This window comes from Embleya hyalina (genome assembly GCF_003967355.1).
Taxonomy (GTDB): Bacteria; Actinomycetota; Actinomycetes; order Streptomycetales; family Streptomycetaceae; genus Embleya; species Embleya hyalina.
The window spans coordinates 492651-550321 of record NZ_BIFH01000013.1; the positions used below are offsets into that span (position 1 = coordinate 492651).

The following is a 57671-nucleotide window of genomic DNA, read 5'->3' on the forward strand; positions in this document are numbered from 1 at the left end:
AGGCGGTGCGGTGCTCACGGACGGCGACGACGTTTCGGTTGGTGTGGAGGTCGCAGGTGGTGCGGTGCTCCCGGACGTTGCCGACGTCTCGGGCCGGGTGGGTGTTCCGGCCGGTGTGGGCGCCGGCGACGTGGGTCTGTCGTCCGCGCGCGTCGTGGTCGGGTCCGGGCGACCGCTCGCCGCGTCGCGGGAGGCCGGCAGGCCCGTCAGGACGTCGGCCGCGCGGCTCACGGCGCGCGTCATCGTGTCCGGCAGCCAACTTCCCCCGCCCGGCCCGTCCTCGGCCCGGCTGACGAAGTCGATCAGCGCGCGCGGCGTCGGACGTCGCACGGGGTCCTTGTCCAGACACGCCGCCACCGCGTCCCGGATGGAGGCCGGCAGCGCGCCGACGTCGGCCGGATCGCCGACGACGCGCCGGAGCACGGCGGCGGGCGGCCCGTCGCCGAACGGCCGTTGCCCGGACGCCGCGTACACCATCGTCGAGCCCAGCGCGAACACGTCGCTCGCCGCGCTCACCGGCCGTCCCAGGGACTGCTCGGGCGACATGTAGCCCGGCGAGCCCACGATGGTGCCCTCCCGGGTGAAGGAGGTGCCGTCCAGCGCGTGGGCGATGCCGAAGTCGATGACGTGGGGACCGTCCAGCGCCAGCAGCACGTTGCCGGGCTTGAGGTCGCGGTGGATCACCCCCGCCGCATGGATCCCGACCAGCGCCTCCGACACCCCGGCCAGCAACATCCGCAACGACGCCTCGGGCAGCGGGCCGTGCCGCCGAACGGCGTCGTGCAGCGACAGGCCCGAGACGAACGCCGTCGCCATCCACGGCGGATCGCCGTCGGGGTCCGCGTCCACGACCGGCGCGGTGAAGGCGCCGGACACCCGCCGCGCGGCCGCCACCTCGGCCCGGAAGCGGCCGCGGAAGCCCTCGTCGGCGGCGAAGTCCGCGCGGATGACCTTCACCGCCACGGCGCGCCCGGCGGCGGAGCGGCCGAGGTAGACCTTCCCCATGCCGCCCGAGCCGAGCGGCAGGAGCAGGACGTACGGGCCGACCCGTCGCGGATCCGAGGCGTCGAGCTGTTCCATGGCCTGCTGCCGTCACCCTTTCGTGGGTCGATGCCCCGATGCGGAGCGGAGGTTCGGGTATCGACCGGGCATCGTTCCGGGCCGATCGCGCGTGTCGTGGCGAAGTCGTCGGCGGGCTCGGCGGCTAGGCCCCGCTCGCGGCGACGACGACCAGCGAGGTGCGGTTGGCGCCCCATACCCGACCGCCGCCCACCGCCGTGAGCAGGACGTTGGTCGCGTCCTGGGTGGGGTCGCTGTACTTCCATCGGCCTTTGCCCGTCTCGGCGTCCACCGCCCAGAGGTTCGCCCTGTCGTCCGCCACGTAGACGTTGCCGTCCGCGATCCGGATCCCGGCCGAGTCCGATTCGCGGAGCGAACCCTCCTGCGGCGCGGTGGCCCACTTCGGCGCGCCGGTGGCCGCGTCGAGGGCGATCAGGCCGACGGCGCAGGTGACGTACACGGTCCTTCCGTCCGGGCTCGCGACCGGTTCGCCGAAGGTGTCGACGCGGTCGCGGCCGGTCCGGAACGTCCACCGCTGCCGGCCGTCGAGCGGGTCGACCGCGGTGACCGAGGATCCGGTGTACACGTAGGAGCCGCCCGCGAAGCACGCCCGCCTGCGGCCGGAGATGCCGAAGGAGCCGCCGGGTACCGGGTTGCGCCAGCCGCGTCGGCCGGTCGCCGGGTCGAGCACGACGACCTCGCCGTCTCGGCCGATTCCGCCGCCGGCCGCGAGGATCATCGACTCGGTCGTGGGCGGTACCAGCAGCACCGCCGCCACGTCGGTGCCGGTTTCCTGCCACAGCGTGGCGCGCCTTCGGGTGTCCACGGCCCACACGAAACTCCGCATGGGGGTGGCGCCGGGGATGTCGCCGGAGACGATCACGGTGTCGCCCAGGATCCCGGCGACGACCCGCAGGAGCCGACCGCCGGTCGGCTCCGCCACCGACCACAGGACTCTTCCGGTCGAGACGTCCATGGCGTGCAGGCCGTCGATGTACGCGGAGCCGCCGGCGCCGCAGAAGTAGAGGACGCCGTTGCGCACGATGCCGGGCCGATGTTTGGCCGACACGGGTTCGATCCTCGCCGTGGTCGGCCCCCAACGGGCCTTGGCGTCCAGGTCCAGGCCGTTCGCGTCGAACAGGCCGAAGGCGATCAGGACGTCGCCGCCGAGGACCAGACCCGCGCACGCCTCGCCGAGGTCGCGCATCCTGCGGACGACGGCGTCGGGAGCGGTGAGGGGCGTGGTCGCGACGGCGGGTGCGGCGGGCGGGGCGCCGGTCGGACGGGGGCGGACGGACTCGCTCTCGCGACCGGCGTTCTCGACGCCGCCGCCGCCCCGGTCCGACAGCGCGACGGCCGCGGTGACGCCGCCGGCCACCGCGACGGTGCCCGCGACGCCGACGAGCAGGGCGCGGCGACCGATCGTGCGGGTGGTGGGTGGTGTCGGCGGCTCGGGCGGGGTGTGCGGGGACGGCGGCGTCGGGGGTATCGGCGCGGGCGGGGGAGCGGTGAGGGTCGACGCGCGGACCGCCATGATGTCGGCGGTCAGCGGCGCGGGCAGCCAGCTCCCGGCCGCCACGTCGACGCCCTGGCGTTCGATGTCCTCGACCACCTCGGCCGGTTCGGGCCGCTCGGCGGGGTCCTTGGCGAGGCAACGCAGGATCAGCGCGCGTAGCGGTTCGTCGAGCCCGGCCAGCGGCGCGTGGTCCGGCTCGGTGCCGGCGACGCGGAACATCAGCGCGGCGGCGTTGCCGGTCCCGAACGGCGGCAGCCCGGTGGCGGCGAAGTACGCGGTGGCGCCCAGCGAGAAGACGTCGCTGATCGGCGTGAGCAGCCGCTCCAGGGCCTGTTCGGGCGACATGTATCCGGGCGAGCCGACCACCGCGCCGCTGCGGGTGTGTGAGGTTCCCTCCACGGCCCGGGAGATTCCGAAGTCGATGACGTGCGGTCCGTCGAGCGCGACCAGGACGTTGGAGGGTTTGAGGTCGCGGTGGATCAGGCCGGCGGCGTGTACGTTGCCGAGCGCCTCCGCCAACCCCGCGACCAGCATGCGCAGCGCCGGCGCGGGCAGCGCCCCGTGCCGGGCGACCGCGGTGGACAGGGGTACGCCGGGCACGAACGCCGTTGCCATCCAGGGGACCGGGGCGTCGGGGTCGGCGTCCACGACGGGGGCGGTGAAGGCGCCGGAGACGCGGCGGGCGGCGGCGACCTCCCGTCCGAAACGAGCCCGGAACACCGGGTCGTCGGCGAGTTCGGGACGGACCACCTTGACCGCGACGGTACGACCGCCGGGCGAACGGCCCAGGAACACCTTGCCCATGCCGCCCGCACCGAGCGGGCCGAGCACGACGTACGGTCCGACCCGCCGCGGATCGGCGGCGCCCGACAACTCCATGGTTCCCCTCTTCGGCGGCGGTGGCCAGGATACCGACCCGATGATCATGCCGAGGGGGGCCTCCGGCGGGGCCACGTCGCCCGAAGCGGACGTCCGCGCGGGGGCCGATCCACGACCGTGCGCCCCGGGCGGTGATCGCCCGGGGCGCACGGTGACCGGGCGACTCGCTCAGAGGAAGACGCGGGCGTTGTCCAGCCACGCCCGCGCGTCCCCGCCGACCGCCGTGAGGTCGGTCTCGGTCGAGGACCTGCGCCGGGTGACCAGGAGGCAGAAGTCGAGGGCACCACCCCGCACCCGCTGCGCGGCGTCCTCCGGTCCCCATGTCCAGGTTCGGCCGTCCGGGCCCGTCAGTTCGACCCGGAAGGGTTCCGCCGGGAGGGGCAACCCGGCCGCGTGGAAGGAGAGTTCGCGTCCGATCACGCCCAAGGCGGCGATCCCGCGGAGTCGATCCGTCGGACGGCGTGCGGCGCCCACCGCATCGAAGACGTCCTGCCCGTGGGCCCATACCTCCATGAGCCGCAGCGGTGCCATGAGCGTCGCGGTCAACTGTGAGCCGTACCAGGGGAATCCGTGGTCCGCCGGGAGGTCGCGGAGCGCCGCCACCACCTCGGCGCGACCGGCGCGCCATTCCTCGAGCAGTACCGATCTTGGTTCGGCGGCTCCTGCGGCGGCCTCGAGATCGGCGTGTCGGCTGCCCGCGGCCTCCGTCCGTTTCAGCACGGTGTCGAACGCCTCCGGGGTGCGTATGGCGATGAGGACGTTCGTATCGGCTGCGGCGAGATGCGCGATCTGGTGGGCGATCGTCCACCCCGCCGCCGGTGTGGGCTCGGTCCAGTCGGCGTGCGCCGATACCAGGGCGTCGAGTTCGTCTCCTTCGGCCACCAGGTCGGAGAGGGCGATGTCGCGTTCCAGACCGGACACGTCAAGGCCGTAGTTCAGCATCCGACGTCGCCTTTCGGTTTTTGGTATGCGTCCACCCATGCATCGTAGATGTCGATCGTTTTTGACCGGCTGCCCGGCGGGGGCGCGCGCCGTCGACCCAGACGGGGGGCCGTTTCGGGTGGTTCCGTTCGGCAGGTCGGGTGGTTTTGGGAGTGGGGCGACGCGGCGACAGGGGCGTCGATGGGAGGCTTTCGGTGGAATCGACATCCCCCACGTTCGGAAGGTTGGTGAGCCGTGTCCTCGTCCTCCGCGACATGCGACCGGGAGATCCGGGAGGATCGGGGCGCCGCTGTGCCCGGGTTCCCGAAGCCCGCCGATGTGGTGGCGGAGGACGCGCAGTTGCGCGCTGCCGTGCCCCTGGACTCCGTCGGCGCGGCGTTTCGGGACTCCGCCGACAGCCTGGTGCGGAGCGTCGGGCTCCTGATGGACGCCTACGCCCGGCGCCCCGCCCTCGGCCGGCGTGCGACACACACGGTGATCGATCCGGCGTCGGGTCGCACGACACTGGAGGCGCTGCCGCGATTCGACACGATCACCTACGCCGAACTGTGGGAACGGGCCGGCGCGGTCGCGGCCGAGTGGACGCGGGATGCGGCGCATACGGTCGGCGCCGGGGATTTCGTGGCGGTGTACGGCTTCGTCGGCCTGGAGTACACGGTGCTCGACCTGGCGTGCCTGCGGTCGGGGGCGGTGTCCGTGCCGTTGCCGTCGAGCGCTCCCGTGGCCCGGTTGCGGTCGATCGTCGACGAGGTCGGGCCGCGGATCCTGGCGGTTGGCGTCGAAGTCCTGGACAGTGCGGTCGAGTTGGTGTTGTCGAGCACGTCGAGGCCCCGGCTCGTGGTGTTCGACCACCACCCGGAGGTCGACGATCAGCGCGAGCGGTTCGAGGCCGCCCGCAGGCGCCTGGCCGAGGCCGGATGCACCGGGATCGACGCCCTCACGGCCGTCACCGAGCGGGGGCGTACGCTCCCCCCGGCCGCGCCGGTGCGCCGGCCGACCGCCGCGGACGCGGAAACGATGCGGTTGCTCGTCTACACCTCCGGCAGTACGGGGGAGCCGAAGGGCGCCATCTACACGGAGCGTATGCTCCGGCGACTGTGGATGGGCAGCATCCCGGCGGACGACGGGCTGCCCTGGATCACCGTGCAATACCTGCCGTTGAGCCATGTGGCGGGCCGTACCGCCCTTTTCCACACCCTGGGCCACGGCGGCACCGCGTACTTCACGGCGAAGAGCGACGTCTCGACCCTCTTCGACGACATCCGGCTCGTCCGGCCGACCCAGCTGATGCTGGTGCCGCGCATCTGCGACACGCTCCATCGGGAGCATCGAAACGAACCGCCGCGACAGGAAGGAGAGTTAGCCGGCGAGCCCCGCCTCGGTGGCCGGGTGTTGCGGGTGATGTGCGGCAGCGCGCCACTGTCCCCGGAACTCGCGCGGTTCATGGAGTCGTATCTGGGACGGACCGTGCACGACAGCTACGGGTCGACCGAGGCCGGCGTCGTTTTGTTCGACTCCCTCGTGCAGCGGCCCGCGGTGAGCGAGTACAAGCTCGTCGACGTGCCGGAGTCGGGTTACCGCACCGGCGATCTGCCCCATCCGCGCGGCGAGTTGCTGATCAAGTCGGAGTTCGTCACCCCCGGCTACCACGGGCGGCCCGAGACGACCGCCGAGGTCTTCGACGAGGACGGGTTCTACCGAACCGGCGACATCATGCGGGAGATCGGCCCGGACCGGCTGGTGTACGTGGGCCGCCGCAACGACATGCTGAAGCTGGCCCAGGGGGAGTTCGTCGCGGTCTCGCGGCTGGAGGGCATCCTCGCCACCGCTCCGCTCGTGCGGCAGGTCTACGTGTACGGCAACGGCGAGCGCGCCCATCTGCTCGCGGTGATCGTGCCCACCGAGGAGGCGATGGCGCGGGCCGAGGGCGACGAGTTGAAGCGGGCGCTGGGCGAGTCCCTGCAGCGGGTCGCCAGGCAGGCCGAGCTGGAACGCTACGAGATTCCCCGGGACTTCCTGGTGGAGACCGAACCCTTCGACACCGGGAACGGCCTGCTGTCGGAGCTGCGCAAGAACGTCCGGCCCCGATTGAGGGAGCGTTACGGGGATCGTCTGGAACGGCTGTACGAGCAGACGTCGACCGGGCGGCCGGACGAACTGCGCGCGCTGCGCGAGGCCGGCGCCGATCAACCGGTGCTCGCGGCGATCCGCCGGGCCGCCGGCGCGTTCCTGGGCCTGTCGGTCGCGGACCCGGGTCCGGCCGCGCGCTTCACCGACCTGGGAATCGACTCGCTGTCCGCGCTGGCGTTCGCCGAACTGCTCAGGGACGTCTTCGGGGTCGAGGTCCCGGTCGGCATGCTGCTCGGCCCGGGGTGTTCCCTGCGGGCGATCGCGGAACACATCGAGGCGGTGCGCGAGTTCGGCGAGGCACGACCCTCGGCGGCCACCGTCCACGGAGCCGGCGGCGAGGTGGTACGGGCCGTCGACCTCACGCCGGACCGGTTCATCGACGCCGCCACCCTGAACGCGGCCCGTTCGCCGGCGACTGCGGTACGGCCGACGGCGACCGGGACCGTGTTGCTGACCGGCGCGAACGGCTACCTCGGCCGGTTCGTGTGCCTCGACCTGCTGGAGCGCCTGGCCGACACCGGCGGCCGCCTGGTCTGCGTCGTGCGCGGTCGGGACGACGCCGAGGCCCGCCGCCGGCTCGACGCCGCCTTCGACGGCGGCGGCGGGGAACTGCCGCGCCGTTACCGGGAGCTGGCCACCCATCGGCTCGACGTGCTCGCCGGGGACATCGGTCGGGAGCGGCTCGGCCTCGACGCGGGTACGTGGCGGCGGCTGACCGAGGACGTCGATCGGGTCTTCCACCTGGCCGCGCTGGTCAACCACGTGCTGCCCTACGACCGGCTCTTCGGCCCCAACGTGGTCGGCACCGCCGAGCTGATCAAACTGGCGCTCACCGGGCGGATCAAGCCGTTCACCTACCTCTCCAGCGTCGGCGTGGCCGCCGGAGTCGAACCGGCACGGCTCGACGAGAGCGCCGACATCCGCGAGGCGAGCCCCGAGCGCCGGCTCTCGGACGCCTACGCCACCGGCTACGCGACCAGCAAGTGGGCCGGTGAGGTGCTGCTGCGCGGGACACACGAGCTGTGCGGGCTGCCGGTGACCGTCCTGCGCTCGGACATGATCCTCGCCCACCCCCGCCACGCCGGTCAGCTCAACGTGACCGACGTGTTCACCCGGCTGATGCTGAGCCTGGTCGCCACCGGAATCGCGCCGGCCTCCTTCTACCGGAGGGACGTCGGGGCACAACGGCCGCGCGCGCACTACGACGGCCTGCCCGTCGACTTCGTCGCCCGGGTCGTCGACATCCTCGGCGCACACGACGGGGACGGCTTCCGGACGTACAACGTCGTCAACCCCCACGACGACGGCATCTCGCTGGACACCTTCGTCGACTGGCTCGTCGCGGCCGGCCACGGCATCGACCGCGTCGACGACCACGGCGTCTGGTTCACCCGCTTCGAGGCCGCGCTGCGGGCCCTGCCGAAGACACGGCGCCGACACTCCGTACTGCCCCTGCTGCACGTCTTCCGGCAACCGGCCGAACCGGTGGCCGGCTCCACCCTCCCGGCCGGACGGTTCGCGCGGGCCGTCCGGGCGGCGGGGATCGGCGAGTCGGAGATTCCACACCTGTCCGCCGGGCTGATCGACAAGTATGCGGCGGATCTGCGCCGACTCGGGTTGATCTGATTTCGCGTCGATAATCGCCGGGACCGGTCGGAACTCGGCCATTCGGGCGCCTTTTCGTGCTCGATGCTCTGAATGTCATTCGTGTTCCGCGACATGTCCTTGCAGAGCTTTATGGGATCGTGAGTGAATAGCCGCTCCGCCGTTTCGTCAATTCCTGTGCAAGGACCGGGAGCGCATCCTGATTATGTCTATCATCGAATTTTCTCCGTCCCGATTCCTCGCGGACATCGAAACGACCGCCGACATCCTGGGCGCCGACTACTCCGCACCGACGACCCGCCGGGTGCTGGACGTGTTCGAGGAGAGCTTCCACCGGGGGGCGGTCCTGTGGCGCACCACCGATCGGCCCGGCGGCGCGCTGAACTATCGCTTCTACGAGCGCAGGCCCGTCGACACCGTGCGCATCGCCGAGCGGGCCGGATTCATCCCCGCCCGCAGCCCGGCCACCGGCCTGATCCGCGCCTGGAGCGCGCTGTACGAAGGATCGAGGGAGCTGTGCGACTTCGACTCGGCGCGGGGCCTGGTCAAGACATGGGTGTATCTGGACGGGAGGCGGCCCGTGGCGGAAGTCCTCGGGCCGCGCGGGATCCCGGACACGATCCGCCGGCACGAGCGTCGTTTCCGCGAACTGGGCCTGACGGTGGTGCGGAATGTGGCGGTGGATCATCAACAGGGCACCGCGAACCTGTACTTCCGCACCGGGCAGGGCATCGACGCGAAGTCGACGGAGCGGCTGCTCGCGCTGTCCGGGAGCAGCATGCCCGACGCGCGGACTTTCGGGGACATGCTCGCCTTCACGGCGCCGGGTGGCTATACGTTCTCGGTGACGCTGCGGATCGACACCGGACGGATCGAGCGCGTCGGCTTCTATGCCCTTCGGCTTCCCGTCGGGCGGTTCCCGCACATCGGTGACCGGCTGGCGACGTTCTTCGACCGGGTTCCCTCCCACGACGAGGCGGAGATGAATGCCGTGGCCTGGTCGTTCGGCTCGGGAAATCGCCGCTACATGAAGGCCGAGCGCAGCTACTGCGGCCGACTGGTGGCGCTGATGCACGACTGCGACAGCCCGATGACGGTCCCCGTCATGCACTCGTGAGGGCATCGCCGGGGGTGGCGGTAGGTTTTGCCGATGATCGAATCGTTGCCGCCCGGGGGCGTTGTGCTCGGTACGGACGAACTCGATGCCCGATGGGCGCACGCCTGGCGGCCGGAACGGGTCGCGGAGCGGTTGGCCGGGGTGGCCACGCCGTGGTGTGTCGCGGCGGGGTGGGCGTTGGACCTGTTCCGCGGCGGGCGGTCGCGGCCGCACGGCGATCTGGAGATCGCGGTGCCGGCGGCGGGATTCGCGGAGATTCGGGACCGCTTCCCCGAGTTCGTGTTCGACCCGGTGGGATCGGGACGGGTCTGGGCGGGGACGGGGACGGGGGCGGATGCCGAGGCGATGGCCGCGACGCACCAGACCTGGGTCAGGGATCCGTCGAGCGGTCGGTTCCTGTTCGACGTCTTCCGCGAGCCGCACGAGGGCGGGACGTGGATCTGCCGACGGGACGAGAGCCTGCGGTTGCCGCACGACACGATCGTCGAGCGCACGGCGGACGGGATCCCCTATCTGGTGCCGGAGCTGGTGTTGCTGTTCAAGGCGAAGGCGGTACGGCCCAAGGACGGGGCGGACTTCGACGGGGTGCTTCCGCTCCTCGACCGGGCGCGGCGGGACCGGCTCGGCGCGTGGCTGACGCGTGTGCACCCCGGACATCCGTGGGTGGCGCGACTCGCGGGGGAGTGACCGGCCGCGTCGGCGCCCGCGTCCGCCCGCTTCGCCCCGGTGTCTCGTCGTGCACGGGATCATGGACGTATGACCGAGCGTGAATCCTCCGGCCGTCCCGCCACGGCGACGCTGGCCCGGGTCCTGGATCTGATCGACCCCGGGATCATCGACGTCGTGGTGGCGCCGCGCGGGACCGACGTGCCGGTGCGGGGGGTGACCCTGTACGACCTCGGCGACGAGGACGCCGACGGCGCGACGCTCGCCGGGACGATCCTGCTCGCGGTGGGCGTGGATCCGCGCGGGCGCGACGCGGTGGAGGCCGTGCGGGCGGCCCGGGACGCGGGGGCGAGCGCGCTGGTGATCCGGCGCGGGGCGGGCGGGGTGGACCCCGCCGTGGTCGAGGCGGCCGAGCACGGCGGGACGGCCCTGCTCACCCGGCATCCCCGACGCGGCTGGACGCACGTGCTCGGCCTGCTGCGCAACGCCTGCGCGCAGAGCGGCACCTTCGAACTCGCCGCCGTCGACAGCCTGCGCCCGGGGGACCTGTCCGGCCTGGCCAACACGGTCGCCGACCTGGTGGGCGGCGCGATCACGATCGAGGATCCGCAGTCGCGGGTGCTGGCCTACTCCCGGATGGACCACGAGCCGGATCCGATGCGCCGGGCGACCATCCTGAACCAGGAGGTGCCGCGCTGGCGGGTGGCCGAGCTGCGCGAGAGCGGCTTCTTCCGCACCCTGTGGGGCACCGACGACGTGGTTCGACTGCCCGCCGACGAGCGTTACGCGGAGCGGCTGGCGATCGCGGTGCGCGACGGGGGCGAGGTGCTCGGGTCGATCTGGGCCGCGGCCGACGGGCGCCCGCTCGCGCCGGACGCGACGGCGGCGCTGCGTACCGCCGCCCGGGCGGCCCTGCCGCACCTGGTCCACCACGAGACGCGCGGTCGCGAGGCGGCGCGGCGGCGGGAGGAGGCGGTACACACGCTGCTCGGCGGCGGCGCGGGCGCGGAACAGGCGGCCCGGACGTTGGGGGTGCGCCCGGATCGGCCCTACACGGTGATCGTGGTCGAGGCGTACGAGCGTCCCGCGACGGAGGCCGCGGCCGACCCGCCCACGCACGCCGAACAACGTGTGCTCGACGTGCTCGCGTTGCAGGCGACGGCGCTGCGCCCGGAGTGCGTGACCGCGCGGGCCGGGCGGCGGTTGTTCGTGCTGACCCCGGCGGGCGACGCGCACGCGGACCCGGCGCGGGACCTGGTCGCCACGGCGCGGTCGGTCCCGGGCACGGTGGTCTTCGCCGGTGTCGGGCCCACCGCCGGGCGGCCGGACGAGTTGCCCGGCGCGCGCGAGGAGGCCGAGATCGTGGTGCGGGTGCTGCGCGAGCGGGCGGTGGCGTCGGCCGGGGCGAACGCGTCGGCGTCGGCGCTGTCCGCCGACGTGGTGTCCGAGGTGACCCTGGTGCGCCTGCTGGACCGGCTCGCGCCGCTGTGGCCCCTGGCCGGACCGGTGCACGAGATGGTCGAACACGATCGCCTGCACGGATCGGAGTACTCCGCGTCGGTCGGCGCGTACCTGGGCGCCTTCGGCGACACCTCGGCCGCCGCGCGCGAGCTGAGCGTGCACCCGAACACCCTGCGCTATCGCCTGCGCCGGGCCGAGGAGCTGTTCGGAGTGGACCTGGACGACCCGACGGGCCGACTGCTCGCGGATCTCGGCCTGCGGTTGGCGTACCGGGCGCACCCGTGAGTCCGGGGTGCGGCGGGCCGTGTTTCATGATCATTTTCTTGCCATCGCCGACAATCGATGCGCCCGCCTTTGGTCGCCGGCGACGCTGACCCCCGGCCGCGCCCGGATCCAAGCTGTGCATGCGACTCGAACGGGTCGCGAACACTCGACATCTCCGAGGTGTGGTGCACGTGACTTCCGCAGCGGCCCGACGGCGTCGATCGGCCCGAGAGGCGGCCCTGGCCCGAGTGGTCGAACAGGGGCTGCTGGGCCCGGAGCAGCCCCTGCTGGGACTGCTGGACGTGGACGGCATCCGGTCGTCGGTCGACGCGCTGACGGCGGCGTTCGGCGACACCCCCGTACTGCACACCTTCGCCGCCAAGGCGTGCGGCCTGGTCCCGGTCCTGCGCCTGCTCGCCGACGCGGGCATGGGCTGCGAGGTCGCCTCGCCGGGCGAGCTCGAACAGGCCCTGGCGGCCGGGTTCACCCCCGAACGGCTCGTTCTGGACAGCCCCGCCAAGACCGTCGAGGAACTGCGGTACGCCCTCGCGCGCGGCATCGCCGTCAACGTCGACAACTTCCAGGAACTGGCGCGGATCGATGCGATCGTGGCCGAGCGGCCCGCGACGGGGCCGATCGGGATCCGGGTCAACCCGCAGGTCGGCGCGGGCACGATCGGCGCGATGAGCACCGCGACCACCACGTCCAAGTTCGGCATCGCGCTGCGCGACCCGGGAGCCGTCGAGGCCGTGGTCGAGGCGTTCGCCCGCCGGCCGTGGCTGAACCGGCTGCACGCGCACGTCGGCTCCCAGGGCTGCCCGCTGTCCCTGATCGCGGCCGGCCTGCGGGCCACCTACGAACTGGCCGAGCACGTCAACGCCGTCCTGGGCCGCCGACAGATCACCGGCCTGGACATCGGCGGCGGCCTGCCGGTGAACTTCGCCGCCGACGAGGACGACCCGACGTTCGCCGACCACGTCGCCGAGCTGCGCGAAGCCGTGCCCGAACTCCTGGACGGCCGCTACGAGTTGGTCACCGAGTTCGGCCGCTCGCTGCTGGCCAAGAACGGCACGATCGCCTCGCTCGTGGAGTACACCAAGAGCGCCGGCGGCCGACGGATCGCGATCACCCACGCGGGCGCGCAGGTCGCCACCCGGACCGTGTTCATGCCCGAGGCGTGGCCGCTGCGCGTGGGCGCCTTCGACGCGCACGGCCGACCCAAGCGCACGCCGGAGGAGATCCAGGACGTCGCCGGCCCGTGCTGCTTCGCCGGCGACCTCACCGCCGTCGGGCGCCCGCTCCCGCTGCTCGAACCGGGCGACGTGGTCGCGCTGTACGACACCGGCGCGTACTACTTCTCGTCCCACTTCGCCTACAACTCGCTGCCCCGACCGGCCGTGTACGGCTACCGGGTCGTGGACGACGAGGTGCGCCTGGCCATCGTCCGCGAGGCGCAGACCGTCCGCGAAGTGGTCCTGGAGAGCGGCGCGGCCCATGTGCACGCCCTCGTGGACCTGGGGTCCGCGACCTCCTCGGGGTACCCGTCCGAGCACGACCGTCCCGAACCCGGGGAGGTGGCGGTATGACCCGCGTCCTGATCTCCGCCGACATGGAGGGCGCCACCGGCACGGTGCTGCCCGCCGACGTGCGCGCCGGCAACCCGCGCTACGAACGTTTCCGGCGCCTGCTCACCGGCGACGTCAACGCGGCGGTGGCCGGATTCCTGGACGGCGGCGCCGACGAGGTGATCGTCAACGACGCGCACTGCGGCATGGACAACGTGCTCCTGGAGGAACTCGACCCGCGCGCGGTGCTCATCGTCGGCCGCAACAAACCCCTCGGCATGCTCCAGGGCCTCGAACTCGACGTGGACGCGCTGGCGTTCATCGGCTACCACACCGGCGCGGGCGAGGCCGGCGTGCTGGCCCACACCTACCTCTCGCACAGCGTGCTCGGCGTACGCGTCGACGGCCGCGCCGTCGACGAGGGGAGCTTCAACGCACTCGTCGCCGCCGAGGCCGGCGTGCCGGTGGTACTGGTCACCGGTGACGACCTGACCTGCGCCGCGGCCGGGCGCTACGCGCCGGGCTGTCGTACGGTCACGGTGAAGACGGCGCTCTCCCGGCACGCGGCGATCTGCCGTACGCCCGCCGCGACGGCGGCCGACATCCGCCGCGAGGCCGCCGCCGCGCCGGCGAGCCCCGTGGATCGGGGTCGCGCGAGGCCCGCCCCGCACGTGGTCGAGGTCGACGTGGACAGCCCCTACCTCGCCGAACGGGCGAGCGCGATGGGCGGGGTCGACGTCGTCGGCCCACGCACCGTGCGCCTGGCGGCCCCCGACGCCCGCGAGGCGCTGCGCCGGTTCCGGGCCCTGACCTGGGTGATCGGCGCCGGCCGCGAGGGCGACTGGACCTGACCGGTCGCGCCCGTCCCCTCCCACCTCTCTCGTTCCCCGCCCCGCAGGAGTCTCCATGTCGTCGCAGCCCACATCCCCGACCGAGCAACCACAACTCAGCCGTTCGCTCCGCAACCGGCACATGGCCATGATCGCGATCGGCGGGGCGATCGGGGCCGGTCTGTTCGTCGGCAGCGGCAGTGTGATCAAGACCGCCGGACCGGCCGCGATCGTGTCGTACTGTCTCGCCGGCGCGCTGGTGTTGTGCACGATGCGCATGCTCGGCGAGATGGTCGTGGCGAGGCCGTCCTCGGGCTCGTTCTCGGACTACGCGCGCAGTGCCATCGGGCCCTGGGCGGGGTTCACGATCGGCTGGCTGTACTGGTACTACTACGTGATCATCGTGGCCGTCGAGGCGGTCGCGGGCGCGGCGATCCTGCACGCCTGGATCGATCTGCCGCTGTGGGTGCTGGCGATGGCCCTGATGGCGGTGATGACGGCGACGAACCTTTTGTCGGTGAAGTCCTTCGGCGAGTTCGAGTTCTGGTTCTCCTCGGTCAAGGTCGCCGCGATCATCGCGTTCCTGGTGGTCGGGGGGCTGCACGTGTTCGGCGCGTGGCCGGGCAGCTCGTTCGACTTCGCCAACCTCACCTCGCACGGCGGCTTCGCGCCGAACGGCTTCACCTCGATCTTCTCCGCGATCGTGGTGGTCATCTTCGCCTTCGGCGGGGCCGAGATCGTCACCATCGCCGCCGCCGAGAGCAAGGAGCCCGAGCGCTCCGTGGCCAAGGCGACCACCGGCATCATCTGGCGGATCATCCTGTTCTACGTCGGCTCGATCTTCCTGGTCGTCACGATCGTCCCGTGGGACGGCGCCGAGGTACTGGCGAGCCCGTACGTCGCCGCGTGGGACATCATCGGCCTGCCGGGCGCGGGAACGGTGATGGACATCGTGATCCTCACCGCCGTGCTCAGCGTGCTCAACTCGTCGGTGTACGTGTCCTCGCGCATGCTCTTCGCACTGGCCTCGCACGGCGACGCCCCCAAGTGGTCGGTCAGGACCAGCGGGCGCAACGTCCCGGTCCGGGCGATTCTGGCGGGAACGGTCGTCGGCTGGGTCTCGGTGGTGCTGGCCTACCTGTCGCCGGACACCGTGTTCACGTACCTGGTCAACTCCTCCGGCGCGATCGCCATCTTCATGTACGTCATGATCGGCGCCTCGCAGCTGCGCATGCGCCGCCGGTTGGAGCGCGAGGCCCCGGAGCGGCTGACGCTGCGGATGTGGCTGTTCCCCTACCTCACCTGGATCGTGATGGCGGGCTTCGTCGCCGTGCTGGTCGCCATGGCGGTCATCGACGACCAGCGCACCCAGTTGTTCACGAGCCTGGGCAGCCTCGCCGTCGTGCTCGCCGCGTACGGGCTGCGCCGGGTGTACGGCCCGCGCCAGGTCGAGTCGGGCGACTCCCGGGACCCGAAAGCCGCCCCGGAGCCCGTCGCCGGCCCGTAACGGTCGCGCCCGACGCCGCGCCGGCTCTTCCTCCCGGTGATCAGACGCCGATGACGGCGAGGGAGAGCCACAGCGCCGGCACGGAGAGCAGCAGGCCGGCGGGTACGGTCCACAGGCCGAGTCGGGTGAATCTGCCGAGTTCGACCTCGCCGTCGTGTTCGTGCACGATGCGCCGCCACAGCAGAGTGGCCAGGGAGCCGGCGTAGGTGAGGTTGGGGCCGAGGTTGACGCCGAGCAGTACCGCGAGCACGGCGCCGGGCCCGGACGGCGCGGTCAGCGGCAGCAGCACCAGCACGGCGGGCAGGTTGTTGACGATGTTCGCGAGCAGTGCCGCCAGTGCCGCGATGGCGAGCAGGGCCGCGAAGCCGGTGCCGTTCGGGATCAGCCGGCCCAGGGCGTCGGCGAGGCCGTTGTCCACGACCGCGCGGACCACGATGCCCAGGGCCAGGACGAAGGCCAGGAACGGGATCGCGGCGGCGCGCACGATGGCGGTGGGCGTGGTGCGCCTCCGGATCAGGGCCCGCGCGGCCAGGACCACGGCGCCGGCGAGGGCCGCCCAGGCGGGGTCGACGCCGACCGCGGAGGTCAGCACGAATCCGGCCAGCGTGCAGGCCACGGTGACCAGGGCGAACAGCGGCACCTCGCGGGGTTCGGCGGTGGGCGGAGCCTGGGCGCCGGCGTCCAGGTCGGCGGCGAAGAAGCGCCGGAAGACCAGGTACTCGGCGGCGATGGCGACCAACCAGGGCAGGACCATCAGGGCGGCGAAGCGGGTGAAGCTCAATCCGCTGGCGGCGAACGCGAGCAGGTTGGTGAGGTTGGAGACCGGCAGCAGCAGCGAGCCGGTGTTCGCCAGGTGGGTGCAGGCGTAGACGTGTGGTTCGGCGCGGGCGCCGAGCCGGGCGGCGGTGGCGAACACCACGGGGGTGAGCAGCACGATGGTGGTGTCCAGACTCAGTACCGCGGTGATCCCCGAGGCGGCGACGAACACCTGCACCAGCAGGCGGCGCGGGCGTCCCGCCGCGGTTCGGGCCATCCACGCCCCGCAGGCGTGGAACAGGCCCTCGTCGTCGCACAGCCGGGCCAGCACCAGAACGGCGGCGAGGAACCCGATCACCGGCCCGAGCCGCGCCGCCTCGTCACCGGCATGGGCGGGTGAGATCGCTCCGATGGCGACGACCACACCCGCCGCAGGCACGGCGACGACCGCCTCCGGCAGACCGAACGGGCGAACGACGGCGCACGCGAGCACGCCCAGAAGCAGTACGACGGAGACGACCTCCGCCAACGAGGAATCCACCCGCCCGATCCTCCCCCAGTCGCAGGAACCGACATCCGGCGCCTCCGCGCGATCGGGACGATCCAAGGGTTCGGGCCCTCGCCTCGGAGGGGGTCAGGGGTCGGGTGACGACGGATGCGGAGGGGTGGCTTCGGCGCGGATCGGTTCCCTGCCGTCCCGACTCTCGGCCGCGGCGCGCATGGTCGCGTAGAAGGCCTCGCCCTCCGGGGTGAGTTCGATGTATTCCTCGAGGCCGCCGTGGCCGGTGGTGTCCTCGACCATGACGATGCGGGCGCCGCGTGGGGTGCGGCTGGTGAAGACGGGGGTTCGGCCGCGATCGGCCAATTCCCGGAGGGTGGCGTCGAGGTTCGTGGTCCCGAAGCCGAAGTGGTGCAGTCCGGGGCCGGATTCGGCGAGTCTGTCCGAGAAGACGGTCGTGGATCCCGGCAAGGGTTCGACGAGTTCGAGCATGAGCGCGCCGGTGTAGCCCAGCGCGATGCGGGCGCCCAGTGGGGTCGGGACTCCCCGATGAACCGTGCCGTTCGGGTCGTCGGTCGGTTCCGGTCCGAGGAACCACGGGCCCGCGCCGAAGCAGGTACCGAAGTCGGCCATCGCCGTGTGCAGGTCGTCGACGACGAAGCAGATCTGCAGGAGCGAGGTCACCCCGGCAAGTCGCGGGATCGGAGTACCGGTTCGGGTCACGACTGCTCGAAGTACCGGCGCGGGTTGTGCACGAGGATCGTCTCCAGTTGCCCGTCGGTGACTCCGCGTCGGCGAAGTTCGGGAATCACGTCGTCGCTGATGTGCCGGTAGTTCCACTGGGGCAGCAGGGTGTCCTTGGCGGTCGGGTCCCAGAAGTCGATGAAGCACGACGCGTCGTGGGAGATCACGATGTGGTCGAGATAGCCGCGCTCGATCAGTGCGATCAGGGTGCCGACGCGGTCGTCGAACGAGAGGAAGCCGTTCAGGCCGAACCGGTCCAGGCCGAGGAACGACCCCTCGTCGGCGAGCCGGGTGAGGTAGTCGAGGTCGGTGGTGTCCCCGGCGTGCCCGATGATCACCTTCGCCGGGTCCACGCCCTCCTCGCGAAACACCCGCTGGGCGATCAGGCCGGTCCGCTCGGCGGCGTTGGTGTGCACGGTGATGGGGGCGCCGGTTTCCGTGGCGGCGCGGGCGACCGCCCGCATGGCGCGCTCGACACCGGGGGTCAGTCCCGGCTCGTCGATCGCGCACTTGAGGAAGGCCGCGCGGACCCCGGTGTCGGCGATTCCCTCGGTGAGGTCGGAGACGAAGAGCCTGGTGAGCGGCTCCGGTTCGTCGAAGAGAAGCCCGGGCCCCCGGTAGTGGAACTGCATGGGGATGTCGTTGAAGGTGTAGAGACCGGTGGCCACCACGATGTTGAGTTCGATCCGGCGGGCGATGTCCTGGATGCGCGGTATGTAGCGTCCGAGGCCCAGCACGGTCGGGTCGAGGATGGTGTCGATGCCCCGGGACTTCAGATCGGTCAGCTCGGAGACCGCCCGGCGCGACATCTCCGATTCCCGCCAGTCGTGGTGGTAGTTGAGGCGATGCTCCTCGCCGAGGACGAAGACGTGCTCGTGGACGAGGGTCCGTCCGAGGTCGGCGCTGTCGATCGAACCGCCGGCCGTGGGGATCGAGGCCATGGTGTCAGCCCTTTCGTTCGGTGTGAGCGCGCGGTCTCGCGCGGGCCCTCCGGAGTCGAGGTCGGGGGTGCCCCACTCTCACCCTTCGAACGTGTCAGATAGTGAATTTGATGTCAATAAATGAAATCCGAGCGCCGCCCGGTCTTGCCGCGGCCGTCCGGAGGGGTTAGGTTCACGATTTGAAACTTGCTTCAGATAATGAAACGGAGGAGTCATGGGACGTACCGTGGCTGATGTCATCGCGGCGGCCCTCGCCAGGCACGGGGTCACGACGATCTACGGACAGAGCAACCCGACGGCGCTGTTGCTGGCGGCGGAGGAGATCGGCATCCGCCAGATCCTGTACCGCACGGAGAACGCCGCCGGCGTGATGGCGGACGGCTTCTCCCGAATCTCGCGCCGGATCGGCGTAGTCGCGGCGCAGAACGGCCCCGCGGCCACGCTGCTCGTGGCGCCGATGGCGGAGGCGCTCAAGGCGTCCGTCCCCATGCTGGTTCTCGTCCAGGAGGTGCCCGCGGCCACTCGCGATCGCAACGCCTTCCAGGAGCTGGACCACACCGCCCTGTTCGGTGGTGTCTCGAAGTGGACGCGACGCGTCGACGACCCCGGCCGGGCCGAGGACTACGTCGATCTCGCGATCACGGCCGCGACCGGCGGACGTCCCGGACCGGTGGTGCTGCTCCTGCCGAAGGACGTGCTGGACCTCCCCGCGGAGGCGAGCCGGTTTCCGCGGACGGCGGCGCTCGGTGCCTTTCCGCTGGATCGCCCGCGCCCGGCGGCCTCGGCCGTACGCGAGGCGGCCGCGTTGCTCGCGGCGGCCCGTTCGCCCGTCGTCATCGCCGGCGGCGGCGTGCACGTGTCGGGCGCCGTGCCGCAACTCGTCGCCCTCCAGGAGTCGGCGTACCTTCCGGTGGCGACCACGAACATGGGGAAGGGCGCGGTCGACGAGACCGCACCGTTGTCGCTCGGCGTGGCGGCGAACATCACCGGCCTGAACGGCCCGACGCACTTCCATCTCCCGTTGATCGCGGAGGCGGACGTCGTCCTGCTCGTCGGCACCCGCACGAACGAGAACGGCACGGACGCGTGGACACTCACCTCGCCCTCCGCGCGCTACATCCACATCGACGTCGATCCGGAAGAGATCGGACGCAACTACGAGGCGCTGCGCCTGGTGGGCGACGCACGTTCGGCGCTGGACGATCTGGTCGACGAACTGGGGCGGCTCGACCTGGGCCTGCGCAGATCGGCCGCGGCCGACCTGGTGCGCGAGATCGCGGCCGGGCGTGCGGCCCATCACGCGCGCAGGGATTGCCTCGTGTCCTCTGCCGGCGCGCCGATCGCGCCCGAGCGGGTGCTCGGGATCCTGGATCGACTCGTCGGGCCCGACGACATCGTGGTCGCCGACGCCAGTTACGCGTCCGTCTGGGTCACCGGCTACCTCACCGCGCGCCGGGCGGGACAGCGGTTTCTCGTGCCACGGGGTCTGGCGGGCCTCGGCTGGGGTGTCCCGCTGGCGCTCGGCGCGAAGATCGCCGCACCGTCGTCGCGGGTGATCGCCATCGTCGGGGACGGCGGCTTCGCCCACGTGTGGTCGGAGATCGAGACCGCCGTGCGCGAGGACATCCCGGTGGTCGTGGTGATCCTCAACAATTCGATCCTCGGCTATCAGCGGCACGCCGAGAACTACTTCTTCGGTGCCACGACGACGGCGATCGCCTTCGCCCCCGTCGATCACGCGGCCGTGGCCAGGGCGAGCGGCGCCCGGGGGGTCACCGTCCGCGATCCCGCGGAGTTGGAGGGGGCCCTTGGAACGGCCTTGGCATCGGGCTCCACCACGACCGTGCTCGACGTCGTCGTCGACCCGGACGCCTATGCTCCGGTGAAGGCCTGGGACGCCCGCGCGGACCGGCTGAACCGCCCACTGGTGGAAGGCTGATCCGTGATCGCCTGTGATACTTTCCGACCGTGAATCCCGCGGAGAGGACGCCCAAACAACCCACCCTCCAGACGGTTGATCGCGCCCTCACATTCCTGGAGTACGTCGCCGCGGCTCCCGAACCGCCGACGGTCCAGCAGGTGTCGGAGGCGCTGGGGCTGAACATCACCACCTGCTACCACCTCCTGCGCACGCTCGTCGCTCGCGGGTACATCGCCCGCCACGAGAACCTGACCCTCACGCTGGGGGACGGGGTGGGCGCGCTGTTCCGCGCGTACCAGCGGCGGTTCGACATCGACGACAACCTCAAAGGGTGTGTCGACAAGCTGGCGGCGCAGACCGCCGAGACCTCGTATTTCTCGGCGGTCGAGGGAAATCGGGTGATCCTGAGAATACTCGTCGAGGGCTCGCAGCCGCTTCGGGTCAGCGGATTGTTCGTCGGTCGGTCCGGGGACGAACATCTCCGGTCCTCGGGTAAAGCGGTCCTGGCCCATCTCGACGACGAACGCCGCGCCGCGGTGATGGCGAATTGCGTCGAGGGCCGCTCCGAAACCGATGCCTCGGCACTGGTCGAGAAACTCGATCGTGATCTGCGGACGACCCGCGAGCGCGGCTGGTCCCTGGACGAGCAGGACTCGGACATCGGCATCTCGAGTGTCGGCGCGCCGGTCTTCGACGCGCGCCGGGAGGTTTATGGCGCGGTGGGAATCGTGGTTCCCACGACGCGGATGGAGAAGCACCGGCAGCGCTACGTCGAGTGCGTGACGGCGACGGCGGCCGCGATGACCGCGTTGCTCGAGGCTGCCGGCGTGCGCTGAAAGCGGGCCGGGCCGGGGGCCCGAAGGCGTGACGCACCGCCGCTCGTCGGGGCGGCCGAACCCGGGGGTCAGTCCACGACATACCACGCGTTGTCGATGAAGCGCAGGGTGGAATCGCCCAGTTCGCCGCTGGTGAAGGTGATGGTGGCCCTGATCGCGCGGGCCGGGATGTCGACGCGGTCGGTCCCGCGTACGGAGACCAGCTCGGGGTTCACGGTGGCGGTGGTCAGGGCCTTCTTCTGGGTGGCCGACATCATCCGGAACATGCCGGCGAAGGACGTGGCGCACGGGCCGGCGCCCTCGTTCTCGGCCTGCTTCGCCGCCGGCCCGGCGATCTCGCAAAGCGTGGCGATGTCCTCCCGCCCGATGCCGTGCAAGAACTCCTCGAAGCGCCGGATCGCCGCCTCGGGCGACGCGCCCTGTGCCGCCGGGGCGCCGGTGGTGGCCGAAGGGACCGGTGACCCGGCGGCGGCCGGTGTCGAGGTCGCCGAGGCCGGCGACGTCGACGCGCCGGCGGCGGGCGTGCCGGTCGACGGCGGTGCCGAAGCCGTCGGCGCCGGCCGGTCCGCGGCCTGCTTCTTCGGGGAATCGCCGTCGTTGCACGCCGTCAGCAGGATGAGGGTGGATACGGTCACGCCCACGATCGCCCGCACGTGGTTCTCCCATCGATGAGATCACGAACGGCCGATGGTACTTGCGTCGGCGGCCGCCGGGCGGGTTCACCTGCCCGGTTTTCCGGGAGGTTCGGCGGGTTTGGTGCGCTTTTCCCTGGGCTTGGTGACGCTTTTCGGTTCCTTGTCCGGGGGGCGAGGCGGCGAATCGGTGGCGGATGCGGGGACTTGGGCGTGGACGGTGACGGTCGTGGCCGGCGGCGGAGGGAGAAGGGGAGTGGTCGCGCGCGTGGGGGGTGCCGAGGGTGTCGGGGCGGACGTGGTGGGCGGCGGAACGACGGGTGGGGTCGTGGGCTGTGTGAGTGGTGGGACGGGGGCGGTGGTCGGTGCCGGGCGGCTGTCGTTCGCGTCCGCGCCGGCCTGGTGGTGGAGGGCCGCCAGGGTCGCCCCGGACGCGCCCAGGACGATGCCGACGACCAGACCCGCGGTCGGCAGGCGGCGTCGTCTCCGCCGCGGCACCGGCGTACCCGATGCGGCGGGGGCCGGGACGACCGGCGGGCCCGACGACGGCGCGGCCGCGTCGAGCAGCTGGGCGCACTCGGCGGCGTCGGGCCTGGTGGCGGGGTCGACACGTGTCATCGCCTCGATCGCGGAGGCCAGTTCGTTCGGCACGTGGGACGGGATGTGCGGTGATCGTCGCGAGCGGGCCAGGGCCGCGTCGAGGGAGGAACCCGGGTATTCGCGTTCGCCCTTCAACGCCTCCAACAGGACCAGGCCGAGGGCATGGACGTCGCACGCGGGGCCGGAGCCGTGCCCGAGGATCTGCTCGGGCGCGAGATAGGAGACGGTGCCGACGATCGTGCCGGGTGTGGAGCGGGTGGGTTCGTCGACCAGGCGCGAGATGCCGAAGTCCGCCAGGTACGGGGCGTCGCCGGGGCCGATCAGCACGTTGGACGGCTTCACGTCCCGATGCACGATGCCGGCCGCGTGTACGTGTGCCAACGCCGAGGCCAGTCGCGCGCCGAGCCTCGCCACCCGGTCGGGTGTCAGGGGGCCGTCCGCTATGTGTTGCCGCAGGGTGACGCCCCTGATCAGGCGCATCACCACATAGGTGGAACTCTCGTGCCAACCGACATCGTGCACCGTGACCAGGGCCGGATGGGTCAACCGGCCCAGTAACACCGCCTCCTGGCAGAACCGTTCCGCCGTCACCGCGGCCACACCGGGTCGGAAGATCTTGACCGCGACCTCCCGCCGCAGCCGCAGATCGACGGCCCGGAAGACATCGGCGGTGCCGCCCGCGCCCAGCAGTTGCCCCAGCCGATAGCGACCGTCGAGGATGCCGCCGCTACGCGGAAGGGGACGCCGTATTCGGCGCGGCAATGCCGTCATGCACTCTCCCCGATCGGCCCCGACAACGCCCGGGTTCCTACCCACCCTCGGCCCCGCCATACCGAAACGCATGCCCGACCCCGTACGTCTTCGAACGCGAAGACGACGTCGGCGGCGTCGACTTCGGTGTGGGCGACGCCCGGATCGATCTCGCATCGTACGTCTTCGAGTGGGCCCGGGGACCGATGGGGCCGCCCCGGGCGGGCGCGCCGCTAGCGCGCCGGCTCGTCCGCGTCGACCAGCGCCGTGATCACCCGGTCCAGGACCGCCAGGTCCGCCGCCGGCAGATCGCGCAGCGTCGCCGGGGGGTCGTCCAGAATGTCGCGCGCGATCCGGGCGAGGCGCCGGCCCTCCGGGGTCGCCGCCAGCATGCGCTGCCTGCGGTCGGTGGGGTGGACGGTGCGTTCGATCAGGCCGCGCCGTTCGAGGTCGTCGACGACCAGCGTCGTGTACGGCTTGTCGGTGGCGAGCCGGGCGGCCAGTTCGCGCATCGACATCGGACCGGCGGCGATCCGCCGCAGTGCCTTGACCCGGACGAAGCTCAGCCCGGTCGCCTCGGTCACCGCGCGGCGGCGATCGTGCCGCTCCACGACGAGCACGCGCATCCCCCGCCAGACTCGCCCGGCGGCATCCGAAGGGGCGTCGCTCGCCGCGTCGTGTGCGGGGGATGCGGTCATTGCCTCACGTCCGTCGTCTCCTGCGTGCCGGCGGGCGGTGTCGCGGGCATGAGTTCCGCGCCCGTACGCTCGGCCGTGCGCAGGGCCCGGCGGCCCGTGGTGAGCATACCGAGGACGGCGACGGCACCCGCGCAGCCCAGCACGATCCACCACCCGGTGTGGGTGGCGGCGGCCAGGTCGGCACCGCCGGGTGTGCCCGGCACGGAGGCGATCGTGGTGCCGACCACCGCGACCCCGAGGCACTGGCCGAACTGGCGGCTGGTCGAGGCGATCGCGGAGGCGACGCCCGCCTGGGCCCGCGGCATGCCGGACACGGCGGTATTGGTGATCGGCGCGTTCACCAGCCCGAAGCCGACGCCGAAGACGCCGTACGCGGCGACCATGCGCAGGGTCGAGGTGTCCTCCGTCAGCCCGACCAGCAACGCCGCGCCCGCCGCCATCGCGACACCGGCCCCGACCAGGGGTATCCGCGGGCCGATTCGGGCGACCAGCCGCCCGGAGATCGGCGCGAACACGACCGTCATCACCGCCATCGGCAGGGTGCGCAGGCCCGCCTCGGTCGGCGACCAGCCGCGCGCGTCCTGGAGGTAGAGCGTGTTCAGGAACAGGAATCCGGACATCGCGGCGAACGTGCACACGGCCGTCACGGTCGCCCCCGCGAACGGCACGCTGCGGAAGAAGCGCAGGTCGATCAGCGGTTCCACGCGCCGCGGCGACCGGTACACCAGACCCGCCAGGCAGCCGGCGGCGAGGAGGAACAGGCCGACGATGAGCGGCGAGGTCCATCCCTGGGCGCGGCCCTCGATGATCGTGTAGGTGAGCGACAGCAGGAAGACGAACACCAGCACCTGACCGACCGGATCCGCCCGCCGGGGACGCGCGGCCTTGGACTCGGGCACGTACAGCGCGGTGAGCACGATGGCGACGAGCACGACCGGCAGATTCATCCAGAACACCGACCGCCAGCCGGCCGAGTCGACCAGCGCGCCGCCCACGATCGGCCCGAGCGCCATGGCCACGCCGACCACCGCGCTCCACGCACCGATCGCGCGGGCCCGTTCGCGGGGTTCGGTGAAGGTGTTGGTGATGATCGACATCGCGACCGGGTTGAGCATCGACCCGCCGACCGCCTGCACCACGCGGAACGCGATCAACCACCCGAGCCCCGGTGCGAGGGCGCACAACGCGGAGCCCACGGCGAACACCACGAGCCCGGTCTGGAACACCCGACGCCGGCCGATGCGGTCGGCCGTCGAGCCGGCCACCATGAGCAGCGCGGCAAGCACCAACGTGTAGGCGTCGATGGTCCATTGGAGCTGCGACACCGAGGCGTCCAGATCGCCCCGGATCGACGGCAGCGCCACGTTCAGGATGGTGTTGTCGAGCCCGACGATGAACAGGCTCAGGCAACAGGTCGACAGGACGAGGAGCTTCTCGCGGCGGCCGATCCCGGTGGACGACGACATGTACCACCTCATAATTCGTTACTCACCTACAATCATTATGGTTGTACAACCATCAGGGCCAACGGTCAACCACCACCCCGCGGCCCGTGCCGCCCATGCCGACATGGACGCGCGGTCGGTCGCCGAGAAGATTTCTCGGAAATCCCGCGGATCGATGTCGAGAACCCGGTGGGGACTCCGACCCATCCGTGAGAGCGGCGCACACGCCCGAAGCGGTGGATGTCGCCGTGCGGCATCGGTTGTCGGCAGCACAGGAGGAATACGTGTCTCAGCTGGTGAGAGTTCAGAATTTCAACGTGTCGAGTGACGGTGTCGGTGCCGGCGAGGAGCAGAGTCTCGAACGACCGTTCGGACATGATCACCCCGAGCGGATGTTCGCCTGGGCGGGTGCGACCGCCAGTTGGCCGATGCGCACCGATCCCGGGGGCAGTCGGGGGCTCGACGACCACTTCACGCGGGACTACGACCGCAATATCGGTGCCGAGATCATGGGTCGCAACAAGTTCGGGCCCCAGCGCGGGCCCTGGCGGGATCACGAGTGGCGTGGCTGGTGGGGGGACGAGCCGCCGTTCCGGACCCCGGTGTTCGTCATGACCCACCACGTGCGCCCCTCGTTCACTCTCTCCGACACCACGTTCCACTTCGTCGACGGCGACCCGGCCACGGTTCTCGACCAGGCGCGCCGGGCGGCGCAGGGCAAGGACGTGCGGCTCGGCGGCGGGGTCACCGTCATCCGGGAATTCCTCGAGGCCGACCTCGTCGACACGATGCATGTGGTGGTCTCGCCGCTGAAGCTCGGGGCCGGACTGCGCCTGTGGGACTCTCCCGACGAGCTGCTCGACCGGTTCCACCTGGACGTCGTGCCCAGCCCGAGCGGCGTGACGCACCACCTGTTCTGGCGCAAGTAGGCGCGGTCGCCGACCGCCGCTCGGCGGTGGGGAATGATTTCGCGACGGTGTCGGTTGTGATGGTCGTCGGTGAGGGTGTGCCCCCGGGCCCAACCATTGCCGCCGTGGAATACCGCTCGGCTGGAGCCACGGTGTGCCTTCCGCCGTGAGGCGGCCCCCTCACCGACTCGAACGTCGTGCGCGGCGCCGCTCCCGATACCCGGGAGCGGCGCCGTTGCGCGTCGAGGAGGGCGACGACCACCGGGGAAGTCGCCGGCGGCGGCGGAGCCGATCTCGTCGGGATGCGGCAGTGTTGCCAACGGCGGTGGCAACGGGGCGGCGTGCGGGGCGAATCGGGGGATCGTCAGGTGCCCGAGCAGGGCCGGCACGCCGATCCCGAGGCTGTGGGCCGGCACGTCGGTGGACGGCGAAACGCCGCCCGCCGGAGCGACGTTCGCAGATGCCGACAGGGTCACCCGCACCGCGAAGCCGGGCGCCCCCGTCGGTCGGCCGTGATCGTTCCGAGGAACGACGAGAACGCAGGCGGGCCGGTTTCGTGTCACCGAAATCGCTTGCGCCCCAACGCTCCTCCCCGGCAACCCCGCGGGACACCGCACTTCCGCGCTCCGCGACGGGCGGCTTTCCGGCGACCGGCGAACCTCCCCGGTCGTGGCACCGGCATTTCGCGTTGCTTTCTTCCCGTGAACATCCGAGCGTTCGGGCGTAGGACGGGGTCCGTCGGGAGAAGGATCGTTCCGACCCGTTTTCCCAGTGACCCTGTGGAGGACCACTGTGCGCACGAGGCTGACCGTCTCCGCCGCCGCCGGCGCGCTCGCGCTGCTGCTGTCCGTCCCCGCCTCCGCCTCGGCCGCCGCCCAGGCCGGCCCGGGAGCCCCGGGCATCGGCGACCCCTACTACCCGACCGCCGGCAACGGCGGCTACGACGTCTCGCACTACGACATCCGGCTCAAGTATCAGCCCGCCACCGACGACTTAGAGGGCACCACCACCATCCTGGCCACCGCCGGCCAGGACCTCACCCGCTTCAACCTCGACTTCGTGTTGAAGGTGAACGAGGTGCTGGTCAACGGCCGCCCCGCCACGTTCGCCGCCACCGGTGAGCACGAACTGGAGATCACCCCCGCCCGGGTGATCACCAAGGGCAGCCCGATCACCGTCGTCGTCCGCTACGCCGACCGGCCCGGCACGGTTCTGCGCGGCGGCGTGTCGGGCTGGCTGCGCACGCCCGACGGCGGCATCGCCGCCAACGAGCCGGAGGGGGCGGCCTGGTGGTACCCGAGCAACGACCACCCGACGGACAAGGCCACGTTCGACGTCTCCGTACTGGTTCCCGACGGCACCCAGGTGATCAGCAACGGCACCTCGACGCAGAGTTCGCGGGCCGGCTGGACCCGCTACAACTACCGGCAGACCAAGCCGCAGGCCACCTACCTGGCCACGGTGGCGATCGGCAAGTTCGACATCCGCACCGACACCACCCCCGGCGGACTGCCCGTCATCACCGCGTACAGCAGGGACCTGGGCGACAACGCCGGCGCGGCGCAGGCCAGTGTCGAGCGCACCGGCGAGCTGGTCGACTGGCTCAGCGGCCGATTCGGCCCGTACCCGTTCGGCACCGTCGGCGGCTACGTGCCCAACGTGCCCACCGGGTACGCGCTGGAGACGCAGGGTCAGATCTTCTACAGCCCCGCGCAGTTCGCCCGCGGTGCCAACACCTCCGTCGTGGTGCACGAACTGGCCCACCAGTGGTACGGGGACAGCGTGTCGGTGCGGCGCTGGAGCGACATCTGGCTCAACGAGGGCTTCGCCCGCTACTCGCAGTGGTTGTGGTCCGAGCACGAAAACGAGGGCACGGCCCAGGAGTTGGCCGACTACGTCTACAACCTCTACCCGGCCGACAACGCGTTCTGGACCATCAAGCCGGGCGACCCGGGCGCGGACCAGCAGTTCGCCGGCGCGGTCTACGACCGCGGCGCGGTGGCGGTGCAGGCGCTGCGCAACGCCGTCGGGGACGAGAAGTTCTTCCGAATCCTGAAGGGCTGGCCGACCGAGCGCAGGTACGGCAACGCCACCGTCCAGGACTTCCAGGCGTACGCGGAGCGGATCTCCGGCAAGCCGCTGGCCGAACTGTTCAACACCTGGCTGTTCACGCCGTCGAAGCCCGCGGTGGGGTCGGCCGGCGCGGCGGCACCGAGCACGGCGAAGCCGGGTCTGACGCCCCGGGCCACGCCGGACGTATCACCGGAGCCGAAGTCCTGGAAGAAGATCCAGGAGACCAACACGGTGCACGAGCACCGGGGTTGACGGTCCATCGGACGCGCACCCCGAAAACGGCCCGGCCGGCCGCCCCCGAGCGGCCGGCCGGGCCGTGGCGCGAGCCGCACCCCCGAAGGTGACGAACCAGCGCTATGCGCCGGGTGGTTCGGGTCGGGCGAGGTGGTTGCCGGACCATGCTCCGAGGGTGACGGCGGCCACCACCACGAGGCCGGCGGCGTGCGCTTCCTCGGCGATCTCGCTCCGGTCGACATGGCCGGGTTTGCCCGTCGTGGGGGTGAGGACCCAGATCGCGCCCGTGTCGGACAGGGACCCCACCACATCCGTGAGTTCGCCGGCCAGGTCGCCGTCGCCGTTCCGCCACCACAGCAGGACGGCGTCCGCGACCTCGTCGGTTTCGTCGTCCACCATCCCGCCGCCGATCGTGTCCTCGACATCGGCGCGGATCCGGTCGTCGGTGTCGTCGTCCCAGCCCAGTTCCCGAACCACCATGGATCGAACGATGCCCATCCGCCGCGCGTGGTTCGGCGCGTCCGCGGCAGTTTCCATCACCACCTCCGTTCTCGGCATACGCCCATACACTCGCGACTCGCGGCGCCCGTCGGTGATCCGGACATGCGGGCGCTACCAGCCGATCGTCGGGTGGAAGCCGATGCAGTCGGGGTCCTGCAGCGGGCAGAGCGGATGCGGCTCGCGCTCCTCCCGCAGCGGCCCCTCGGCGCACAGGCGTGACCGCGCGACGGCCTCGGCCGCGTACACGTACTCCGCACACGTGCATGTCCGACACCCGCCCCGACGTTCGGGCGGCCCGCCGTGCCGGGAACGTCCGTGACCACAAAGGCATTCGAACCCGGCCATCCGGACCTCCGCGCGTCGGCATCACTCCGTCGACCACGATAGCGCCACCCTCGGCCGTCGCGTTCGGTCATCGGCGAGTGCCGGTGGCCGGCGGCCCGCCCGCCCCGGCGAGTGCCGGGCCGGACGGGCCGCCGTCGGGACCGGTGGTCAGTTCGCCCACTTCCCCTTGCCGTAGTCCAGGTGCGAGCCGATGGCCGTGCAGTAGGCGTAGGACCAGCGGTCGCTGTTGGTCACGACGCCGCGGGTGGTCTGCCCGTTCTTGCACTTGGCCCAGGCGTAGTAGGCCCGGTTGGTGTTGCAGTGCACACCGAAGGTGTTCTTGTCCTTCCAGGTGTTACACAGCTTGGCGGCGACCTGTCGACCGTCCTCGGTATGGACGGTGATGTCCGCGGCCGAGGAGGGTGTTTGGGCCAGGGCGGTCCCGGTGCCGGCGAGCATGCCGCCGGTGGCGACGGTGACGGCGACGAAGGCACCGACGAGAGCACGTTTCATGGGAGTTGCCTATCTGCGTTGGTCGGGAACAACATGTCGATCACCGGCTCCCGGTGGCCCGGTGCACGTTGTCCGCCCACCGGGCCGCGCGGCGACCGTGACTCCCATGTTGGCCCGACGTCCGCGGTGCGTCGTTGGCGACGAGCGCACACTCGTTGGCACACGACGTACAGGCGGTTCGTCCCCGCCTCGGTCAACGGCGGTGACCGACCTCGACGTTCTCCAGGATGCCGAGCGCGTCCGGGACCAGGATCGCCGCCGAGTAGTAGGCGGTGACCAGGTACGAGATGATCGCCTGCTCGTCGATGCCCATGAAGCGCACCGACAGGCTCGGTTCGATCTCGTCGGGAATGCCCTCCTGCCGCAGGCCGACGACGCCCTGCTCGTCCTCGCCCGTACGCATGCAGAGGATCGACGTCGTGCGCTGCTCGGTGAGCGGGATCTTTCCGCACGGGAAGATCGGAACACCGCGCCACGCCGGAAGCCGGTGTCCGTTGAAGTCCACCGAGTCCGGGACCAGACCGCGCGCGTTGCACTCGCGCCCGAAGGCGGCGATCGCCTTCGGGTGCGCGAGGAAGAACTTGTTGCCGCGGCGGCGGGAGAGGAGTTCGTCCATGTCGTCGGGGCCGGGGGCGCCGTCGTAGGGCTGGATGCGCTGGCTGTGGTCGCAGTTGGCGAGCAGCCCGAACTCGCTGTTGTTGACCAGCTCGTACTCCTGGCGCTCGCGCAGCGCCTCCACGGTCAGGCGCAACTGCTGCTCGGTCTGGTCCATCGGCCCGTTGTAGAGGTCCGCGACCCGGCTGTGCACCTTGAGCACGGTCTGGGCGGCGGAGAGTTCGTATTCGCGCGGCGCGAGTTCGTAGTCCACGAAGGTGTGCGGGAGGACCGCCTCGCCGACGTGGCCGGCGATCAGATCGATCGCCGCCTCGCCGTACTTGTTGGTCCGCTGCTTCGGGATCCGCGCCACGCCGTCGAGATGGGCGCGCAGCGACTCGGCCCGCTCGGCGAGGTTCCGCACGTCGGCCAGGGTCAGTTCCAGCACCGTGCAGGCCGTGCTCGCCCGGAACGTGCTCGCCCAGGTCGGCTCCGCCGCGGTCAGACACTCGTCACCGAAGTACGCCCCGTCGGCCAGCGCGCCGAGAACCGTTTCACCGCCGTACGGCCCCGTCCCCACCCGGTCGACGCGCCCGTGCGCCAGCAGGAACACCCGCTCGACGGCCGTCCCGGCCTCGGCGAGCACCGCGCCCGCCGGGTATTCGCGCTGCTCGCAGCGCCGGGCCAGTTCCGTCAGCACGGCCTCGTCGGGGTAGTTCCGCAGCGCCGGCAGCTCACCGAGTTCGGCCGGGATCACCTCGACTCGGCCCGCGGTCTGCACGAAGGTGACCCGCCCGTCGCCCACCGCGTAGCTCAGGCGCCGGTTCACCCGGTACGTACCGCCCCGCACCTGCACCCACGGCAACATCCGCAGCAGCCACCGGGAGCTGATCTCCTGCATCTGCGGAACGGACTTGGTCGTCGTCGCCAGGTTCCGCGCCGCCGCGGTGTCAAGGCTCTGTTGTTCCCGTTCCCGATCCGCGGATGGCTGCGGATTTGCGTCGACCGACATGAAGAGCCTCTTCCTCCCGAGCTTGGAGCAGACGGGAACAGCCTGACAACAACGAGGGTGAATCTGCTACTACCCGAAAGAGTGAATGAGGCGCCCGAAGCACGGCAATGAAACCGAATTCGGCCGATCGGACACGCCGGCGCCATTCATGGGAGGAATTCGGCTTTCGCCCCGACGCGAAGCAGGAAAGCGGAATCCCTCGTCGCACTTCCGGATTGCCGCGCATCACCCGTTTTCCACCGGATCGAAACCGGCGGATCCCCGAAGACCGGCCGGGTTCGCCGGAGTGCCCACGCAGGCCCGATCGGCCGGGACGGAACCTGCTCGGAGACGCGAAAAACGCAGGTCATCCACTGTGTGCGCGCGGCAAACATGCGACCGGAAGTTCACTATATCGAATGACAATCGACCCCTCCTCCTCGCCGAATCGGGGAGTCGCCCTAACCTGTTCCCGGATGCGAAAAGGACGTCCTCCGAGGATCCTCCCTTTCGGCCCGCCGCAGACGAGAAGCACCTCCACAACCACATGGGCCCGACACCACGGGAGGCCCCACCGACCGGATACGGGAATTCGATCTCCGCCGTTTCCCGGACCACCGGTCGTGCATTCCCCTGCGCTCGGGGTCCGGCAATACGCGCCCGGATTCCGCGGATCCTGATTCCGCGGATCCTGCTTTCGACGAAACCGCTCCATCCGATCACCGCCCCATCCGATCACCCAAGGAGTCACGGATGCTCGATCACTCGCTCCATCCGGTGCCGACGCCGGGCCCACGGGCCGTGGCGGCGCCCGCCGCACTCCGCGACGCGCCCGAGGCCGACGGGTGCCGCGCGGACGAGGCGACGTGTGCGGAGGACTCCGTCCCGGAGGGGGGTGCCCCGCCCCCCGTGCCGCACGACGGTGTGCCCGAGGCGGTGCAAAAGGACGGCGCCCGGGGCGATCCGGACCCGGCGCGCGAGGTCCTGGCGCGGGTGCTGCGCGGCCCGAGCGGCCTCGGTACGTCCGCCCTGTACGCGGCGCGGCGCCCGGAATCGCCGGAGCCGCCCCGGGAAGGCCCCGCGTCCCACCACCCGGTGGCCGAGCCCGAAACGCCCGACGCCGGCACCCGGGACGTCGCGGCTCGCGAGGTATGGGAACGGGCGTTGCGCGGCCCGAGCGGCCTGGGTACGGCGGGCCTGCAACCGGCGCAGCGCGCACGGCCGGCGACGCCGTGCCGGGAGATTCCGGGCCTGTACTACCACCCGGTGGCCGAGCCGGACGAGGTGCGCGTGGCGGAGGTCAGCCGCCGGATCAAGGACTGGGCGGTGGACGAGGTCGCGCTGTTCCCGCCCGAGTGGGAGGACCAGTTCGACGGTTTCTCCCTGGGCAGGTACATGGTCGCGTGTCACCCCGACGCCCCCACGATCGAGCACCTGATGGTCGCCACCCGGCTGATGGCCGCGGAGAACGTGCTCGACGACTGCTACTGCGAGGACCACGGGGGCTCGCCGGTGGGTCTGGGCGGGCGCCTCCTCATGGCGCACACCGCCCTCGATCCGGTGCACACCACGCCGGAGTACCAGGGCTCCTGGGCGCAGTCGCTGCGGATCGACGCCCCGCGGCGGGCGTACCGCTCCGCCATGGACTACTTCCTCCGGCTCGCCGGCGCCTCCCGGGCCGACCGGTTCCGGCACGACATGGCCCGCCTGCATCTGGGCTACCTCGCCGAGGCCGCCTGGGCGCAGACGGAGTACGTGCCCGAGGTGTGGGAGTACCTGGCGATGCGGCAGTTCAACAACTTCCGCCCGTGCCCCACCATCACCGACACCGTCGGCGGTTACGAACTGCCCGCCGACCTGCACGCGCAGCCGGCCATGCAGCGCGTCATCGCCCTGGCCTCCAACGCCACCACCATCGTCAACGACCTGTACTCGTACACCAAGGAACTCGCCGCCCCGGGGCGGCACATGAACCTGCCCGTGGTGCTCGCCGAACGTGAGGGTCTCGACGAGCGCGGAGCCTTCCTCAAGGCCATCGAGGTGCACAACGACCTGATGCGCGCCTTCGAGGCCGAGGCCGCCGCGCTGGCCCTCGCCTGTCCCGTGCCCCAGGTGGCCCGCTTCCTGCGCGGGGTGGCGGTGTGGGTCGACGGCAACCACCACTGGCACCAGACCAACACCTACCGCTACGGCCTGCCCGATTTCTGGTAACCAAGAGGAGACCCATCGTGACCCAGACAGCCCAACCCGCCATCTCGGTGACCATCCCCGGCCCGGCGACGCCCTACCAGGGGGACATCGCCCGCTACTGGGATCACGAGGCGCGGCCGGTGAACCTGCGCCTCGGTGACGTGGACGGCCTCTACCACCACCACTACGGCATCGGGGCCGTCGACGACTCCGCGTTCGCCGGCTTCCAGGGCGGCGAACGCGAGACGAAGCTCATCGCCGAACTGCACCGGTTGGAGTCCGCGCAGGCCGACCTGCTCCTGGACCACCTCGGGCCGATCCGGCGCGACGCCCGCCTGGTGGACGCCGGTTGCGGTCGCGGCGGCTCCATGGTGATGGCCCATCACCGCTTCGGCTGCTCGGTCGAGGGTGTCACCCTCTCCGCCAAGCAGGCCGAGTTCGCCAACCGGCGCGCCCGCGAACTCGACATCGACGCCTCCGTGCGCGCCCATGTCTGCAACATGCTCGACATGCCCTTCGCGAGCGGACAGGCCCAGGCCTCGTGGAACAACGAGTCGAGCATGTACGTCGACCTGCACGACCTCTTCGCCGAACACGCCCGCATCCTCGCCCCCGGCGGCCGGTACGTGACCATCACCGGCTGCTGGAACCCCGTCTACGGGCAACCCTCCAAGTGGGTGTCCCAGATCAACGCCCACTTCGAGTGCAACATCCACTCGCGCCGCGAATACCTGCGGGCGATGGCCGACAACCGCTTCGTCCCGCAGGCCATCATCGACCTCACCCCCGCGACGCTGCCCTACTGGGAACTGCGTGCCACGTCCTCGCTCACCACGGGTATCGAGGATGCCTTCCTCAACTCCTACCGGAACGGCTCCTTCCAGTACCTCCTGATCGCAGCCGACCGCATCTGACCGCGTCCGACCGCCGGGCGGTGATCACCGCCCGGTTCCGGAACCGTTCGCACGCCGAACGCCGTTTTCGGGCACACCCGATCCGGGGGCGTACTCCGCTCGGCACCGCCGACGACTGACTCGTCCGACACGCCTCCTTGCCCGCCTCCTCTCCTGCCTCCTCGCGACGACCGTAGCAGCACTTTTCTCCGAATGGAGAAAACTTTGCCGAGGAACTAGGGTGGCCCCCATGTCCACTCCCGTCCGAGCACCCCGGTCGGCCGGCGGCGCGGCGCGGCGCGAGGCCCTTCTCGACGCCACCGTCCGCCTGCTCGCCCGGGACGGCGCCCGGGCGGTGACGCACCGCGCCGTGGCGGTCGAAGCGGGCACCACCCACGGGTCCGCCCGCTACTACTTCGGCACCCGTGAACAACTGCTCGACGAGGCCCTGCGCCGCCTCGCGGCCCAACAGATCGACGAGATCCGCACCGTGTTGCGACGGTCGGCCACCGCCGACCCGCGGGAGTTCGCCGCCCGGCTCGCCCGCTACACCGCGGACACCGTCGCCGGCGATCGGGACGCGAGCATCGCCCGGTTCGAGCTGTTCCTGGAGGTCGCCCGCCGACCCGAGCTGCGCCCCGCCCTGGAGGAGTGGGGGGCGGTACAACGCGAGGCCCTGGCCGCGCGGTTGGCGGCGGTGGGCGCGGCCGAGCCCGAGGCCGCCGCCGCCGACCTGCTCACCCTGCTCAACGGCCTCGTTCTCGAACAACTCGCCTCACCCGACGACGACTTCGAGGACACCCGCCTGCGCCCCGCGATCCTGCGCCACTGCGCCGGCCACGGATAGGCGGCGGGCCGGCGCGCGCCCTCGGCACCGCTCCCGTCGTCAGCGCCCCGCCCGATCCGCCGTCCCCGGCCGATCCCGCAACATGTGGGCCAGGAGCCGGCCCCGAGACCTCAGCCCCGTCTTGTCGAAGATGTGCTGAAGGTGACTCTTGACCGTCGGCACGCCGATCGACAACACCCGGCCGATCTCCGCGTTCGTGGCACCGTCGAGCAGCAGGGTGACGACCTCGACCTCGCGCGCGGTCAGTTCCCAGGCCGCCTCGGGGGCCGGATCGGCCGCCGGCTGCCGCCACGCCCCGAACGCGTACTCGACATAGGGGTGCGCCTTGCGCAGAAACCGCAGCTCGCGCGCGGTGAAATCGCCCTCGTGCGCGTCCCGCAACAGCGACACGCCCCCCACGAGCCGGCCTTCGTGGCGCAGGTACAACTCGGCCTCGTAGCGAATCCCGAGCGGACGCATGAAGTGCCGGTAGTAGTCCGACGCGTCGAACCGTTCCCCCAGGTCGAACACCGTCGCCAGCGGGGTGTCCGACGCGGCGAACCGCCTCGGATGGAACGGATCGAGCCGATGGAAGTGGCTCAGGTAGCCGACATTGCGCACCGGCGGGATGGCCCGGAAGACGTGGTCGACCGCGTTCAGGCCCGCGTCGACGGAGTAGAAGACCATCCCGGTCGCCGTGACGGATTCGGCCAGGAAGTCCATCGTCCGCGCCTTGAACTCGGTGACGCTTCGCGGGCCGACGGTGGAGCGTGTGCTGCCGGGATGCATGGGGCCGCCGCTTCGTCCGAAGGAAGGGTCGAGAAGAGATCGACCGGAGGAGGCCGACCGGAGGAGATCGACACGAGGAGGTCGAAGGGAGGCAGGTCGAACCTAACCGCGCCCGAACCGGGAGGTCAAGGTCGGGTGTCAACCGTTGGATCGATGTGCCCCGCCGCGTCCCCGCCTACCTTCACCCGATGACCGGACCCGCCGGTCGGAGCGGAGGCAGCGGATGGCCAGGACACTCATCACCGGTGGCAACGTACTGACCCTCGATCCGTCCGCGCCGGACGCCGAGGCGCTGGTGGTGGAAGCGGGGCGGGTGCTCGCCACCGGCGGCGCCCGCGACATGGCGAGCCTCGCGGGCCCGGGCGCGCGTACGATCGACGTCGCCGGGGCGACCGTGCTGCCCGGCCTGATCGACACCCACCCGCACGTGCTGCACTTCGGCGGCCTGGCGGCGGGCCTGGTCGACCTGACCGACGCCGTCGACCACGCCGACATCGTGGCCCGGATCCGCAAGCACGCGGCACACACGCCCGCAGGCGAGTGGATCATGTGCACGCCGGTCGGGGAACCGCACTACTTCGTCCGGCGCTCGTCGGCCGACCTCGCCGAACGGCGCCTGCCCGATCGGCACACCCTGGACGCGGCGACCGCCGACCATCCCGTGCTGATCCAGGCCTGGGCGCCGCGCATGCCGAACGTGGTGGCGTTCAACACCGCGGGACTGCGCGCCGTCGGGCTGAGCGCCTTCATCCCCGACCGTGTCTGCGACGTCGAGATCGACAAGGACGACAACGGCGAACTCACCGGCATCCTGCGCGGACCGGTCACCAACTACTACACGTACGACCCGTTCTGGTCCCAGATCCTGAGCAAGCTGCCCCCGCTCGACCCCGCCCGCGCCGTCCAGGGCACCCTCGACGAGATGGCCCGCTTCACCGCGCGCGGGGTGACCACGGTGTACGAGGGCCACGCGATGGAACCCGAACACATCGACGTGTACCGGTACCTGCGCGCCCAGGGGCTGCTCACCTTCCGCGTGCTGACCGCGCCCGACATCGAATCGGTCATCTTCACCCCGTTCGAGCCGCTGAGCACGGCCGACTTCGGGGCCCGCCTGGAACGGCTGACCGCGCAACCGGCCGAGCGGGAAGACGAGTTGTTGCGGGTCGACGGCATCACCATGAGTCCGGGCGGGCCGTGCTTCTCCGGCTTCTTCGCGACACACGAGCCGTACCCCGACCCGTTCGGGCGACCCACCCGCGGAGTTCGGTTCCTGTCCCTGGAGAAGGAGGAACTGTTCGTCCGGTTCTGCGCCGAGCGCGGCATCCGCGCGAACATGTGCCTGGGCGCCTTCCGCGAGCACGACGACTTCCTCGCGATCGCGGAACGTGTGGTTCGCGAACACGACTTCCGCGATCGGCGCTGGATCCTGCAACACGCGATCACCATCACCCCCGACCAGGTCCGCCGCTACCGCGCGCTCGGATTCCAGGTCACCACGTCGGTCGGCTTCGCGTGGGGCAAGGGCCGGATGTACGGGGAGCGTATGGGCGAGCACGTATGGCGCGATCTCGTCCCCCTGCGCCGACTGCTCGACGCGGGCCTGGACCTCGGCGGCGGCACCGACTGGGGGCCGAAGAACCCCTGGGAGCAGATCAAACTCGCCCAGACCCACGAGTTCGCCGGCTCCGGGCACCGCAACGCCGGTCCCGACCAGGTCCTCACCCGCGCCCAGGCACTGGAGATGTGGACCACCGGCGCGGCCCGGGTGCTGGACTGGCCGGACATCGGAGCACTGGTACCCGGTCACCACGCGGACATCGCGATCGTCGACCGCGACCCCTCGCGCTGCGACATCGACGACCTCGCGGACACCCGGGTGCTGCGCACCCTCCTCGGCGGACGCACCGTGCACGACAGCGGCGACCTCGCGGACGCCGGCGACGAACCCGAAACGGAGAACGGCCGATGACCGCACACGAGCAGGTGCTCACCCGAATCGACGGCCTGCGCGAGGAGTTGCTGGCCACCGTCGCCGCGGCCATCCGCATTCCGAGCGTTACGCCGACCTTCCCCGGCGAGGACTACGCCGACGCGGTGGGCGCCGAGGGCGCGGTCTCCCGCCTGTTGGCGGGCGTGTACGCCGACGTCGGTGCCGAGGTCGACGTGTTCGCGGTCGACCCCGGGCGGGACAACGCGGTCGGCGTGATCCGCGGTACCGGGGGCGGCCGTTCGTTGATCCTCAACGGCCACGTCGACGTCGTCCCGCCCGGCGACCCCGCCGCGTGGCGCTCCGGCGACCCGTTCGACGGGGCGATCGAGGACGGGTGGATCCACGGCCGCGGCTCGGCGGACATGAAGAGCGGCCTGGTCGCGCAGGCGTTCGCGGCCCGCGCGCTGCGCGAGGCCGGGGTGCGGCTGCGCGGCGACCTGATCCTCCAGGCCGTGGTCGGCGAGGAGAACCTCGAACACCACATGGGCACCTCGGCGGTGCTCGCGCGCGGCTACACCGCCGACGGTGCGATCGTGGCCGAACCCACGGGCGCCGCACGGCCGTTGACCGTGATGGCCGCGACCCCCGGCGTGCTGGTGATGCAGGTCGACGTGGTCGGCAAGAGCGCGCACTCGTCGATGCGCGGGCGCATGTTGCGCGGGCAGGGCACGCGGGACCCGATCGCGGTCAGCGCCATCGACCGGGGACTGGTGATCCACGAGGCCCTGCGGCGCCTCGAACACGACTGGGCGATCACCAAGTTCGACCCGCTCTTCGAACCCGGACAGTTCACCATCGCCCCCGGCGCCCTCGACGGCGGCGCCCGGCACTCCCGCAGCGGCGCCTTCATCCCGGACCAAATGAGCATGGTCTACGCGGTGTTCCACCCGCCGGCCGAGGAACAGGAAACGATCCGCGAGGAGATCGAGAGCCACATCGCGCACGTCGCCGCCACCGACCCCTGGCTGCGCGACAACCCGCCCGTGGTCACGTGGCAACTGTGCTATCCCGGCTCGCGCGTGGACCCGACCCATCCGCTGTGCAACGTCGTCGCCGGCGCGCGCGAACTGGCCGGGCACGACAGTCGATACGCGGCCCGGCCCGGCATCGAGGCGTTCCCCTCCGCGACCGACTCCACCTGGCTCTGCCGCGCGGGCATTCCGACCGTGGGCCTGGGTCCGGGCGAACTCGCCATGGCACACGCCTACGACGAACGTTGCGCGGTCGACGAGATCATCTGCGCGACCCGTACCTACGCGCTCGCGGCGATCGACTGGTGCGGCGCGTGAGCGGGCCCGAACCGGTCGCGCCGTACATGGCCGTCGGACTGTCGACCATCGTGCACGGCATCGGCGCCCGCCGGCACATCACCCGCAACCTCGACACGATCGAGGACGCCATCCACGCCGCGGTCTCGACCATCGGGATCAACATGCCGGTCAAGCTGATCGCGCTCGCCGAGGGCGCGCTCACCGGCTTCACCGACGAGATCTTCGACCTCCCGCACGTCCGGGCGGCCCGGGACCTGTTCATCGACATCCCCGGCCCCGAGACCGACCGCCTCGCCGCCCTCGCCCGCCACTACGGCACCTACCTCGTCGTCCAGTGCAAGGCCCGCTGGCCCGAGATCGTGCCCGATCGCTACTTCAACGTGCTGTTCGTGATCTCTCCCGACGGCGAGATCGTGCACCGCGCCGCCAAGAACCACGTCTGGTGCCGCGAGCGCTCGTGCACCCCGCACGACGTCTACGATCGCTGGGTCGAGGTGTTCGGCGACGGGATCGACGCCTTCTACCCGGTCCTGCGCACCCCGGACATCGGCAACATCGGCACGATCTGCTGCAGCGACGGCGAATACCCGGAGGCGGTACGGGCGTTGGCGCTGAACGGCGCCGAGGTGGTGTACCGCCCCAGCGAGGCGGTGCCGATGACCCAGGCCGGCCCCGACCCCGGCGGCACGTGGCTCCTGCAGAACCGGGCCCACGCGCACTTCAACTCCCTGTACATGGTCTGCCCGAACGTCGGCCCGGTGTACGTGACTCCCGACGCCCGGCACCCGTACGACATCGGCGGTGGGCACTCGCACATCGTCGACCACCTCGGCGCCGTGATCGGGCACACCGTCTCCGGCGCGAACAGCTTCGTCGCGGGCATCGTGGACATCGAGGCACTGCGCCGATTCCGGGTGATGAACCTCAACTCCAACTGGCTGAAGGACCTGCGCACCGAACTCTTCCGCCGGATGTACGACGACCCCGTGCACCCGGCCAATCTGTGGCTCGACCGGGATCCGACGGGCCATGCCGACGTGGACGAGATCTATCGCGCCAACATCGGCCGCCTGATCGATCGCGGCTCCTACACACCGCCCGCACACGCCTCCCCGGGCGCGCGGTACATCCCGCCGCCCGGTGACGACGACCCGGCGACGCTCCTGGACCGGTGGGCGGACCCGGACGGGTGAACGTCGGCCCGGTGAACCCCCGCCACCGGCCGTCCGTGTAGGTGACGGAGAGTCCGGGCCCCGCTGACCGTCGGAGCCCCGCCGGAATCGGGAGGGGATCGACGATGGCGACAACTTCCACGCGGCCGACCCGGGGCGCCCTGTTCGTGGCCGGGTCGACCGCCGCCCTGCTGTCCGCCGCCGCGCCGGCGATGGCGCGCGGGGCGGCGCCGTACTGCGGCGCGGGCAGGGGTCCGACAGCCGACATCGCGGTTCGAAGCGCGATCGAGGACGCCGAGGGTTCGGCGCGCACGGACGGCCGCTACTCCTGCGAACCGGCCGACGCGCCACAGGTCTTCGAGGTCTTCGACGACCCGTACCGCGGCCACGTGTTCTACGCGGGCGTGACGATGAACTGCGGTTGGGTTCCGTGCCGTGGGGCTTCCGCGCCGCACGGCACCCCCGCCCCGACCCCGCGGCCTTCAACCGCGCTCGGCCTTCCGGTAGAGGTCGTCCAAGTGGACTGGGGCGGGGGCGGGAAGGGGTGTGTCGGCCGACGGGTGGCAGGACTGGAGGAAGTAGGCGAGCAGGCGGCGGGACGCGGCGACGGAGGCCGCCGGGGAGTCGCGCAGGACGCCGTTGTTGGCCAGGAACAGGAGGGTGACGTCGCTGACGTCGAAGTCCCGGCGCAGTTGTCCGGCGTCCTTCGCCCGCTGTACCAGCCGGGCCAGGCCCGCCTCGGCGCGGACGCGTTCGCGCCGCAGGTCGGGCGCGTCGGGGGATTCGGCGAGGAACGCGGCGCTGAACCCCCGGTCCCGGGCCTGCATCATGCAGACCTCGGTGAGGGCCGTGCGCAGTCCGCGCCAGGGATCGTCGTCCCGAAGGGCCTCGTCGACGGCGGCGAGGCACCCGGCGAGTTGTTCGGAGAACGCGGCGGCGATCAGCGAGCCGCGGGTCGGGAAGTGCCGGTAGAGGGTGGCGGCGCCCACGCCCGCTCTGCGGGCGATCGCGCCGGCGGACACGTCGGTGCCGTCCAGGGCGTACGCCTCGCGGGCGGCTCGCAGGAGCCGGGCCCGGTTGTTCCGGGCGTCGGCCCTCCGGCTCGTGGCGGGGGTTTCGGAGGCGGTGGGAGAGGCGTTCCGAGACGGTCGGGAAGGCATGTCTCCCACTTAAGCACGAACGGAAGGGGTCGACCGTTCGGCGGGTTAGCGTGACGTGGTGCCGTGGTGTCGCGCGGCCGATCGTCGGCCGCGGAGGTGCGCGGCCGCGAACTCCCCCCCGCCGAACGACGGGCATGTGTACGGAGGTTGACCGTGTTTGCCGTGCGATATCACCGCTATGGCGGTTCCGAGGTTCTCGCCGTCGAGGAGGTCGAGGAGCCGCACGCGGGGCCCGGGCAGGTCCGCGTCGCGGTGCGGGCCACCGGTGTCACCCCGGCCGACTGGTACCTGCGTTCGGGCAGGCTGCGGGACTTCGTCCCCTCGGACTTCCCCCGGACGCCGGGCGTGGATGCGGCGGGAATCGTCGACGAGGTGGGGGAGGGGGTGATCGGCACCGCCGTGGGGGACGCGGTGTTCGGTCTCGTTCCCTTCGTGGATCAGGGCGGCGCCGCGGCCGAGTACGCCGTGCTGGAGGCATGGGCGCCCAAGCCGCGGTCGTGGTCCTTCGAGGAGGCGGGTGGTGCCGCGGGCAACATCGACACGGCCACGCGGGTACTGGTGGCGCTGGCCGCCGCCGAGGGCATGACCCTGCTGATCGAGGGCGCCGCCGGCGGCGTCGGCACCATCACGGCGCAGCTCGCCCGGGCCCGGGGCCTCACCGTGATCGGCACCGCGAGCGAGGGCAACCACGGCTTCCTGGAGGAGTTCGGCGTCGTACCGGTCGGCTACGGGGCGGGGTTGGCCGATCGGGTCGCCGCGCTGGCTCCGCGCGGGGTCGACGTGGTTCTGGACGCGGCCGGCAAGGGCTCTCTCGCCGACCTCGTTGCCATCGCCGGCGACCCGGATCGCGTGGTGACCATCGCGGACTTCGACGCCGATCGGCACGGTGTGCGGTTCTCCCGTTCCGAGGCGGGGGAGTCGCCGGGGTGGGCGGGACTGCCACTGGCGGCCGAGCTGGCCGATCGGGGCCGCCTCACCGTCCCGCTGCACGCGGTGTTCCCGCTGAAGGAGATCGCCACGGCGCACGACGTCAGCGCCCTCGGCCACGCACGCGGCAAGATCGTCGTCACGGTGCCCTGACGCCCGGCGGCGTGTTTTCGGGTGGGCGGCCCGTGGCGTCGTGGCTGCCCGCCTCCGTATCGGGCGCGGATGGGCCGCGCCGCCCGGTGCTTGCCCACCGGAGGCCCGGGGTGCGAGCGCGGCTCCGGGCCGAGGCATGGGTGGTGCCTCGGCCCGGGCAGCGGCCCCGCGGATCGGGCGCGGCGTCGCACGAGGTGGCGATCGTGTCCGCCGCAGGGTCGAGGACCCTGGCGCGTCCGAGGGCGTCGTGGTGTTCCCGAGTGGTCGCGAGCGCCGGTCCGGCCCCGTCGCGTCGCGTCGCGTCGCCGAGAGCGGATCGGCGGGGAGGCCGGACCGGCGACACGGGCGCGGGCGGCGCCCTCCCCCCGGTGCCGCCCTTCCCCCCGGTGCTGCCCGCCCCCCGTCGACGGGCAGCCCATCGATCGGCGCGGCGATGTCGGTACCCCTTCGTCCGTCCGCGGCCCGCCCCCGAGCCGATGCGCGGCCGGGGAGCCGGCGGTGCGGGATCGCCGCGCCCGAGTCCCAGGGTGGCGGGTCGGAGGGCGCGTGTATTGCACGAATACGTCACGGCGGGGCCGTGCCGCGTTCGGGCGGGCGGACGGTCCGATTCCGGGCTCGTCGGTGCGGTGACCGAAGCGATACCGTGTGTCGATATGCGAGAAGCCGGCCGACCGTCGGGGGAGAGGCGTCCCGAAGCCCGCGGTGGTACCAGCACGACGGGTGCCGTCGGCGCCGAGGCAGGCCCGACGGCGAACGGCGCGCAGGCGGGGGAGTTCGTGTCCCGACGGGCGGGTCCGGCACTGCGCGGACACGTCTTGGGCCTGCGTGGATTCCGCTTCCGAGCCCTCGGCACCAGGCACCGGTTGGTCGTGCCGGACGGCGTCGTCAGGTTGATGATCGGGTTCGGCGAACCGGTGCGGGTGGTCGACGCCATCGATCCGCGGCGTTTCGTGTCCGGCACCTCGATGGTCACCGGAGGCTGTACGAAGGCCGTGATCGGCGAGCACACCGGTGTCCTGACGGGCGTCACCGTGCTGTTGACGCCGCTCGCGGCCTACCGGATCTGCGCCCTCCCGATGGCCGAGTGGGTCGACCGCCCGCTGGACCCCGCGCACCTGTTCGGCACGCGAGGGCGGCACTTCGACGAACGCCTGGCCGAATGCCCCGACTGGCCCGGCCGTTTCGGGTTGATCGAGGAACTGCTCGCCGCCCGGCTCCGGGAGGGTCCGCTTGGTTGCCCCGAAGTCGTGGGCGCTTGGCGGGAGTTGGTGCGTGTGGACGGACGCGCGCGAGTGGACGATCTGGCCGACGCGGCCGGCTGGAGCGTACGGCGCCTGGAGCGGCGCTTCCGGGAGCAGGTCGGCACGTCGCCCAAGTCCATGGCCCAAGTCCTGCGCCTTCGCGCGGCGTTGCGACTGCAGGACGCGGGGCTGTCGTGGACGGAGGCGGCCACGGAGACCGGGTACCACGATCAGCCCCACTTCGTCCGCACCTTCAAGAGCCTGATCGGGTGTACGCCCGGCCGATTTCGGTCCGACCAGGAGGTGCGGCGAACCGTGGGCGAGGCGGGGTGGGTCGATTCGTGACCGGGTCGGTCGCGGGGGGTCGCCCGAGTGGCGGCGGGTCATGACAACAATCGGTCGACCAGCCCGTCGATGTAGTCCGGAGTGAGTGCGCCGATCCCCAACAGGACCCGGATGTACATCGGCGCCATGACGTGGTCGAGTACGTCGAGCGCGTCGGGTGGGTCTTCCCCGCGTTCGGCGGCACGGTCGAGCATCGACTGCAGTTGCCGGGAGCGCTCGGCGAGGAAGTCGTCGCGCGCCCGTAGGCCCTGTTCGTCCATGTCGGACAGCGCGATGGTCAGGCGCAGCACCGCCGGGCCGTCGGGGCCGGTGATTTCGCGGGCCACGTTGGCCGCGTAGGTGTGCAGGTCGCCGGACAGGCTTCCGGTGTCGGGCATCGGCGACCGTGCGGTGAGACGGGCGTTCGTCACGTCGGCGAGCAGGTTCTCCAGGTTGCCCCATCTGCGGTAGATGCTGGTGTCGGCCACGCCCGCGCGGGCCGCGATCTCGCCGACGGTGAAGCCGCTGTAGCCGCGTTCGCCGACCAGCTCCGTGACGGCCTGGTGTACCGCCGCGCGGACGCGGGCGCTGCGCCCGCCGGGCCGTCGGGCTCGTTGCGGTTCGTCCATCCGTGGCTCATCCATCCGCTCACCTTAACGCAGCTGTTTCTTGCTTTAGCGAGTGGGTTCGTTTTACAGTCCTCTCTAACGCAGTCGAAGCCTGCGTTTGTGAGTCTCGCCGGAGCGTTTCATGTCGGCGAGTCGGTCGTACCCGGTCGTACCGGGCTGAAGGGGGAACGAGCATGGCTGCATTGCCTGTGGCCGCAGGCGGTCGATCGAACCGGACGGCACTGCTCGCGATGACCTGCGCGGGTCAGTTCATGGTGCTGCTCGACAACACGATCGTCGGCGCGGCGCTGCCCGACATGCAGGAGCGGCTGCACACCGAACTGACCGGCCTGCAGTGGATCGTCGACGCCTATGTGCTGCTGGTCGCCATGTTGTTGCTGTCCGGCGGCGTGTTCGCCGACCGCTTCGGCCGAAAACGTGTGTTCCTGTCCGGCGTGGCGGTGTTCACCCTCGCGTCGTTGATGTGCGCCATGGCGCCCTCGGTCGGCTGGTTGCTCGCCGGACGGGTGCTCCAGGGCGTCGGCGCCGCCGCGCTGAGCCCGGCGTCGCTGGCCCTGCTCGTCGCCGCCCACCCCGCTCCGCAGGAGCGAGTGAAGGCGATCGGACTGTGGGCCGGATTCAGCGGCATCGGCCTGGCCGCCGGCCCGCCGGCCGGTGGCCTGTTGGCCGACGCCTTCGGGTGGCCCGCCATCTTCCTGATCAACGTGCCCATCGGCGTGCTGCTCCTGGCGGCCGGGCTGCGTCTCCTGGGCGAATCCCGCAATCCGAACGCGCCCGCGATCGACATCCCCGGGACGGTGTTGTCGGTCCTCGGCGTGGGGGCGCTGACATATGCGCTGATCGAGGGCGGCGCCCGCGGCTGGACGTCGCCGCCGATCCTGGGTGGTTTCGCCGCCGCGCTCGTCGTCCTGGTCGTCTTCGGCGTCGTCGAGGGACGCCGCGCCAACCCCGTACTGCCGCCGCGGTTGTTCCGCCGGCGACTGTTCACCGTGTCCAACACAGCCATGGTCGTGGTGGGCTTCGCGCTCATGGGCTCGACGTTCTTCTTCTCCCAGTTCTTCGTGTACGTCCAGGGCAGTTCGCTGGTGCGCGCCGGCCTGCAGACCCTGCCGGCCACGCTCGCGATGGTGGTCGTCAGCCCGTTCGCGGGCAGGCTCGCCGCCCGATACGGCTTTCGTGTGGTGGTGACGGCCGGCCTGACACTGGCCGGACTCGGGCTGCTGGCGCTGGGCTTCGTGCACGCCAACACCGGCTACGGGAACGTGTGGTGGCGACTGGCGATCGTCGGGATCGGCTTCGCCCTGACCATGTCCCCGCTCACCGGCGCCGCCATCCAGGCCGTCGACCCGCAGGAGGGAGGGCTCGCCGCGGGCATCAGCAGCACCACACGCCAGATCGGCGCCGTGCTCGGCGTGGCCGTGCTGGGGGCCGTCGTGCGCACGCGCCAATCCGACGGTGCCTCGTTCGAGGCGGGCCTGAACAGCGCGTTCCTCGTGGCCGGCGTCGTCACCTTGATCGGCGCCGTGCTCACCGGCCTGTGGCTGACGGCGACCACGCCCACCGAAGCCGCCGTACGGCGGCACCAGGCGGGCGATCCACGGGTGCCCGCCGGCGCCGGCGGGGTCGAGCCTCCCGCGGCCGGCTGACCCGGGTTCGCCGAACGGGCGGGGCGGGCGCGTACGTCACGCCGTCCGCCCCGCCGCTCACCGCGATCGTGCCGAGCCCTCGAGGGGTGGGCGTCGCGTGTGGAAGTCGGTGGCCAGTTGGAAGGCGTGCGCGATGACGAGGGCCGCCGCGTCGTTGTCGGGGGCCGCCGCGCATTGCATGGACAGGGGCATGCCGGAGGCGGGCGCGAAGCCGGTCGGGATCGAGATGCTCGGGGCGCCGGCGAGGTTCCAGGGACGCCACTTGTTGCCGCTCGACGGGCGCTTGGGCGGCGGGTCGGTGTGTCCGGAATCGGCGGTCGGGGCGGCGATTTCGTCCTCGGGGTGGACGAAGACGTCGATGTCGTCGAAGAGTTCGAGGAATCGGCGGGACCAGATACGGCGCGCGTGTCGGGTCGCGGCGTAGTCGTCGGCGGGGATGGCCGCCCCGACGGCGATGCGGGCGCGAATGACCGGGCCGAAGTCGAGGGGTCGGCGCGCGAGTTCGTCGATCCTGGGGGCGGCGAGTTCGGTGAGGAGGATCGGGTGGGACAGGTCGTCGATGTCGGCGAGTGGTGCGGGGACGGGGCGGGTGACGACGGTACGCAGGGTGGCGCCCTGTCGGCGCAGGATGTCCAAGGCCGCGTCGAAGGCCGTGAGCTGGTCGTCGTCGGGGACGCCGCGGAAGTAGTCGGTCGCGGCGGGGACGCCCACGGTGAGGCCGCGCAGGGGGTGGTGTGCCGGGAGTTGTTCGAGGCGGTCGGCGAGGTCGCGACGTCGGGGACCGGTGGTGAGGACGTCGACGGCCAGGGCCGCGTCGAGCGCGCCGGCGGCGAGGACTCCGGCGTGGTCCAGGCTCGGGCTCAGCGGCATGACACCGAAGGTGTCGATGCGGCCGCGGGTCGGTTTGAAGCCGCTGACGCCGACGCACGCCGCCGGCCAGCGGATCGAGCCGCCGGTGTCGGAGCCCAGGCCGAGCGGGAACTCGCCCGCCGCGACGCCGGCGGCCGAGCCGGCACTGGAGTAGCCGGGCACACGGTACGGATCCCAGGGGTTGCGGGTGGGCGGGAGGTCGCCCAGGGCCAGTTCGGCGGTGTGGGTCTTGCCCAGGATGACGGCGCCCGCGTTCTTGAGCGCCCGTACGGCGGTCGCGTCGTGGTCGGGGATGTACCCGGCGTGGACGCGGGAGTTGTTCTCGGTCGGTTTGCCCTCGGTCAGGTAGTTGTCCTTGATCCCGACCGGGATGCCGTGCAGCGGGCCCGTTCGGCGGCCGTCGCGGAGCAGCGCCTCGGCCGCGTGGGCCCGGGCCAGCACCTCGTGGACCGGGTAGCGGTGGGCGAAGGCGGCGACGGCCGGTTCCACCCGGGCGATGCGGTCGAGGATCGCTTCGGCCAGTTCGACGGGGGAGAGGGCGCGTCGTGCGATGGCCGCCGCGGCTTCGGCGACGGTCAGGTGGTGCGGGGGCTTGGCGATGCCGGGCGCGGGGGGAATGGCGGTGGTGGCGGGGTCGTCGGTCACGGGGTCCCTCCCAGGGTCGCGTCGCGTGGTGCGTCGTGGGTGTCCCGGACGAAGGCGCGGCAGCGCTCGGCCCGGTCGAGGTTCTCGGCCAGTTCGGCAGGGTCGGGGAGGGCGGCGGAGGGGAGGTCGTGGGCGGCGGCCGCGTGACGGGCGAGGGTGTCGGCCCGGTCGGTGGTGACGGGGGTTCGGATTGTCGGCATCAAGCGCTCCCGGGGGTCGCGGGGTGGGTGTCGATCGGGTTGGTGTGGAACGGGCCTTCAGGCGCCCGAGGTCCGCGTCCGGTCCGCGAGGGGTCGTGTGCTTCGCGGCATCGCGACGAGGGCCACCACCGATGCGGCGGCCACGCAGCCGGCCGCCACCGCCAGGGCCGCCGCGTATCCGTCGGCGAGGGCCTGCGGCGTGGGTGGTCGGCCCTCGTCGCCGTCCGGGCCCGTCACGGCGGAGGCGATCGTGCTCAGGACCGCCAGCCCGACGGCGCCGCCGACCTGGCGGACGGTGTTGAGCAGCCCGGCCGCCACACCGCCTCTGGCGGGCGGGACACCCGCGGTGGCGGCCAGCGTGATCGGCGTGAAGGCGGCCGCCGTCCCGAGCCCGAACAGCACGCCCGGGACGGCGACGGCCCACCAGTACGAGCCGTGCCCGGCGGCGGTCGCGGACGCCGCCAGCGCGGCGAGTCCCACCGCGCCCAGGGCGCAGTACGCGGAGACGGCGCGGCGCGGGCCGAACCGAAGGCTCAGTGGCCCGGCGGTGCGTGCCCCGACCATCATGCCCAGGCCGATCGGCAGGAATCCGCATCCGGCGCGCAGCGGTGGGTAACCGCGTACGTACTGCATGTGGAACGACAGGACGATCAGCGTCGCGACGAAGCCCAGCGCCACCAGGAACATCACCACGTTGGCACTGCGCACCGACCGCAGTCGGAACAACCCCGGCGGCAGCAGCGGGTCGGCGGCCCACCGGGCCTGATGTATCGGGAAGAGGCCGAGCAACAGCACCCCGACCGTCAACACGGCCCACACCGACGAATCCGCCCACCCCACCGCCTCGGAGCGCATCACCGCGAACACCACCGCCACCAGCCCCGACGTGGCCAGCAGCGCGCCGACGACGTCGAGCCGGCTGGGCCCGCCCGATCCGCGCCGATGCGGCGCGAGCACGGCGAGGCCGACGGCCACGGCGCCGATCCCCAGGGGTACGTTCACCAGGAACACCCAGCGCCACCCGAGCCACTGGGTCAGCACCCCGCCGAGCACGGGCCCGGCCGTCGCGGCGATCCCGCCGACCGCGCTCCAGGTGCCCAACACCCGGGCCCGACGCGGCCCTTCCGGAAACGTCGCGGTGAGCACGGACAGCGTGGCGGGCATCGACAACGCCGCCCCCAGGCCCTGCGCCGCGCGGGCCGCCGACAACACCGCCGGCGACGTGGCCAGTCCGCAGACGAGACCGGCCGCGGTGAACAGGGCCATCCCGACGGAGAGGCTCCGGCGCAGCCCGTACACGTCGCAGCAGCGCCCGCCGAGGAGGAGGAACCCGGCGAACGCGAGCGTGTAGGCGTTCACCACCCAGGGCAGCGCCGCGGGGGAGTAGCCGAGATCGACCCGGATGTCCGGCAGTGCCACGGACACGATCGTCGCGTCCAGGACCACCACGAACGAGACCGCGCAGGCGAGCACCAGCACCAGGCGCTCCCGGCGCCGGATCGCCCGCTCGCCGATCGGGGTCGGCGGCGTACTCGTGTCGCGGGCTGTTCTCATCGGCTCTCCCGAGGTGCGCGTGGCAGACCGACTCGGGGCCGGCGCGGACATCCGCGCCCGGGACCGGGTCGAGTGGAATCGACCTTGCCTTCTCAACCCGGGTTGAGGTCAACTGAGGGGATGAGGGACACCCTGGTGGCGGTGGGCGACGTCGCGGACCGCTTCGACCTGCCGATCTCGACGCTGCACTACTGGGAGCGCCGGGGGCTGATCACACCGCACCGCCGGGCGGGCCGGCGCTACTACGACGCGGAACATCTGTACCGGATCGCGCTGATCCGCCTGTGGCGCGACACCGGACTGATGTCGCTCGACGAGATAGCCGCCGTCCTGGCCGGCCGCACCGCGACACACAACTGGCGCGACACCGTCACCTCGAGGATCGCCGCCATCGAGGCCCAGATGAACCAACTCGACACGGCCCGCGGCTATCTCGGCTACATGCTCGAATGCACCCGGGACAACCCGGCGGCGGACTGCCTCCAGTTCCGCGCCGAAGTCCTGGTCCCCGCCCCCAAGCACCCCCCGTCCCACGACCGACCGGCGCCCCCCACCCCTTGACGAGCCGGCCCGCACGCCGAGCCCGGTTCAGCGTTTGGGGCGGCCCTCCCCGGGTTCGAGGAGTTGGGCTCGCAGGGATGTGAGTTGGTGGGAGTGCTCGACGGAGCGGGTTTCGTCGAGGGAGGCGACGGCCAGCAGCAGCGCGTCGCCGAGCACGAGTGCGGCCAGGGATTCGGTGGTGATGCCGGTCGGGGTGTGCGGCGCGTACAGGACCGCGTCCGCCGTGTCGGCCAGGCGCTCGACCAGTTCGTCGGTGACCACCACGATGCCGGCGCCGAGTACGCGGGCGCGGTCCAGCAGTACCTCCATGTCGTGCAGGAATCGCCCGGGGACGAACATCACCACCACGTCCTGGCGGCGCAGCGTGAGCAGTTCGTCGGCCAGTGCGAAGCCGGTGGTGCCCACGAAGCGGGCCCGCCGGCCCATGCGGTTGAGCTTGAGCGCGAGGTGGCGGCCGGCCAGTTCCGAGGCGCCGACGCCGTACGCCAACACCTCGCCGGCGTCGGCAAGCAGTTGGGTGGCCCGGCGGAAGGCCGTCGCGTCCAGGTTGGCCCGGCCGTGTTCCAGTCGTTCGATCGCCTCGTCGTAGACCCGGGCGCGGATGCCGTCGAGGTCCTGGCCGACCTGGGTGATCCGCTGCCGGACCCGCACCTCGGGGGCCACGTCCGTGACGAAGTCGGCGGCGATGTCGCGCTTGAGCGCGGACAGGCCGCCCAGGCCCAGGCGTTGCAGGGTGCGCACCACGGTGGCGTTGCTGACACCGATGGTCGCGCCCAGGTCCGCGGCGCTGGCGAAGAGCACCTGCTCGGGGGAGCAGTTGGTCAGGTATCTGGCCACGTTCCGCTCGGCCGGGGACAGGTCGGCCCATTGCTCACGGATCGCCGCCCGGACTCGGGCCAGCGCCGGATTCTCCAGCGGTTGTTCGCTCACGCCTCTTGACTCCCCGGTATCAACCATTACTCTCCTCATGAAACAAGCAATACATGTTACCGCGATACCGTAATGACTGTTACCGAATCTCGGATCGAACCCTTCGACCCGGGACGACAAGTGTCGCCGCGAGCCCCGCGACACCCCGCACGGCGGACCCCCAACCCCCAGCACCCCAGGAGACGACGTGAGTGGCGTGTCCCTTCCGACCATCGAGATCGGCGGCGAGCCCCGAAGCCGGGGCCGCCAGTACGGCGAAGGGGCGAGCGCGCTCATCCATACCGCTGTCGACTACTACGCCGAGGCGTTCGGCGCCGCCGGCGGCCTGACCTGGCGTCAGGTCACCGCCCGCGCCGAACACTGGCTCGCCCCGTCCCGCGCCTTCGCCCCCGACCTGGTCGAGGAGATGACCGGGATCGCCGAGGGCGCCGGCCTCGACCTGCTCGACATCCTCGCCCTCAACGCCCGCGGCGAGATCATCTACGACGACACCTTCGCCGCGATGGGATCCCCGGCCGCGCAGGCGGCGCCGCCGACCCCGGACAACCCCGACGGCTGCACCTCGTTCGCCCTGCTCGAACCGGCTTCCGGCGACGGCCACGTGTACGCCGGCCAGAACTGGGACTGGCGCCACGGCGTCCGCGAGACGGTCATGGTCGTGCGAGTGGTCCAGCCCGGCAAGCCCACCGTGGTGATGCAGGTCGAGGCGGGCCAGGTCGGCCGGCAGGGCGCCAACTCGGCCGGCCTCGCCCTCAACGCCAACGGCCTCGGCGGACGCTTCGACCACGCGATCGGCATCCCGCAGACGCTGATCCGGCGCCGCGTACTCGACTGCGCCAACCCGGCCGAGGCGTTGGACGTGCTCTTCCGCACCCGCGCACACATCGCCAGCAACGCCCTGCTCACCCACCGCGCGGGCTTCGCGATCGACATCGAGACCACCCCCGGCGCCAACGGCTGGATGTATCCCGACGACGGCCTGCTCGTGCACGGCAATCACTACCAGGCCTTCATGCCCACCCAACTGGCCGCGAACTACCGCCCCTCGGCTCCGGATTCGCTGCTCCGGGTGCCGCGCGCCGAAGCGGGCCTGCGGCGCTGCCGGGACGCGGGCGACCCGGCCGAGACCCGCAAGCTGATCCACGCCGCGATGTCCGACCACCTCGGCTACCCCGAATCGTTGTGCACCCACCCGGATCCGGCCCGACCGGCGGTCCGTCAGTGGGCGACGCTCCTGTCCAGTTGCGTCGATCTGACCACGGGTGAATACCGCGTCACCGCCGGCACCCCGTGCGATCACGAGTACGAACTCCTGCCCTGGAACCTGCACGACGGCCCCGGCGGCGCCTGAACCCGCCGCTTCGACGGCGCCCGAGCCGGCCACTCCGGGCGGGGCCCGAACCACCCGCTCCCGGCACCGCCCATTCCCGCGTCCCCGCGTCCCCGCACGCCCGCATCCCCGGAGAGTCGCATGTCCCGCACCCGCACCCGCACCTTCGCCGCGCTCGGCCTCGCGGCCCTGCTCGGCCTGAGCACCGCCTGTTCCGACAAGACCGCCGGCGGCAACCCCGCCGCGGGCACCCCCGGCAAGCCCGCCGACCTCGCGCTGACCGACACCACCGCCAAGGGCACCGGCCCGGTGGACAGCGTCAGATGGCTGCTCGCCAAGGAACCCAAGTCGCTGGACCTGGACGTGCGTTCGGACAGCGACTCGAACGCACTGCTCGCGAACGTCTGCGAACGACTGTTCCAGACCCAACCCGACCTGAGCATGCGCCCGCACCTGGCCGACTCGGCGACCTACACCGACCCCACCACGCTCGTCCTCAAGCTGCGCGCCGGAGTCACCTTCCACGACGGTTCGCCGATGACCGCCGACGACGTCGTGTGGAGCCTGCGACGGCACGCCGCCGAGGGCAGGAACGAGTCGGACGAGTTCGAGCGGGTGAGCACCATCGAACGCACCGGCGACACCGAGGTCACCGTACGCCTGAAGGAACCCGACGCGCTGTTCACCAAGGCCCTCGCGGGCAACGCGGGCGTCGTGCTCGACCGCGAACAGGCCGAGCCCGCGGGCAAGGACTACGGCACCCCGGGCCGCACCGACGCCTGCACGGGCCCGTACACGCTCAAGGAATGGAAGGCCGGCAGCCGGATCACCCTGGAGCGCTACGACGCCTACTGGGACAAGTCCCGCAAGCCGCTGGTGCGTTCGGCCACGTTCGGCTGGGCGGACGAGAACGCCATGGTCAACAGCATGACCACCGGCGCCGCCGACGGCACCTACCTCACCACGATGAGCGCGGTCCCGCCCCTGGCCGGCAACGGCGCGCTCACCGTCTCCTACGGCTCCTCCTCCCGCGCCTGGACGCTCATCCCCACCGAGCGCGGCGGCATGAAGGACCCGCGCGTGCGGCGCGCGCTCTCGCTCGCGCTGGATCGCCAGGGCATCGCCAAGGCGGCCTTCGCCGGTCTGGCCACCCCCTGGAAGACCCCCCTGGGCCCGGGCGCGTGGGGCTACGAGAAGGCCACCTTCCAAGCCGGCTACGACGCCCTCCAGGGCGCCCCGGCGCAGCCCACCGCCGCCGACCTGGACGCGGCGAAGAAGCTGGTCACCGAACTGGGCCCCGCGGCCCCCACCCTCGTGATCGCCAACGACGGCACGCCCACCCGCAACCTGATCGCCAACGCGGTGGTGGACGCGGCCCACCGGATCGGTCTCAAGGCCCAGATCAAGACCATGTCCGGCGCCGACTTCACCTCGCTTTACACCGACCAGGCGCTGCGCAAGAGCGTCGACATGTTCGCCGACGACTGGTACATCTCCAAGGCCGACCCGGCCGGTTTCTACGACAACGCGCTCACCGGCTCGAACAACAACTGGGTCGGCTTCAGCTCGCCCGAGTACGACTCGGTCGTCAACGAGGCGCTGCGCACCACCGACGACGCGGCCCGGGCCCGACTGCTGGTCGAGGCCGAGCGCCGGTTCACCGCCGACGCGGTGTGGCTGCCGCTGGTCCAGGTGCCGAACGTGCTGGTCACCAGCACCAAGCTGACCGGCGCCCCCGCGTCGATGTGCAACGTCGCCTACCCGTGGCTGGCCGACCTCGGCGCCAAGGGCTGACGTCCCGCGCCGGCCCCACCGGCGCGCCCCGGCCCGTTTCCCCGCCCCCGGAGGTGTCCCCCATGCCCGCCCGCGCCCTGCGCATCACCCTTGGGCTGCTCGTCACGCTGCTCGCCGCGTCCTTCGTGATCTTCGGCGCCATCTACGCCGCCCCCGGCGACCCGGCCGCGTTCCTGGTCGGCGGCCAGGAGGACGCGACGCCGGAGAAGCTGGCCGCCGTCCGGGCCGCCTACCACCTCGACGACCCGCTGTGGGTGCAGTACGGGGACTGGATCGGCGGCGTCCTGCACGGCGACCTCGGCCGCTCGATGCAATACCACGACCAGGTCGCGGACCTGGTGTCCTCCCGCGTGCCCACCACGCTGTTCCTCGTCTCGTACTCCGCCGTGCTGTTCGTCGTGGCCGGCGTCGCCCTCGGCGTGTTGTCCGCGGTGCGCGGCGGGCGGGTCGACGGGGTCGTCGTCGCGGTCACCACGCTGCTGGCGTCGATCCCCAAGTTCGTCAAGGCGCTGGCCCTGGTCGCCTTCCTGGGCGTGCAGTGGGGCTGGTTCCCGGTCACCGGCGCCGGCGAGGGCTTCGGCGACCGGCTCCACCATCTGACCCTGCCCGCACTCTCCCTGGCCCTGGGCGAACTGGCCGTGGTCAGCCGGGTGACCCGGCAGAGCATGTTGGAGCAGTACGCCCAGGACCACGTCGCCGTGGCCCGCGCGGCGGGACTGTCCGAGTTCAAGGTGATCCGCCGCCACGTGCTGCGCAACGCGCTCGCGCCGGTGGTGACCATGTGCGGCCTGATCACCGCGAGCCTGTTCGCGGGCACCGTGGTCGTGGAGACCGCGTTCGGGATCAGCGGCATGGGCTCGCTCCTCGTCCAGGCGATCAACACGCACGACTTCCCGGTGACCCAGGCCGTGCTGCTGCTCATGGTGCTCGCGTACATGCTCGTCACCACGCTCGTCGACCTCGTCCACCCGCTGATCGACCCGCGGGTGCGCCTCGAAGGAAGCGCCGCATGACCCTCCTCCAAGCCGCCGTGCCGTCGGTCGCCACGGCATCCCCCGAGCCGGCCAAGCCCAAGCGGACCTGGCCGATCCCGGTCCGGATCGCGGCCGGATTCCTGCTGCTGACCGCGGCGTCGGCGATCCTGGCGCCGTTGCTGGCGCCGTACGAGCCGGACGCGATCGACCTGAACGCCTCGCTCGCGCCGCCCGACGGTGCGCACGTGCTGGGCACCGACCAGTCCGGGCGCGACCTGCTCTCCCGGGTGCTGCACGGGGCCGGACCGAGCCTGGTGGCGCCGCTGGCGCTGCTCGCGCTCGCGTCGGTGATCGGCATCGCGCTGGGCACGCTGGCCGCCTGGCACGGCGGTTGGGTGGACGCGTTCGTCTCGCGCGTCACCGACGTGATGTTCGCGTTCCCCGGGTTGTTGTTCGTGATCCTGATCGTGTCGGTGTTCGGCGACGGGCTGACCACGGCGGTGGTCGCGCTCGCGCTGGCCTACTCGCCGGTGGTGGCCAAGTACACCCGCAGCATCGCGCTCGCGGAGCGGGCCAAGCCCTACATCGACGCCTATCGGGTGCAGGGCATGGGCGGATTCGCGATCTGCGTCCGGCGGCTCGTGCCCAATCTGGCGCCGTCGCTGATCGGCTACCTGGTGCTGATGTTCGGCCAGGTGCTGATGGGCATGGCCACGCTCAGCTACCTGGGCTTCGGTGCCCAGCCGCCCAGTTCGGAATGGGGGCTGATGGTCAAGGAGGGGCAGGCCGCGCTGGTCCGGGGCGCGCTGTGGCCGGCCCTGGTGCCCGGCACCGCGATCGCCCTGGTCGTGGTGGCCTTCAACGTCGTCGGCGTGCGGATCTCCGACCGCCTGGGGGTGAGGGAACGATGACGATGGTCGAGAAAGCGAACGCGGCCGCGGAGCACCGGTTCGACCACGAGCGCCTGCTGGACATCGAGGACCTGACCGTCGAACTGCCCGGCGTCGGAGCGCGGCGCCCGGTGCTCGACGCGGTGCGCCTGCGCGTGGACCGCGGCGAAGTGGTGGGCCTGGTCGGCGAATCCGGCTCCGGCAAGTCCACCGCCGCCAAGGCCGTGTTGCGGATGTTGCCGCGCGGCGCGCGGATCGGCGGCCGGGTGGGCGTGGCCGGGCAGGAGGTGCTCACCCTGGGTCCCGGCGACCTGCGCGACCTGCGCGCCCGCCGAGTGGCGATGGTGCACCAGGATCCACGCTCCTCGCTCAATCCGGTGCGCCGGATCGGCGACTTCCTGACCGAGCGGCTGATCCACACCCTGGGCCGGCCGAAGGCGCAGGCGTACGCCGAGGCGCTGCGGCTGCTCGACGCGGTGGGCATCGTGCGGCCGGCCGAGCGGATGCGGCAATTCCCGCACGAGTTGTCCGGCGGGATGCTCCAGCGGGTGGTGATCGCGGCGGCGCTCGCGGGCGACCCCGAACTGCTGCTCGCGGACGAGGCGACCAGCGCGCTGGACGTGACCACCCAGGCCGAGATCCTGGCCATCCTGCGCGAGCACCGCACCCGGCGCGGCCTGGGCCTGCTGTTCATCACGCACGACCTGCACCTGGCCGCGGCCTACTGCGACCGGGTGTACGTGATGTACGCCGGACGGGTCGTGGAGGAGCGCACGGCCGGGCAACTGTTCGAGGATCCTCGCCACCCGTACACGGCCGGACTGCTGGCCTGTACACCGGAGTTGGGCGACCCGCGCCCGATCCGGCCGATCCCGGGCCGGCCGCCGTCGCTGGACGACGCCTTCCCCGGCTGCCCGTTCGTGGCGCGCTGCCCGGTGGCGCAGACCGCGTGCGAGACCTGGCGGCCGGTCGCCCGCGAACTCGACGGCGGCGGCAGCGTGATGTGCCGCCGCACCGACCTGGACCACCCCGTGGAGATGGTGCGCGCATGACCACGCCGGCTCTGGAAGTACACGGCCTGTGCCGCGAGTTCGCGCTGCCGGGCCGACGCGGCGGGAGCACGGTCGCGGCCCGTGACATCTCCTTCACCGTGCCGCCGGGCGGTTCGCTCGGCCTGGTCGGCGAGTCCGGCTCGGGCAAGACCACGA

47 protein-coding genes (1 of these 47 only partly in view) are annotated in these 57671 nt (G+C 71.8%); 27 read left to right on the forward strand and 20 right to left on the reverse strand.

The genetic code is table 11. From position 1 onward, the window contains the following. The 3 genes from EMA17_RS02165 to EMA17_RS02175 all read right to left on the reverse strand — a co-directional run. Positions 1-1080: protein kinase domain-containing protein (locus EMA17_RS02165; protein ID WP_218042595.1), on the reverse strand; the 1080-nt coding region annotated here is incomplete at its 3' end. Between the two features lie 124 nt (positions 1081-1204). After that, on the reverse strand, positions 1205-3454 hold the full coding sequence (locus tag EMA17_RS02170; protein WP_160161280.1) for a serine/threonine-protein kinase: 2250 nt from the start codon (positions 3452-3454) through the stop codon (positions 1205-1207). A gap of 168 nt (positions 3455-3622) precedes the next feature. After that, on the reverse strand, positions 3623-4396 hold the full coding sequence (locus EMA17_RS02175) for a TIGR03084 family metal-binding protein (RefSeq protein ID WP_126635118.1): 774 nt from the start codon (positions 4394-4396) through the stop codon (positions 3623-3625). 234 nt (positions 4397-4630) lie between these two features. Here EMA17_RS02175 and car point away from each other — a divergent pair, with 234 nt between their 5' ends. The 7 genes from car to EMA17_RS02210 all read left to right on the forward strand — a co-directional run bounded on the left by car (position 4631) and on the right by EMA17_RS02210 (position 15541). Beyond that, on the forward strand, positions 4631-8152 hold the full coding sequence (gene car / locus EMA17_RS02180; RefSeq protein ID WP_246126390.1) for a carboxylic acid reductase: 3522 nt from the start codon (positions 4631-4633) through the stop codon (positions 8150-8152). Positions 8153-8336: 184 nt separating this feature from the next. After that, the gene (locus EMA17_RS02185; RefSeq protein WP_126635119.1) at positions 8337-9248 is read left to right on the forward strand and encodes an aromatic prenyltransferase; all 912 of its coding nucleotides are present in this window, start codon (positions 8337-8339) and stop codon (positions 9246-9248) included. Positions 9249-9281: 33 nt separating this feature from the next. After that, positions 9282-9935, forward strand: coding sequence for a nucleotidyltransferase domain-containing protein (locus EMA17_RS02190; protein WP_126635120.1), 654 nt, complete (start codon positions 9282-9284; stop codon positions 9933-9935). Between the two features lie 69 nt (positions 9936-10004). Then, positions 10005-11660, forward strand: a complete 1656-nt coding sequence (locus EMA17_RS02195) for a PucR family transcriptional regulator (protein WP_126635121.1) — start codon at positions 10005-10007, stop codon at positions 11658-11660. Between the two features lie 170 nt (positions 11661-11830). Beyond that, positions 11831-13225, forward strand: a complete 1395-nt coding sequence (locus tag EMA17_RS02200) for a type III PLP-dependent enzyme domain-containing protein (RefSeq protein ID WP_126635122.1) — start codon at positions 11831-11833, stop codon at positions 13223-13225. Continuing rightward, a complete protein-coding gene (locus EMA17_RS02205) occupies positions 13222-14055 on the forward strand; it encodes a M55 family metallopeptidase (RefSeq protein ID WP_126635123.1) in 834 nt (277 codons plus the stop codon). Before EMA17_RS02200 ends, EMA17_RS02205 begins: the two co-directional genes overlap by 4 nt. A gap of 55 nt (positions 14056-14110) precedes the next feature. Next, positions 14111-15541, forward strand: a complete 1431-nt coding sequence (locus EMA17_RS02210) for an amino acid permease (RefSeq protein ID WP_170222083.1) — start codon at positions 14111-14113, stop codon at positions 15539-15541. Between the two features lie 40 nt (positions 15542-15581). Here the strand turns inward: EMA17_RS02210 and EMA17_RS02215 are convergent, their stop codons facing one another. The 3 genes from EMA17_RS02215 to EMA17_RS02225 all read right to left on the reverse strand — a co-directional run bounded on the left by EMA17_RS02215 (position 15582) and on the right by EMA17_RS02225 (position 18481). After that, complete coding sequence (locus EMA17_RS02215) at positions 15582-16838, reverse strand: SLC13 family permease (RefSeq protein WP_126635124.1); 1257 nt, start codon at positions 16836-16838, stop codon at positions 15582-15584. Between the two features lie 93 nt (positions 16839-16931). Next, a complete protein-coding gene (locus tag EMA17_RS02220) occupies positions 16932-17480 on the reverse strand; it encodes a VOC family protein (RefSeq protein WP_126635125.1) in 549 nt (182 codons plus the stop codon). A 35-nt stretch (positions 17481-17515) separates the two neighbouring features. Beyond that, positions 17516-18481, reverse strand: coding sequence for a phosphotriesterase family protein (locus EMA17_RS02225; protein WP_126635126.1), 966 nt, complete (start codon positions 18479-18481; stop codon positions 17516-17518). A gap of 214 nt (positions 18482-18695) precedes the next feature. Between EMA17_RS02225 and EMA17_RS02230 the strand changes: the two genes are divergently transcribed. Both EMA17_RS02230 and EMA17_RS02235 read left to right on the forward strand, forming a co-directional pair. Beyond that, positions 18696-20420 (forward strand): acetolactate synthase catalytic subunit, encoded by a 1725-nt coding sequence (locus tag EMA17_RS02230; RefSeq protein ID WP_126635127.1) that lies wholly within the window; start codon positions 18696-18698, stop codon positions 20418-20420. Between the two features lie 29 nt (positions 20421-20449). Next, positions 20450-21238: an IclR family transcriptional regulator gene (locus EMA17_RS02235; RefSeq protein ID WP_126635128.1), complete on the forward strand. Its 789-nt coding sequence runs from the start codon at positions 20450-20452 to the stop codon at positions 21236-21238. Positions 21239-21306: 68 nt separating this feature from the next. On the opposite strand, the gene EMA17_RS02240 is transcribed toward EMA17_RS02235, so the two are convergent. From EMA17_RS02240 to EMA17_RS02255, 4 genes are all read right to left on the reverse strand, one after another. Next, entirely contained in the window at positions 21307-21873 is a 567-nt protein-coding gene (locus EMA17_RS02240) for a hypothetical protein (RefSeq protein WP_126635129.1), read from the reverse strand. Positions 21874-21957: 84 nt separating this feature from the next. Further along, the gene (locus tag EMA17_RS02245) at positions 21958-23241 is read right to left on the reverse strand and encodes a serine/threonine-protein kinase (protein WP_160161281.1); all 1284 of its coding nucleotides are present in this window, start codon (positions 23239-23241) and stop codon (positions 21958-21960) included. A 212-nt stretch (positions 23242-23453) separates the two neighbouring features. Continuing rightward, on the reverse strand, positions 23454-23918 hold the full coding sequence (locus EMA17_RS02250) for a MarR family winged helix-turn-helix transcriptional regulator (RefSeq protein WP_126635131.1): 465 nt from the start codon (positions 23916-23918) through the stop codon (positions 23454-23456). Further along, positions 23915-25384, reverse strand: coding sequence for an MFS transporter (locus EMA17_RS02255; RefSeq protein WP_126635132.1), 1470 nt, complete (start codon positions 25382-25384; stop codon positions 23915-23917). The genes EMA17_RS02250 and EMA17_RS02255 overlap by 4 nt, the downstream gene beginning before the upstream one ends. 263 nt (positions 25385-25647) lie before the next feature. Between EMA17_RS02255 and EMA17_RS02260 the strand changes: the two genes are divergently transcribed. After that, a complete protein-coding gene (locus EMA17_RS02260; protein ID WP_126635133.1) occupies positions 25648-26292 on the forward strand; it encodes a dihydrofolate reductase family protein in 645 nt (214 codons plus the stop codon). A gap of 771 nt (positions 26293-27063) precedes the next feature. After that, complete coding sequence (locus tag EMA17_RS02265) at positions 27064-28596, forward strand: M1 family metallopeptidase (RefSeq protein WP_170222084.1); 1533 nt, start codon at positions 27064-27066, stop codon at positions 28594-28596. A gap of 102 nt (positions 28597-28698) precedes the next feature. Here EMA17_RS02265 and EMA17_RS02270 read toward each other — a convergent pair whose 3' ends face one another. The 3 genes from EMA17_RS02270 to EMA17_RS02280 all read right to left on the reverse strand — a co-directional run bounded on the left by EMA17_RS02270 (position 28699) and on the right by EMA17_RS02280 (position 31522). Beyond that, positions 28699-29115 (reverse strand): DUF3052 domain-containing protein, encoded by a 417-nt coding sequence (locus tag EMA17_RS02270; protein WP_126635135.1) that lies wholly within the window; start codon positions 29113-29115, stop codon positions 28699-28701. A gap of 456 nt (positions 29116-29571) precedes the next feature. Next, positions 29572-29916, reverse strand: coding sequence for a hypothetical protein (locus EMA17_RS02275; protein ID WP_126635136.1), 345 nt, complete (start codon positions 29914-29916; stop codon positions 29572-29574). A gap of 193 nt (positions 29917-30109) precedes the next feature. After that, positions 30110-31522 carry a family 2B encapsulin nanocompartment shell protein gene (locus EMA17_RS02280; protein WP_126635137.1) on the reverse strand — a complete coding sequence of 471 codons (1413 nt, stop codon included), beginning with the start codon at positions 31520-31522 and terminating at the stop codon, positions 30110-30112. 732 nt (positions 31523-32254) lie between these two features. Between EMA17_RS02280 and EMA17_RS02285 the strand changes: the two genes are divergently transcribed. The 3 genes from EMA17_RS02285 to EMA17_RS02295 all read left to right on the forward strand — a co-directional run bounded on the left by EMA17_RS02285 (position 32255) and on the right by EMA17_RS02295 (position 35431). Then, the gene (locus EMA17_RS02285) at positions 32255-33712 is read left to right on the forward strand and encodes a family 2 encapsulin nanocompartment cargo protein terpene cyclase (protein WP_371862948.1); all 1458 of its coding nucleotides are present in this window, start codon (positions 32255-32257) and stop codon (positions 33710-33712) included. 17 nt (positions 33713-33729) lie between these two features. Continuing rightward, complete coding sequence (locus tag EMA17_RS02290; protein ID WP_246126391.1) at positions 33730-34605, forward strand: geranyl diphosphate 2-C-methyltransferase; 876 nt, start codon at positions 33730-33732, stop codon at positions 34603-34605. Positions 34606-34834: 229 nt separating this feature from the next. Further along, a complete protein-coding gene (locus EMA17_RS02295) occupies positions 34835-35431 on the forward strand; it encodes a TetR/AcrR family transcriptional regulator (RefSeq protein WP_126635138.1) in 597 nt (198 codons plus the stop codon). Between the two features lie 39 nt (positions 35432-35470). Here EMA17_RS02295 and EMA17_RS02300 read toward each other — a convergent pair whose 3' ends face one another. Beyond that, a complete protein-coding gene (locus tag EMA17_RS02300) occupies positions 35471-36199 on the reverse strand; it encodes a helix-turn-helix transcriptional regulator (RefSeq protein WP_126635139.1) in 729 nt (242 codons plus the stop codon). 223 nt (positions 36200-36422) lie between these two features. On the opposite strand from EMA17_RS02300, the gene EMA17_RS02305 reads away from it, so the two are divergent. Genes EMA17_RS02305 through EMA17_RS02315 form a run of 3 tightly spaced genes read left to right on the forward strand, consistent with a single transcriptional unit; the run spans position 36423 to position 40656 of the window. Further along, positions 36423-38171: an amidohydrolase gene (locus EMA17_RS02305; RefSeq protein WP_126635140.1), complete on the forward strand. Its 1749-nt coding sequence runs from the start codon at positions 36423-36425 to the stop codon at positions 38169-38171. Next, the gene (locus tag EMA17_RS02310; protein ID WP_126635141.1) at positions 38168-39481 is read left to right on the forward strand and encodes an ArgE/DapE family deacylase; all 1314 of its coding nucleotides are present in this window, start codon (positions 38168-38170) and stop codon (positions 39479-39481) included. Before EMA17_RS02305 ends, EMA17_RS02310 begins: the two co-directional genes overlap by 4 nt. Beyond that, positions 39478-40656: a nitrilase-related carbon-nitrogen hydrolase gene (locus EMA17_RS02315; RefSeq protein WP_126635142.1), complete on the forward strand. Its 1179-nt coding sequence runs from the start codon at positions 39478-39480 to the stop codon at positions 40654-40656. Before EMA17_RS02310 ends, EMA17_RS02315 begins: the two co-directional genes overlap by 4 nt. Before the next feature lie 461 nt (positions 40657-41117). On the opposite strand, the gene EMA17_RS02320 is transcribed toward EMA17_RS02315, so the two are convergent. Further along, on the reverse strand, positions 41118-41795 hold the full coding sequence (locus EMA17_RS02320) for a TetR/AcrR family transcriptional regulator (protein WP_126635143.1): 678 nt from the start codon (positions 41793-41795) through the stop codon (positions 41118-41120). Between the two features lie 153 nt (positions 41796-41948). Here EMA17_RS02320 and EMA17_RS02325 point away from each other — a divergent pair, with 153 nt between their 5' ends. Next, positions 41949-42875: an NADP-dependent oxidoreductase gene (locus EMA17_RS02325; protein ID WP_170222085.1), complete on the forward strand. Its 927-nt coding sequence runs from the start codon at positions 41949-41951 to the stop codon at positions 42873-42875. Positions 42876-43651: 776 nt separating this feature from the next. Further along, a complete protein-coding gene (locus EMA17_RS02330) occupies positions 43652-44461 on the forward strand; it encodes a helix-turn-helix domain-containing protein (RefSeq protein WP_160161282.1) in 810 nt (269 codons plus the stop codon). A 38-nt stretch (positions 44462-44499) separates the two neighbouring features. Here the strand turns inward: EMA17_RS02330 and EMA17_RS02335 are convergent, their stop codons facing one another. Next, a complete protein-coding gene (locus tag EMA17_RS02335) occupies positions 44500-45069 on the reverse strand; it encodes a TetR/AcrR family transcriptional regulator (RefSeq protein ID WP_126635537.1) in 570 nt (189 codons plus the stop codon). A gap of 173 nt (positions 45070-45242) precedes the next feature. On the opposite strand from EMA17_RS02335, the gene EMA17_RS02340 reads away from it, so the two are divergent. Then, positions 45243-46715: an MFS transporter gene (locus EMA17_RS02340; RefSeq protein ID WP_126635145.1), complete on the forward strand. Its 1473-nt coding sequence runs from the start codon at positions 45243-45245 to the stop codon at positions 46713-46715. Between the two features lie 57 nt (positions 46716-46772). Here EMA17_RS02340 and EMA17_RS02345 read toward each other — a convergent pair whose 3' ends face one another. Genes EMA17_RS02345 through EMA17_RS02350 form a run of 3 tightly spaced genes read right to left on the reverse strand, consistent with a single transcriptional unit; the run spans position 46773 to position 49984 of the window. Next, the gene (locus EMA17_RS02345; protein ID WP_160161283.1) at positions 46773-48230 is read right to left on the reverse strand and encodes an amidase; all 1458 of its coding nucleotides are present in this window, start codon (positions 48228-48230) and stop codon (positions 46773-46775) included. Next, complete coding sequence (locus tag EMA17_RS51580) at positions 48227-48430, reverse strand: hypothetical protein (RefSeq protein WP_160161284.1); 204 nt, start codon at positions 48428-48430, stop codon at positions 48227-48229. The genes EMA17_RS02345 and EMA17_RS51580 overlap by 4 nt, the downstream gene beginning before the upstream one ends. Before the next feature lie 57 nt (positions 48431-48487). Further along, positions 48488-49984, reverse strand: coding sequence for an MFS transporter (locus tag EMA17_RS02350; protein WP_126635147.1), 1497 nt, complete (start codon positions 49982-49984; stop codon positions 48488-48490). A gap of 120 nt (positions 49985-50104) precedes the next feature. Between EMA17_RS02350 and EMA17_RS02355 the strand changes: the two genes are divergently transcribed. After that, positions 50105-50545: a helix-turn-helix domain-containing protein gene (locus tag EMA17_RS02355; protein ID WP_126635148.1), complete on the forward strand. Its 441-nt coding sequence runs from the start codon at positions 50105-50107 to the stop codon at positions 50543-50545. Between the two features lie 27 nt (positions 50546-50572). On the opposite strand, the gene EMA17_RS02360 is transcribed toward EMA17_RS02355, so the two are convergent. Then, positions 50573-51475 carry a MurR/RpiR family transcriptional regulator gene (locus EMA17_RS02360; RefSeq protein WP_126635149.1) on the reverse strand — a complete coding sequence of 301 codons (903 nt, stop codon included), beginning with the start codon at positions 51473-51475 and terminating at the stop codon, positions 50573-50575. A 187-nt stretch (positions 51476-51662) separates the two neighbouring features. Here EMA17_RS02360 and EMA17_RS02365 point away from each other — a divergent pair, with 187 nt between their 5' ends. The 6 genes from EMA17_RS02365 to EMA17_RS02390 all read left to right on the forward strand — a co-directional run. Then, positions 51663-52826 (forward strand): C45 family autoproteolytic acyltransferase/hydrolase, encoded by a 1164-nt coding sequence (locus tag EMA17_RS02365; protein WP_126635150.1) that lies wholly within the window; start codon positions 51663-51665, stop codon positions 52824-52826. A 120-nt stretch (positions 52827-52946) separates the two neighbouring features. Beyond that, positions 52947-54599 (forward strand): ABC transporter substrate-binding protein, encoded by a 1653-nt coding sequence (locus tag EMA17_RS02370; RefSeq protein ID WP_126635151.1) that lies wholly within the window; start codon positions 52947-52949, stop codon positions 54597-54599. 62 nt (positions 54600-54661) lie between these two features. Further along, the gene (locus tag EMA17_RS02375; protein ID WP_126635152.1) at positions 54662-55612 is read left to right on the forward strand and encodes an ABC transporter permease; all 951 of its coding nucleotides are present in this window, start codon (positions 54662-54664) and stop codon (positions 55610-55612) included. Continuing rightward, entirely contained in the window at positions 55609-56484 is an 876-nt protein-coding gene (locus EMA17_RS02380; protein ID WP_126635153.1) for an ABC transporter permease, read from the forward strand. Before EMA17_RS02375 ends, EMA17_RS02380 begins: the two co-directional genes overlap by 4 nt. Positions 56485-56486: 2 nt before the next feature. Next, the gene (locus EMA17_RS02385) at positions 56487-57515 is read left to right on the forward strand and encodes an ABC transporter ATP-binding protein (RefSeq protein ID WP_126635154.1); all 1029 of its coding nucleotides are present in this window, start codon (positions 56487-56489) and stop codon (positions 57513-57515) included. Continuing rightward, positions 57512-57671, forward strand: the 5' portion of a protein-coding gene (locus tag EMA17_RS02390) for an ABC transporter ATP-binding protein (RefSeq protein WP_126635155.1). Its footprint extends 662 nt past the window's final position; only the first 160 of its 822 coding nucleotides appear in the window; its start codon is at positions 57512-57514; the stop codon falls past the right edge of the window. The genes EMA17_RS02385 and EMA17_RS02390 overlap by 4 nt, the downstream gene beginning before the upstream one ends.

Coding starts and splice junctions, on each gene's coding strand:
- EMA17_RS02170 (WP_160161280.1), bottom strand. CDS start 3,454: ATGGAGTTGTCGGGCGCCGCCGATCCGCGGCGGGTCGGACCGTACGTC.
- EMA17_RS02175 (WP_126635118.1), bottom strand. CDS start 4,396: ATGCTGAACTACGGCCTTGACGTGTCCGGTCTGGAACGCGACATCGCC.
- EMA17_RS02185 (WP_126635119.1), top strand. CDS start 8,337: ATGTCTATCATCGAATTTTCTCCGTCCCGATTCCTCGCGGACATCGAA.
- EMA17_RS02190 (WP_126635120.1), top strand. CDS start 9,282: ATGATCGAATCGTTGCCGCCCGGGGGCGTTGTGCTCGGTACGGACGAA.
- EMA17_RS02195 (WP_126635121.1), top strand. CDS start 10,005: ATGACCGAGCGTGAATCCTCCGGCCGTCCCGCCACGGCGACGCTGGCC.
- EMA17_RS02205 (WP_126635123.1), top strand. CDS start 13,222: ATGACCCGCGTCCTGATCTCCGCCGACATGGAGGGCGCCACCGGCACG.
- EMA17_RS02210 (WP_170222083.1), top strand. CDS start 14,111: ATGTCGTCGCAGCCCACATCCCCGACCGAGCAACCACAACTCAGCCGT.
- EMA17_RS02225 (WP_126635126.1), bottom strand. CDS start 18,481: ATGGCCTCGATCCCCACGGCCGGCGGTTCGATCGACAGCGCCGACCTC.
- EMA17_RS02230 (WP_126635127.1), top strand. CDS start 18,696: ATGGGACGTACCGTGGCTGATGTCATCGCGGCGGCCCTCGCCAGGCAC.
- EMA17_RS02245 (WP_160161281.1), bottom strand. CDS start 23,241: ATGACGGCATTGCCGCGCCGAATACGGCGTCCCCTTCCGCGTAGCGGC.
- EMA17_RS02250 (WP_126635131.1), bottom strand. CDS start 23,918: ATGACCGCATCCCCCGCACACGACGCGGCGAGCGACGCCCCTTCGGAT.
- EMA17_RS02255 (WP_126635132.1), bottom strand. CDS start 25,384: ATGTCGTCGTCCACCGGGATCGGCCGCCGCGAGAAGCTCCTCGTCCTG.
- EMA17_RS02270 (WP_126635135.1), bottom strand. CDS start 29,115: ATGGAAACTGCCGCGGACGCGCCGAACCACGCGCGGCGGATGGGCATC.
- EMA17_RS02275 (WP_126635136.1), bottom strand. CDS start 29,916: ATGAAACGTGCTCTCGTCGGTGCCTTCGTCGCCGTCACCGTCGCCACC.
- EMA17_RS02280 (WP_126635137.1), bottom strand. CDS start 31,522: ATGTCGGTCGACGCAAATCCGCAGCCATCCGCGGATCGGGAACGGGAA.
- EMA17_RS02285 (WP_371862948.1), top strand. CDS start 32,255: ATGCTCGATCACTCGCTCCATCCGGTGCCGACGCCGGGCCCACGGGCC.
- EMA17_RS02295 (WP_126635138.1), top strand. CDS start 34,835: ATGTCCACTCCCGTCCGAGCACCCCGGTCGGCCGGCGGCGCGGCGCGG.
- EMA17_RS02300 (WP_126635139.1), bottom strand. CDS start 36,199: ATGCATCCCGGCAGCACACGCTCCACCGTCGGCCCGCGAAGCGTCACC.
- EMA17_RS02305 (WP_126635140.1), top strand. CDS start 36,423: ATGGCCAGGACACTCATCACCGGTGGCAACGTACTGACCCTCGATCCG.
- EMA17_RS02310 (WP_126635141.1), top strand. CDS start 38,168: ATGACCGCACACGAGCAGGTGCTCACCCGAATCGACGGCCTGCGCGAG.
- EMA17_RS02320 (WP_126635143.1), bottom strand. CDS start 41,795: ATGCCTTCCCGACCGTCTCGGAACGCCTCTCCCACCGCCTCCGAAACC.
- EMA17_RS02335 (WP_126635537.1), bottom strand. CDS start 45,069: ATGGACGAACCGCAACGAGCCCGACGGCCCGGCGGGCGCAGCGCCCGC.
- EMA17_RS02340 (WP_126635145.1), top strand. CDS start 45,243: ATGGCTGCATTGCCTGTGGCCGCAGGCGGTCGATCGAACCGGACGGCA.
- EMA17_RS51580 (WP_160161284.1), bottom strand. CDS start 48,430: ATGCCGACAATCCGAACCCCCGTCACCACCGACCGGGCCGACACCCTC.
- EMA17_RS02350 (WP_126635147.1), bottom strand. CDS start 49,984: ATGAGAACAGCCCGCGACACGAGTACGCCGCCGACCCCGATCGGCGAG.
- EMA17_RS02355 (WP_126635148.1), top strand. CDS start 50,105: ATGAGGGACACCCTGGTGGCGGTGGGCGACGTCGCGGACCGCTTCGAC.
- EMA17_RS02370 (WP_126635151.1), top strand. CDS start 52,947: ATGTCCCGCACCCGCACCCGCACCTTCGCCGCGCTCGGCCTCGCGGCC.
- EMA17_RS02375 (WP_126635152.1), top strand. CDS start 54,662: ATGCCCGCCCGCGCCCTGCGCATCACCCTTGGGCTGCTCGTCACGCTG.
- EMA17_RS02380 (WP_126635153.1), top strand. CDS start 55,609: ATGACCCTCCTCCAAGCCGCCGTGCCGTCGGTCGCCACGGCATCCCCC.
- EMA17_RS02385 (WP_126635154.1), top strand. CDS start 56,487: ATGGTCGAGAAAGCGAACGCGGCCGCGGAGCACCGGTTCGACCACGAG.